We start from the raw sequence: 56,432 nt of genomic DNA, 5'->3' as shown, positions 1-56,432 counted from the left end.
CGTTCATCAAAGCTTACCGAATACGTCATGTGAACATATCTCGTTACAGACGAGAATAGGCGAACTTTCTTTAAGTTCGCCTATTTTTATCAATGCGATGACGGGTGGCGGTGGAGCAGAAACGGAGCGTGTTAACGAAAGTTTGGCGATGGCCGCAAAGCACCAAGGTTTGGCGATGGCAGTAGGCTCACAAATGGCAGCCTTACGAGACAAGCGGGAGGAACTTTCTTATAAAGTCGTGAGAAGAGCAAACCCGAATGGAATCGTTTTTGCAAACCTAGGAAGTGAGGCAACAGTTGAACAGGCAAAGCGTGCCATTGAGATGATTGAAGCAAACGCAATACAAATTCACTTGAATGTGATTCAAGAGCTAACAATGCCGGAAGGCGATCGTGATTTTACAGGTGCGCTCAGGCGCATTGAGATGATTGTTAAGGAGTGCGCCGTTCCTGTTATTGTAAAAGAGGTCGGCTTTGGCATGAGTAAAGAAACAATACAAAAGCTGCGAAACGTAGGTGTGACCATTATTGATGTCGGCGGCTTTGGCGGAACAAATTTTGCCGGCATTGAAAACGAACGGCGTCAGCGAGTGTTATCATATTTTAATGATTGGGGTATTCCTACCGCGGCATCGTTAGTAGAGGCTGAAAGTGTCGGGGGCGCGTCGTTAATTGGTTCAGGTGGCCTGCAAACGGCTCTGGATGCAGCAAAGGCTATTGCGCTCGGGGCTTCGGCTGTAGCATTTGCTGGACAGTTCTTGCGTATACTTGTGCATCATGGAGTAGAAGCTTTAATACAAGAGCTAGCTGCGCTGCATGAGGATTTGGTATTGATTATGACAGCGCTGGGAGCAAATACTATCGAGCAATTACAGCACGTCCCGCTTGTAATTAGTGGCTATACACATCATTGGCTGACGGAACGAGGTATCGATACTACTGCCTACAGCAGAAAAAGCGCGACATAACAAAACGTTATGTCGTGCTTTTTTTGATGTCTAGCTTTTTCAGGTCAAATATTTTTCCCGATCCGAAGCCCAAGAGTGGCTTTCATAGTGAGAAACGTTGGCCCTCTGGAGCTGAGGAGTTATAGTTTTAATGCTTGTTTTGTTCACGTGCGAGCTCTGGTGTATCGAGACCAGTAGCCCCTGGGTATTGCAGATTTTGATCACGGTCGGATTCAACGCGACGTGATTCTCTCATTTTCTTTTCTTGGCGGTCTTTACCCATCCTCTCCACCTCCTTATTGTAAGTGTTTCTGTTTCGGGATGAACTATACGATTTTACATGAAGGATTATTTTTCATAAAAAGCACCCATAATGGAAATGATAGGAGGGAGTAGCATGGAAGGGGCTTATTTTTATTTCTTCTCTTGGCTCGGTTGGATTTTTGTTACATTTTTTATGAAAAAAAGCAAAGCGCGTCTTGTTTATGCAGCAGTTCTTTTGTTCACGATTATGATTTCACAAACAGTCGTAACGTTCGGGGAATTCCGAATATGGATCGGTGCATTTTTTCTGCTAGTCATTGGCATTATCGGTATTAGTCGTCTGTCGATGTTGACAAAGCTGTATTATGCTGTGTGTTCGACAATAGTGGGAATGGTGTATGCAATTGTTCATCTTGTTGAATTGTACGATCCGGTCTGGATTATTATCAACCATACATGGTTTCTTAGTATATTGCTTGCGTACATATCTTACGTATTAATTCGTTTACCAGAAGAGCGTATTTTGGTACTTTGTGTTGGGGTTGTACAGGGTGAAATTTTGGTTACAGCTGTTTTAGAGCCATATGGTTTTCATAATGAGTTTGGATCGATGTTGTTTCTAGATGCAGTTGCATGTGCTGTTTTTTTACTGTGCGTATTGTCCGCCATCTTGAAGGGACTCGCGTTTGTAGAACCATTCAAACAAAAACAAGTAAGGGAGAGACAGGGCTAGGATATGAATCATTATACGTTCCCAATTTTACTTGGTGTGCTTGTGGGGGTTATCACACGTCTAATTATGCTAAGGACCGATACGAGACAATATCCGACCCGTTTGCATGGGAAGATTGTTCATATTGCAATGGGGTTTATTGCGGCTATTTTGGGAGCAGTTGCCATTCCTTCTATTATGAAAAAGGACTTTTCGGCACTAACATTTTTAACGCTCGCTGCTTCGCAATTTCGCGATGTCCGCAATATGGAACGCAATACTTTACAGCAGCTTGATGGCGTTGAACTTGTACCGCGCGGAAGCACCTATATAGAAGGAATCGCACTTGTGTTTGAGAGCCGGAACTATTTGGCGATGATGGCATCCTTCGTGACGACATTTGCATATTTCGCCTTTAATTCTCCCATAGCGGGTGTTATCGCAGGCATTGCTTCCTTTTTCGCAGCGAAAGCGCTCATGTCCGGAGGCAGGCTGCAGGATCTTGTCGAGATTGAACATGCTCCGCTTCGATTTGATGGGGCTGGTTTGTATATTGATAATATCTATATTATGAATATCGGCTTACCGGCAAGACAGAAAGAGATTATGAAGTATGGAATGGGATTTTTGTTAAAGCCAAAGTCAATGGATGCAAATATTACGCTCTCAAACCTTGGACAACGGCAGGCGATTTTGCATGATGTGGCAGTTGGGCTTGGTGTTGTGCGTGATTCAGGCACCCCAGCTCTAGTGCCTCTTGCTAAGCGGGACTTAAATGATGGTCGAATAGGAGTGTTTGTTCTTCCGCAGGAGCAGGATGTGGAAAAGGCGATACAGATTATTGGTAATGTGCCAACACTTGAAAACGCTATTCGCCTCTCCTCTGAAGCGGCAAAAGGGGGGCGTACATCGTCATGATATTGGAAAAATGCATACTAGCCGTTATTACAACGGATGCAAGTAAGTTTGCAGGCGGAGCACCTTTATTCACATGCCCTTCTACAGAGGAGATGGAATTTGTTGCAGCAAATCTAGAGGCTATTTTAGATGGGATTGCGCACAGACTTCAGGAGAACGTATATATTATTGTGAAACACTCCTAACATATGATATAATGTGTAGTGCTTGAAAGATAGGAAATATTGTTGATACCCCCTTCTTGCGCAAAGAGGGGGTTTTTACATACAGATTAGTCAGAGAAAGGATGAAAGTAATATGCCAAAACCAACAGTTGCCATTGTTGGACGTCCAAACGTTGGTAAGTCTACGATTTTTAATCGCATTGTCGGGGAACGGGTTTCGATTGTGGAGGACATTCCAGGTGTAACACGTGATCGCATTTACAGCTCTGGTGAATGGCTTACGCATGAATTCAATATTATTGATACGGGCGGAATTGATATCGGTGATGAGCCGTTTTTGTCACAAATTCGTCAACAGGCGGAAATTGCGATTGATGAAGCTGATGTTATCGTGTTTTTAACAAACGGTCGAGATGGGGTTACGTCAGCTGATGAAGAGGTAGCAAAAATTTTATACAGATCTAAAAAGCCTGTTGTACTTGCGGTAAACAAAATCGACAATCCTGAAATGCGGGAGGATATTTACGATTTTTATTCGCTTGGTTTTGGGGAGCCGTTTCCGATCTCCGGTGCACACGGTCTTGGACTTGGTGACTTGCTTGATGAAGTTGCGAAGCATTTTCCGAAATATGAAGGTGAGGATTATGACGAAGGTGTGATCCGCTTTTCCTTGATTGGGCGTCCGAACGTTGGGAAATCGTCGCTTGTGAACGCTTTGCTTGGTGAGGAACGCGTAATTGTGAGCGATATTGAGGGCACGACGCGCGATGCGATTGATACACCGTATCGAAAAGACGGACAGGATTATGTAATTATTGATACAGCGGGTATGAGAAAAAAAGGGAAAGTGTACGAGAGTACCGAAAAATATAGTGTATTGCGCGCGTTAAAAGCAATAGAGCGCTCTGATGTCGTTCTTGTGGTTCTAGATGGTGAGCAAGGGATTATTGAGCAGGATAAAAAAATTGCAGGTTACGCACATCAAGCTGGACGAGCTGTTGTAATCGTGGTGAATAAATGGGATGCAGTTGAGAAAGATGAGAAAACAATGAAGGAATTCGAAGAGAATATTCGTGCGCATTTTCAGTTTTTAGATTACGCGCCGATTGTTTTCTTGTCCGCTAAAACGAAGAAACGGACGCATACACTTTTACCGATGATTCAAGCAGCTAGTGAAAGCCATAATTTACGTGTACAAACGAATGTCTTAAACGATATCATCATGGATGCGGTAGCGAGAAATCCTACGCCGATGCATAACGGCAAGCGTTTGAAGATTTATTATACAACGCAAGTAGCTGTAAAACCGCCGACGTTTGTTGTATTTGTCAATGATCCGGAATTATTGCATTTTTCGTATGAGCGTTTTTTAATTAATCGTATTCGTGATGCCTTTAATTTTGTGGGAACACCGATTAAGATTCTGGCACGAGCTAGGGATTAATGGGGGAGGATGAGGTTGTATGACAGTTGTTGCAGTAGCAGGGGCTGGCAGTTGGGGAACGGCTTTAGCGATGGTTCTAGCCGATAATGGCCACGAAGTGCGTCTATGGGGACATCGCGAGGAGCTTATGCAGGAAATCAATGAAACTCGTATGAATAATCGTTATTTGCCGGGGGTTGAACTGCCGGATGGAATCCGTGCGTATGCTTCCTTAGAGAGCGCCTTGCAGGATGCCGAGCATATTTTGCTTGTTGTGCCGACAAAGGCATATCGCGACGTATTACGGCAAATCAGGCCGATGCTGTCTAGTCCTGTAACATTCATTCATGCGAGCAAGGGGATTGAACCAGACTCGTCTAAACGTATTTCCGAGGTAATTGAGGAGGAAATTCCAGCTCATCTTATTGCGTCTGTTGTTGTTCTCTCTGGTCCGAGCCATGCGGAGGAAGTTGGATTACGCCATCCGACGACCGTTACGTCAGCGTCTAAGCATCTGGAAGCAGCAGAGATGGTGCAGGATTTATTTATGAACAGCTATTTTCGAGTGTATACAAATCCAGATATTATCGGTGTAGAACTTGGCGGCGCTTTAAAGAATATCATTGCGTTGGCTGCCGGTATTACAGATGGTTTAGGACTTGGAGATAATGCAAAAGCAGCACTTATGACGCGCGGTTTAGCGGAAATCGCGCGTTTGGGACGAATGATGGGAGCAAATCCGTTAACTTTTGCCGGTTTAACCGGTATGGGAGATTTAATCGTTACATGTACAAGTGTACATAGCCGAAATTGGCGAACTGGGCATATGCTTGGTAAGGGTCAATCGCTAGAGGATGTACTGGCGAATATGGGGATGGTTGTAGAAGGAGTACGCACAACAAAAGCAGCTTATCAGCTTGCTGGTAAAATGAATGTGGAAATGCCGATTACAATCGCTCTTCATGAAGTGTTATTTAATGGGAAAAGTGTCAAGGAAGCGGTTGAATCGCTGATGGGGCGTGTCCGAAAACATGAAATGGAGGCTATTCCCGATTTATTGTAAAAGAGAGCTCACAGCTCTCTTTTTAGTTTCGTAAAGTATACATGTTCAGCTGGGGGACCTTTGATATAATGGGAACATGCAAATGCAACGGTGCCTTGCTTTTTACACTTTAAGAAAGTATAAATTTCTAGCTAGAAGACAATTCGAGGTAGCGAGAAATTTTAGGGATACAGTATAAGTAGGGCTACGCCTCTGTCTTCACCCAAGGGCAGGGCTCGCTAATCGGCGAGTTTTCTTTATTGGGTGTTTTCACCAATTCTCCGCTCTCGCATAGGATGGATTGTAGATTACAGGAGAGGGTGGAGTTCATGAACGGCAACAACAACTTTTTTGATAATATTGAAAAGCAAACAAAAGTCAATAAAGAAGATATTTTTAAGCTGGCAGCTTCTGTACAAAATGCGAATTTAAAGGATGAAAAAGTACTGCGTCAGCTCATTCAGCAAGTCGCTTTGCTTGCGGGGCGTCCAGTATCGAAGGATAAGGAAGAGCAAATTGTAAAAGCAGTCGTAAATAATAATATCCCTGCTGATTTAAGCGCTTTAGGCAATTTATTTAAGAAATAAATGACACAACTTTCATAAAAGTGGGAACCATCCGCATTTCGTATAGCATATGATACTATGTATAATGGGAACATGGATTGGCAATGGGAGATATTTGGTCAACGGAAGCGAAGATGCCCCTCTTCGCTTCCGTTTTTTAGTGGGAAATTTTCTTATTGATTGTAAGCGAGGATAGGGTCTGGATTCTTTTCATACAGGTCCTGTATTTTTACTTTTTCTTTAGATACATAATTTGCTAAAATAAAAAAGAGTTATAGTACTAGATTGTCATTACATAAAGGGGTGTATGTATGTCTGTCGGGTTAATAAAAATGTGGTTTGCACTTGGAGCAATTGCATTTATGTTTATTTCAGTTATGTTTATTTTACTGAGCCGTTATAAAATTCGGAATAAGCTTTTGAAAGGGATTACAGCCGTTATTGCGTACGTGCTTATGATTGTGTCTGGATTTATTATTTTTATTGTTGTGTTTAGTGGTCCGGTAAGTGAGTGAAGGACGGATGTATATGAAAAATATTGCAATTGTAATTATAATGATGTGTATTGTAAGCGTGTTAACAGGATGTTTGTATCCGCAGGAGAAATTACAGCAAAACCAAGCCCCGTATGCTGACCAACTTGCTGCTGTGCAGGCTGCCGTAGACTCGTTTCAGAAGGAGAGCGGTGGTCTGCTTCCCATTAAAACACGGGATATGAGCACGCCGCTATACCAAAAGTATCCGATTGAGTTTACTAAATTAGTGCCGCGCTTTATGCAGGAGCCTCCCGGCAACTCGTTTGAAAATGGCGGTATCTATCAGTATGTACTCATTGATGTGGAAACGAAGCCGACGGTAAAGCTTATTGATTTGCGTGTGACTGAGAAAATTCGTGATTTAAAGCTAAAGCTACAAATGTACCGTGATCAACATCAATATCCGCCATTTCAAAAAGTGCTTGCAAATGGTGTGTATACGTTAGATTATAACAAGCTTGGTTATGATGAAGAACCGTATGTTGTGAGCCCATATTCTGGTAAAAACTTGCCGTTGGTGATCGATGGGCAAGGAGAAATTTATGTAGACTACAGGGTGGACCTATATGAAGCGCTGCAGAAGCATGGGGACAAAGTGCAACCAGACAGCGATATCCGCTTTCTGCTCACAAAGGAATCCCCTTTTGTACCGGCGTATTCCCTTCCCTATAAGGCAGAGGACAAACAACCCGTTTTTTTCATGCAATAAGTCATGAACCCTTCTATTTAAGAATACGTTCTAAAAGAAGGGTTTTTTACTTCTTCTGACTACACAACGAAGAAAAAATTTCTTTATAAAATAGTCATACAACACGGACAACATCATAAGTATGTAATGTCCTAACTACTAGAATGATCGCAATTTTATTTCCAACAACTCTTGGGGAGGGGATCACTTGGAAAAGGTCGATATTTTCAAAGATATTGCCGAGCGTACAGGCGGTGATATTTATCTAGGGGTAGTGGGTGCCGTTCGGACAGGGAAGTCAACTTTCATTAAAAAGTTTATGGAGCTCGTTGTGATTCCGAACATTGAAAGTGAAGGCGATCGTCAAAGAGCGCAAGATGAGCTCCCGCAAAGTGCGGCAGGCAGAACGATTATGACGACTGAGCCGAAATTTGTTCCGAATCAAGCGGTCTCCATTCAAGTGGAGGACGGCTTAGCTGTTAATATTCGTCTTGTCGATTGCGTTGGCTATACTGTTCCTGGTGCCAAGGGATACGAGGACGAAAACGGACCGCGTATGATTAGTACACCTTGGTATGAGGAGCCAATTCCTTTTCATGAGGCGGCAGAAATTGGAACTCGTAAAGTGATTCAGGAGCATTCTACAATCGGTGTTGTTATCACAACAGATGGAACGATTGGTGAAATTCCGCGCCGCGATTACTTAGATGCAGAAGAGCGCGTTGTGAATGAATTGAAAGAAGTAGGTAAGCCTTTTATCATGATTATTAATACGGTACAGCCGTATCATCCAGATACTGAACAACTGAGACAAAGTTTGATTGAACAATATGATATCCCTGTTCTAGCGATGAGTGTGGAAGGGATGAGAGACGGTGACGTCTTCAATGTTTTGCGTGAGGCGCTGTATGAGTTCCCTGTACTTGAGGTAAATGTAAATTTACCGAGCTGGGTTATGGTGCTAAATGAAAGCCATTGGCTGCGTCAAAGCTATCAAGAAGCGGTTCAAGAAACGGTCAAGGACATTAAACGCCTGCGTGACGTAGACCGTGTCGTATCGCAATTTGGCGGGTATGATTTTATTGACCACGCGAGCCTTGCAGGTATTGACATGGGGCAAGGGGTGGCAGAAATCGACCTATATGCGCCAGATGAGCTATATGATCAAATTTTAAAGGAAGTTGTCGGTGTTGAGATTCGAGGCAAGGATCATTTGTTAAAGCTCATGCTTGATTTTGCTTATGCAAAGACGGAGTATGATCAAGTGGCTGATGCCTTGCGGATGGTCAAACAAACAGGCTATGGCATCGCGGCACCAGCTTTGGCTGATATGAGCCTCGATGAACCAGAAATTATCCGTCATGGCTCCCGCTTTGGCGTAAAATTAAAAGCTGTTGCGCCATCTATCCATATGATTAAAGTAGATGTAGAGTCAACCTTTGAGCCAATCATTGGAACCGAGAAGCAAAGTGAAGAGCTGGTTCGTTATTTAATGCAAGATTTTGAGGATGACCCGCTCTCTATTTGGAGCTCTGATATTTTTGGACGTTCATTGAGCTCTATCGTGCGCGAAGGGATTCAGGCAAAGCTATCCCTCATGCCGGAGAACGCTCGTTACAAGCTTAAGGAAACGCTGGAACGTATTATCAATGAAGGCTCCGGTGGTCTAATTGCTATTATTTTGTGAAACAGGGCTCCTTTTTGGGGCCTTTTTCTTTTTTTAAAATAACATATTGTTGAAGGGAATATGCTGAAATTTCTTTTTTTTTGTTATGAAAAAATCTACTATTACTTTGAAAAGAGCAAATATAGCCAGAGTTAGAGTAGATTTTGCGGTGTTTTCGATTTTTTTCTTGTTTTCTTGGCAACATTTTCTTTAAAAATATTGAATTCTAAGAAAGAATCATATAATATAGGCGTTGATAAAGAATTATCTGTAGCTTTGTAGTATAGAACTTGTGAAATTTGCCTACAAATTAAAATAAGACTCACTTTATTAATATTCATACAGTGGTCCCTTTGGGAGGAGGTGAATGGCATGAATAAGACAGATTTAATTAATGCAGTTGCGGAAGCAAGTGATCTTTCAAAAAAGGACGCAACGAAAGCAGTTGATGCTGTTTTCGATTCAATCTTAGATGCATTAAAAAATGGTGATAAGGTACAATTAATCGGATTCGGTAACTTTGAGGTTCGTGAACGTGCTGCTCGCAAAGGGCGCAATCCTCAAACTGGCGAAGAGATTGAAATTGCGGCTAGCAAGGTGCCTGCTTTTAAACCGGGCAAGGCTCTTAAGGACGCAGTACAAGAAGCGTAAAAGGCAAGGTGCTTAGAAGAAAGTTGCTGAACTAAGCGAGTGTAATACATACAAAGACTCAGCGTTGATAACTTCTACAAATAAGTGCCTTATTACAAAAATAACCCTCTGCCTCGAAAGAAGCAGGGGGTTGTTTTTTTGCACTATAGGAAAGTATAAAGTTCCAGCGAGAAGTCACCCGGTCAGCGGTGCTTTTTGCTTTTCCAAATGTTTCTATGCTAGAATATGTTCATAAATAGGTTTTAGTCTGGAGGATCTTGGTGGATGGCAAAAGTGAATTTAGAGCAGATTGAATATGCAGTTCGCCTTATTCTTGAGGCGATTGGTGATGACCCGAATCGTGAAGGGGTATTAGAGACGCCAAAGCGTGTTGCCAAGATGTATGCTGAAGTTTTCGCAGGCATGAATGAGGATCCGAAGTTGCATTTGCATAAAGTATTTGGAGAAGAACATGAAGAACTCGTTCTCGTCAAAGATATTCCGTTCTTTTCTATGTGTGAGCACCACTTAGTGCCATTTTACGGGGTAGCCCATGTTGCATATATACCAAGGGGCGGACGCGTAACAGGGTTAAGTAAATTAGCTCGTACAGTGGACACGGTAGCGAGGAGGCCGCAACTTCAGGAGAGAATCACGTCTACCGTAGCCGATGCTATTTTAGATGTACTTGACCCACACGGTGTAATGGTTGTGTTAGAGGCAGAGCATATGTGTATGACGATGCGCGGCGTAAAGAAACCGGGGGCGAAAACGGTGACGTCAGCGGTTCGAGGTGTACTAGCAACAGACGCTGCAGCAAGAGCTGAAGTGCTATCCCTTATTAAATCCAACTAAAAGAAAAGCAGAAGGCTGCTTTTCTTTTTTTAATAGGAAATTGATGTGTATGTGTTATAATAGGTTTTACGGATTATGTTATGCATGGACTTTGAAGGACAAGGGTGATGAGTGTGGATGACATCTATGAATGCATTAAGGAAATAAAAGAGCGCTTGGAAGAAAAATTGCGGCATCCCTACGTAATGCGTCACATTGACCTTCCGTTTGTAGACGAAGATAAATTATTGCTTTTATACTCTCTGTTACAAAGTGCAAACTTACATATAGATGAGATTCAGCATTATGCCTTGACGATTATGCTTGTACAAATCGCTCTTGATACTCACGAGAATGTTTCAAATAATACAGGATCGGAAGACTCTCATACAAAACGGCAGATAACCGCGTTGGCGGGGGATTATTACAGCGGATTGTATTATTATCTGTTGGCGGAACGACATAATATTGCTTTGATTCGGACATTAGCAGAGGGGATTGAAGAGGTTAACGAGGAGAAGATTGTGCTCTATCAAGAGGAGAAAAAGATGGTAGCAGTTGTTGTGGAGAGTGTGGCTATTATCGAATCGGCACTTCTTCAAAAAGCCTGTGACCATTTTAATGTACCGTTATGGAAACCGTTTGTTGCGGCAGCTGCAGCACTCAAGCGCATGGAGCGTGAGTATGTGATGCACCAACAGGGGAAGGAGACACCTGTGCGGTCCCTTTTTTTACGGATGCTCCCGAGCGAGGAATTGAATGAAGCATATGAGTCTTGTATCAAAAATGCGAAGACAGAGTTGCGTAAACTGGCGGAAGGTCATGAAAAGCTAATAGGAACCATGAAAATGTTGAATATATAATAATAAGCTTTTGACAGAAATCCACTGGAAGAAGGGTAGAAGGCATGCAACAGTCGAAAGAAGAACGAGTGCACGATGTGTTTGAGAAGATTTATAAACGATATGATGTAATGAACTCTGTGATCAGCTTTCAACGCCACAAAGCATGGCGTCAATATACGATGCAAGTGATGGATGTAAAGCAAGGAGAGGCAGCGCTGGATGTTTGCTGCGGAACATGTGATTGGACGATTGCGCTTGCTAGGGCAGTTGGCAAAGATGGGAAGGTGTATGGCCTTGATTTTAGTCAAAACATGCTTTCTATTGGAGAGGAGAAAATCAAGGCGCTAAATTTGGAGCAAGTAAAGCTTGTGCATGGAAACGCAATGCAGCTTCCGTTTGCGGATAATACGTTTGATTACATAACAATTGGTTTTGGATTACGCAATGTTCCAGATTATCTGCAGGTATTACGGGAGATGACAAGAGTTGTAAGACCAGGGGGGAAGGTTGTATGCTTGGAAACATCACAGCCTACAATATTCGGTGTGCGTCAACTCTATATGTTATATTTCCGCTACATTATGCCGATATTAGGGAAAATGTTAGCGAAAAGCTACAAGGAATATTCTTGGCTTCAGGAGTCGGCAAGCACGTTTCCAGGAATGCAGGAATTAGCAAGGATGTTTGAACAGGCAGGATTAGAGAAAGTGCAAGTAAAGCCGTTTACGTTTGGCGTTGCGGCGATGCATGTAGGGTATAAACCAAAGAAGTTTTGAAGTCAAGGTGAACAGTATGAAGTTACAAGTAACGTACTCTTTTTTAAGGTCGGATATTGAAAAAATTGAGCAAGAATTAAAAGCGGTTGTATCGTCTGAAGAGGCACTGCTGCAGGATGCAGCGATGCAGTTAATTCAGGCAGGCGGCAAGCGGATCCGCCCTATTTTTGTGCTGCTGTCAGGAAAGTTTGGTAATTATCGGCTAGATGTCATTAAGCATGCAGCGGTTGCTCTGGAGCTGATTCATATGGCTTCTCTCGTTCACGATGATGTGATTGATGCAGCCCTTGTAAGACGCGGCAGCCCGACAGTAAATGCGAGATGGGGAGAGCGCATTGCTATGTATACTGGAGATTATCTGTTTGCCAAATCACTCCGTTGTATTACAAATATCGAGATCCCAGAGGTGCATCAAACTTTATCAAAAGCGATGGTAGAGCTATGCAAAGGAGAAATTGAGCAAATTCGCGATAAATATAATTTTGATCAGAGTCTACGTACATATTTAAGACGGATTAAAAGGAAAACAGCTTTGCTCATCGCCGCGAGCTGCGAACTTGGAGCAATTTCATCGGGGGCGTCCCCTGATACTATCAAGCGTTTGTTTTGGTTTGGTTATTTTGTAGGAATGTCGTATCAGATTATTGATGATATTCTCGATTTTGTTTCAACAGAGGAGAAGCTCGGCAAACCAGCAGGGGGCGATCTCTTACAGGGAAATATTACACTCCCGGTATTATATGCGATGGAAATTCCTTCTCTCCGTGAACGGATTGTTAAGGTTCACTCAGAAATTGATACAGATGAGATGAAAGATATTATTGCTTTGATTAAAAATAGTGATGCGATTGAGAAATCCTTTATACTTAGTGAAAGGTATTTGCAAAAGGCATTAGAAGTAATTAAGCCGTTACCAAGAGGGCAAGCAAAAACAGCGTTGTATAATATTGCTAAATATATTGGGAAAAGAAAGTTTTAAGGCCTATTTTTGAAAGAATTGAATTTTAAGAAAATTCCTCCATTTCGAAACTGTTGATAAATTAAGAAAGTAATGATACTATTGTCATGGGATGGTAATATACATAATGAATGCAGAAATGGAGAGAATTTCATGGAAAAAACGTTTTTAATGGTAAAGCCTGATGGTGTGCAGCGTGCATTGATTGGCGATATTGTTGCTCGTTTTGAAAAGAAGGGGTATCAGCTTATCGGCGCGAAGCTTATGCAAATTTCTAAGGAAACAGCAAGTCTTCATTACGCTGAACATGCCGAACGTCCGTTTTTTGGCGAACTTGTAGATTTCATCACATCGGGTCCTGTCTTTGCTATGGCTTGGCAAGGTGAGGGAGTCATTGCGACTGCACGTCAAATGATGGGGAAAACAAATCCGAGAGAAGCTGCTCCGGGCACTATTCGCGGCGATTTCGGGGTAGCACTGAATAAAAATGTAATTCATGGATCAGACTCTCCTGAAAGTGCGGAGCGTGAGATTTCCATCTTCTTCAACGAAGAAGAGCTTGTGTCCTATACAAAATTACTAAACCAATGGATTTACTAATTGGAATTGAAAACGCTTTAGATAAAAAGGCAGGAGACCACTATGGCGGGCTCATGTCTTTTTTGTTTGAACTAGTTACGAAAGAGAAGACGATGTGTTATATTGATACATAAATACTGCATAAGGAGGTATCGCCATGCGCTACTTAACAGCGGGAGAATCACATGGACCGCAACTAACAACAATAATAGAAGGCGTGCCAGCCGGATTGCCACTACTGGCTGAACAAATCAATGAGGAATTAGCAAGAAGACAAAAAGGACACGGTCGCGGAAGAAGGATGCAAATCGAAAAGGATGAAGCACAAATCTTAAGTGGTGTGCGCCACGGCGTGACGCTTGGTTCACCGATTGCACTTGCGGTAGAAAACCGTGACTTCAAGCATTGGACAAAGATTATGGGGGCAGCTCCATTAGATCAAGAAGAGGATAGTGAAATCAAACGCAAAATTACAAGACCTCGTCCGGGGCATGCGGATTTAAATGGTGCTATCAAATACGGTCATCGTGATATGAGAAATGTTCTTGAGCGTTCTTCAGCACGTGAAACGACGGTACGTGTTGCAGCTGGTGCTGTAGCAAAACGTATTTTGGAGGAGCTTGGGGTAAAGGTTGCAGGACATGTTCTTGAAATCGGCGGTGTCAAAGCTGAAAAGACTGCTTATACATCGATTGATGAGCTGAAAGAAGTTACAGAAGCGTCACCTGTACGCTGCTTAGACGAAGAAGCAGCAGTGAAGATGATGCAGGCAATTGATGATGCGAAGAAAAACGGAGATTCTATTGGCGGTATTGTAGAGGTAGTTGTAGAAGGTATGCCAGTGGGTGTTGGAAGCTATGTGCAATACGACCGCAAGCTGGACGCGAAGCTAGCGGCGGCAGTCATGAGCATTAATGCTTTTAAAGGTGTAGAAATCGGCATTGGTTTTGAAGCGGCGCACAAACCTGGAAGTGTTGTACATGATGAGATTACATGGGATGAGCAAGCTGGTTTTTCACGGAAAACAAATAATGCAGGTGGATTAGAGGGCGGAATGACAACTGGTATGCCAATCGTTGTGCGCGGTGTGATGAAGCCGATTCCGACATTGTACAAGCCACTGCAAAGCATAGATATTGACACGAAAGAGGCATTCCAAGCGAGCATTGAGCGCTCTGACAGCTGTGCCGTTCCTGCAGCTAGTGTGGTTGCAGAAGCAGTTGTTGCTTGGGAGCTTGCGTGCGCTTTAGTGGAGCAATTTGGTCAAGACCGTATTGACTTGCTGAAGGAAAATATTGAAAAGCATAAACGATATGCGAGGGAGTTTTAATGAAGAGCGTACATATTGCAACGAAATCGAAGCAATATCCGCTGTATTTAGGACAAAACACCTTGACAAAGCTTGAGGAAACAGTAGCGGCTATGAAGCCGGCTGTTTCCTCTGTGCTTATCATCTCAGACGAGGCGGTTGCTTCTCGTTACTTAGACGATGTTACAAATGCCATTCATTCTGACTTGTCAGTATATTCATTTGTCGTTCCTAGCGGGGAAAAGGAAAAATCTTTTGAGAACTATTACAAAGCTCAAACGCGCGCCCTTGAAATCGGGCTAGACCGACATTCCCTTGTGATTGCACTTGGTGGGGGGATGATTGGTGATTTAGCTGGGTTTGTTGCTGCAACATTTATGCGCGGCATCCGATTTATACAGATTCCGACAACTTTGCTCGCTCATGATAGTGCGGTTGGCGGGAAAGTAGCTGTCAATCATCCCCTTGGGAAAAATATGATTGGAGCGTTTCATCAGCCAGAAGCTGTTTTGTACAATATTTCATTTCTCGATTCGCTTCCGGTACAGGAATGGCGTTCTGGATTTGCTGAAATGCTAAAACATGCGCTTATTTGGGATGCGGAGCTGTATGCTTGGCTGCGCAACGAGGTTCGCACGTTAGAGGATTTACGCGGTGATAAGCTGATTTATGCATTAGAGAAAGCAATCGGAGTAAAGGCTGCGGTCGTTTCTCAAGATGAGACCGAAAAGGGTATCCGAGCGTATTTAAATTTTGGTCATACGCTTGGGCACGCGATTGAAGCTGAGTTAGGATACGGAACAGTGACACATGGGGACGCTGTAGCAATTGGGATGCTATACGCAATTTTATTGAGTGAACGTGTATACCATAAGGATTTGCAATATAAGTCATTTGTACAAACGTTCCGCGCTTACGGCTTTCCTAAGCTTCCGGCCGGTCTATCGGCAGATCGCCTGATTGAATTGATGAAGAAGGATAAAAAAGCAAATAGCGGTGTAATCCGCATGGTGCTGATGAAGGGAATTGGTGAAGTAGAAGTTGTGCCGGTGTCAGATGAACTCATTGCATCGACACTTGAGGAGTTTATGAATAGGGAGTGGTCATTGTGATGCGTGCAATCCGCGGCGCGACAACGGTTGAGCATAATGAAGCAGATATCATTTTGGTGGCGACCGAGCAGCTATTTAAAGAAATAATTGAGAAAAACAACCTTTCTCCTACCGATGTTGTGTCTGTACTTATTTCTGCCACTGCGGATATAAATGCGTGCTTTCCGGCAGCTGCCCTTCGCAGAATAGATGGATGTATGTATGTGCCTGTGACGTGTATGCAGGAAATGGATGTAGTTGGAGCGCTTCAAAAATGTATTCGTATTATGGTGACAGCAGAAACGACGCTAACACAGCAAGAGATTATACACGTATATAAAGAGAAGGCTGTTCAGCTGCGTCCCGATTTACAAAATTGATTGACTGAAGTGAGGGAATTTTTATGAACGTAAAACAACAGCTATTATCGTTAAAAGCTTATTCGCCTGGAAGAACGATTGAAGAAGTAAAAAAGCAATATGGATTGGAAAAAATCATTAAACTTGCATCAAATGAGAATCCTTTCGGCTGCTCTCCGAAGGTTGCGGAGGCATTAGCAGCTCTTTCCTCACAGTTTGCATTGTATCCGGATGGTGCTGCAACAGTATTACGCCAAAAGGTTGCAGAGCATGTTGGAGCTGAGCAAAATCAACTGTTGTTTGGAAGTGGATTGGATGAAGTAATCCAAATTATTAGCCGAGCACTCTTAGATGAAACAACAAATGTTGTTATGGCATCACCGACGTTTTCACAATATCGCCACCATGCGGTAATTGAAAATGCGCAAATTCGTGAGGTGCCATTGCGAGATGGTTTTCATGATTTGGAAGCTATGCTTGGACAAGTAGATGAAAATACAAGAATCGTTTGGATCTGTAACCCGAACAATCCAACGGGAACATATGTGAATGAGGCAGAGATTGTTTCCTTCCTAGAGCGCGTACCAAAAACAGCGCTTGTTATTATGGACGAGGCGTACTATGAATATGCAACGGCGGCGGATTATCCGAATACATTGGCGCTTCTTCCTCGCTACGAGAACTTAATGGTACTGCGCACATTCTCGAAAGCTTATGGTATTGCGGCACTTCGTATGGGGTATGCGGTCGGTCATGCAGATCTTATTCAGAAGATTGAAGTGACAAGATTGCCATTTAATACATCAACAGTTGCACAAGCGGCAGCTATTGCAGCATTAGACGACAAGGAGTTTTTAGAATATTGTGTGAAAGTAAATGAAGAAGGTCGTCAACAATATTACGAGTTTTGCAAAGCGCATGACATCCCGTATTACCCATCTCAAGGAAACTTTGTGTTTATGGAGATCGGTAAGACAGGTGATGATGTGTTCCAGTATTTGATGCAAAGAGGCTTCATTGTTCGTTCTGGTGCGGGTCTAGGACTTGGAAGAGGTGTTCGTGTAACTGTTGGGAAACGGGAGGATAACGAGCAATTAACGCAGTTGTTGCTTTCATTCTTAAACAGCAGCCGTGAGGAGACACGTTCGTGAAACAGCGCGTTTTGCTTGTCGGTGTTGGGCTCATCGGTGGTTCGGTAGCACTTGCTATCAAACAGGAGCACGATGTAACCATTATCGGACAAGATGTTAATGCGGAGCACTGTAAGCTTGCCCAATCATTAAATATTATTGATGAAATCACAGATCAGTTTATGGAGGAAGCCGAGCGGGCAGATTTAATTCTGCTCGCTGCTCCTGTGCAGGAAACGGAAAAGCTTCTTACGCAGCTAGAACAATGTTCCTTAAAGGAAAATGTGATTATTACTGATGTAGGAAGTACAAAGGAAAGAATTATGGAGCGCGCACGCGTGCTGCATGAGAAAGGCATTACCTTTATCGGTGGCCATCCAATGGCTGGTTCCCATAAAACCGGTGCTGGCAGTGCAAAGGCTCATCTATTCGAAAATGCTTTTTATATTCTCACTCCGTTTGCAGATACGAAGAATGAGAAGGTTGAGCAGTTGAAGGAATGGCTCAAAGGGACAAAAGCACGATTTTTAACGATGGATGCGATGCAGCATGATAGGTTGACAGGGATTGTAAGTCATTTTCCTCATGTCATTGCGGCAAGTCTTGTACGCCAGGTTAAGCAGCATGCTGACAGGGATGACCTTGTAAATGGGCTTGCAGCAGGCGGATTTCGTGATATTACGCGTATCGCGTCCAGCAGTCCGTTTATGTGGCGTGATATTATCACACACAACAAGGAAAATATTCTCTCGTTCCTCGATGAATGGATGGAGGAAATGCGGGAGGTACGCAGCATGGTAGAGCAAGGAAATGGGGAACAGTTATACGATTATTTCCGCGGCGCCAAGCAGTTTCGGGATACACTTCCGATTCGGTCAAAGGGTGCTATTCCATCCTTTTACGATTTATATGTGGATATCCTTGATCGTACAGGTGTTGTCTCGCATATTACAACCTTGCTCGCTATTAAAAATATCAGCATTACGAATATTCGAATTCTTGAAACGCGTGAGGACGTATACGGCGTACTGCGGCTTAGCTTCCAAACGGAAGAGGACAGGGCGAATGCGAAGCTTTGTCTCGAGCAGCACGGATACGGAACCTATACGACGATGTAGGGGTGACAACGATGATAAAATTGACGAAAGCAGCGCAAGGCTTACGCGGAACGTTGCAGGTACCGGGAGATAAGTCTATTTCTCACCGAGCTGTCATGTTCGGAGCAATTGCAAAAGGGAAAACAACAATTAATGGATTTTTGCCAGGTGAAGATTGCCTAAGCACGATTTCATGCTTTCAAAAACTTGGTGTAACGGTTGAACAAAATGGTGACTATGTTGAAGTATACGGAAATGGAATTGACGGCTTAAAGGAGCCAAAGGAAGTATTGGATGTCGGCAATTCTGGCACGACGATTCGCCTAATGATGGGTATTTTGTCGAACACGCCGTTTCATTCTTGCTTAGTGGGAGATAGCTCCATCGCCAAACGTCCAATGAAACGCGTAACAGAGCCCCTAAAGCAGATGGGCGCACAGATTGATGGGAGAGAAGGCGGTCAATTTACGCCAATCAGCCTTCGCGGCGGGCAAGTGAAGGGAATGCATTACGATTCTCCTGTTGCAAGTGCGCAGGTAAAATCAGCTGTGCTTTTAGCTGGTTTAAAAGGAGAAGGCGTGACTTCTGTAACAGAGCCACTGCAATCACGTGATCATACAGAGCGAATGCTGCGTGCTTTTGGATGCAGCGTACAAACAGATGGACGCACTGTTTCCTTACAGGGACAGCAAGAACTGAAGGCAGTTCATATTGAGGTACCTGGCGATATTTCCTCAGCGGCGTTTTTCCTAGTAGCAGGTGCGATTGTGCCAGACAGCAAAATTACGTTGAAAAAGGTTGGACTCAATCCAACAAGAACAGGTATTTTAGATGTGCTAAAGGCAATGGGTGCAGCTATTACCATTGAAAATATCCAAAATGAAGAGTTTGAGCCATTCGGTGATGTAACAATCGAGACTTCTCAATTACAAGGAACAGAAATAGGTGGGGATGTAATTCCTCGTTTAATCGATGAAATTCCAATTCTTGCATTAGCAGCAACTCAAGCACAAGGAGTAACGGTTATTAAGGATGCGGCGGAATTAAAAGTAAAGGAAACAAACCGCATTGATACGGTTGTACATGAATTGCGCAAAATGGGTGCAAACGTGGAAGCAACAGAAGACGGCATGATCGTATACGGAAAATCCAGTCTTTCTGGCGCTGAGGTAAATAGCCATGGAGACCATCGGATTGGTATGATGCTTGCAGTGGCGGCATGCTTGGCTGATGGAGAAACGGTTATTGAAAACAGTGAAGCGGCAGCTGTGTCCTATCCGAATTTCTTTGAACAGTTGAAAGAATTGCAACAGTAAGAATCTCCCTTTGGGGGATTCTTTTTTTCACTGTCGGAAAGTATAAATTTCCAGCCAGAAGCCAATTCGACGTAATCGGAAATGTTAGGAATACAGTATAAGTGCAGCTACGCCTCTGTGGAACATTTACAGTGTGATAAAGAGGTTGTACGACCGTTACTTAAGGGGGGAGAGGTTCTATAGTTGCCCTATTCTTCTCAATTGTTTATCATAATAAAAATGGCAGTATTACGGAAAAGGAGTACTATATACGATGAATAAATTGAGTCAAGCTATTGATTACATAGAACAAGGGGAAATTGAGGAAGGTTTAAAGCTCCTTAATGCTTGCGTTCAAGAAGGTACGGATGAAGAAAAATATAATATCGCTCGCTATTATCATACATTAGGTTTTGTTGAACAAGCGTTAAAAGTGACTGAGGAACTGCGCATGCGCTATGAAACCGAGAGTGAGCTTACGCTGTTTTTGGCTGAGCTATATACTGATTTGGACAGGGAGGATGAAGCCATTGAAGTGCTCGGTGAGGTTACGGAAGATGATGATTTATACGTACAGGCATTATTGACGCTTGCTGATTTATACCAAATGCAAGGATTGGAGGAAGTTGCGGAGCAGAAGTTGTTAATGGCACGCCGCTTGATGCCTGATGAATCTGTCATTGCGTTTGGATTAGGAGAACTGTATAGCGGACGCGGCAGTTATGCAGAGGCTGTTCCTTATTATAGAGAGGTACTTGCTGAGCATGACGATATAGCAGGGGTCAATATTTCACTTCGTTTAGCAGAATGTTTAAGTGCGCTTGGACAGTGGGAAGAAGCTGTTCTTTATTATGAATCAGGTTTGCAGGAGCAGCGAGATATTCATTCATTGTTTGGTTATGCGTTTACACTCTATCAGGCTGCTTTGTATGAAAGAGCAATTGCGGCTTTCTTAGAGGTGAAACAAGAGGATCCGGAATATGCATCGCTTTATTTATACTTGGCGGAGTGTTATGACAAAGAGGGATTGTTTCAGGAAAGCTATGACACGTTAAGAGAGGGATTGAAAACAGATGAATACTCTGCCGATTTGCATGTTCAAGTGGCAGAGGCGGCAGCAAAACTTAGTAGAATGGATGAAGCACAGCTAGAGCTTGAGCAAGCTATTGCAATAGATCCGTCTCATCTGCGAGCAGCGTTACAACTCATACATCTATTTAAGCAGCAAGAAAAGTATGAAGAGGTGATTGAGATAGCAGCAGATGCAATAAAATATGGAGAAGATGATCCGCAACTCATATGGGAGACGGCATACGCAAAAAAACAGCTTGAGTTGTATTCAGATGCATTAAACCATTATCGCGATGCATATACTTCTTTTAAGGATGATTCTTCCTTTTTGGAAGAGTACGGTTACTTTTTGCTGGAGGAAGGGCTGCGAAAAGAAGCAAAAGACGTGTTTCAGCGTTTGCTGCAACTAGACCCGACACAAGTCCAAATTGAGGAACTGCTATATAATTTAGAGGATTTACAGTAATTTAGGAAGGAAACTTGGTCGCGTTTCTTGAATGTAAAGGGTAAAGAAAAAGAAAGACAGAGGAGGGACGGCGCGCGATGAATACCCCTGTTTCTGTGAATGAAAAGAAAGATTTCGTCAAATGGTTTTTAGGCAATTACCAGCTTAAACAGCGAGAGTGTGTATGGATTTTAAACTATTTGATGAGCCATGACCAGCTCATGAGAAAGGTGCATTTCGTAGAGCATGCGAAATACTGTCCACGTGGGCTAGTAATGTCTACAAGCTGTGTAAAAGAGGCTCCATTTCATTTCTATAAACAAAATGTTATGACAACGGATGCAGAAAAGTCCTTTCATGACATTCGGCTAAATCGGGACGAGGACATATATATTCAACTCAATTTTAAAAGTTCGTTTCAAAATGCAAACTACGTTGCAGTATTGGAAGAAAACCCATACGTCCCAAAAAGCATGGAAGTGAATGAGAAGGATCGCCTTTTAGCAGAACGATTTTTAGAGGAGAGCGTGTTCAAGTTTCAACGCGACAGACTAATGACTTTAATTGATGAGGCGCTTGATGAGCAAAATGAAGCTGCTTTTTTGCAGCTGACAGAGCAGTTAAAGAGAATATAATGAAATTGATAGCATTGTCTTGGCATAGTCAAGATTATGATGAGTGAAAAAGAAAAACCCTTATTTAAGGGTTTTTCTTTTTTTTTCCTGTAGTTCTATGATTTAATAGAAGAAAGAGGAAATTTGAAGGGGGAGTGCATATGAATTGGACCGTTAAGGATATACAGCTGTACGAACAGGCGAAGGAATATGTTGATACGGCCATTATTCCGCTTATTCCGCTTTCTTTCGGAAGCAATATGCAAAACACTGTGCAAAAAGGGGAGTTTATCTCTATTTTTGCTGAGGCGCTAGAACGGGAATATCGAGGACGGCTCCTTTTATTTCCGCCATTTACCTATCTGATTGGACAAAAGGAAGAAGAGAGCCGCCTGCAAAAATGGACTGATTTCGTTACACAAAATGGAATGCGTCACATTGTGTACATAACGAGTGATTACGAGTGGAAGCAAGCTTCCTTAGAGGGCAATTTGTTTTGGCTGCCGGCAATGTCACTTGAGCAGCTTGATGACAAAGCGAAGCGCGAAGTTATGGGGTCACAAATTCGCGAAATCATGGCTATTTTGACTGAAAAATGGGAAAATACAGAATAAATTGATTGTTTATATCATTATGAGTAGTCTGATATTGACCAATGAGAGTGCTTATTATATCATGATAGTGTCTTAGTTTTTTTTCCCATTTTTTCTTGTATTATCCTAATGGGTATAACTTTTGATAGAGGGGGGAACTTTCATGAGCGAGAAAGAACATAGGGTTTCAAGACGCCAATTTCTTAACTACACGCTAACAGGTGTAGGCGGATTTATGGCAGCCGGTATTATTATGCCGATGGCGCGTTTTGCACTTGATCCGATTTTAGAGAAGGAAGCAGGAACCGAGAAGGTAGCTGTTGCGCAGGTCAAGGATATTACAACAGAACCGAAGCGTTTTGACTACAAAGTGAAGCAAGTGGATGGCTGGCACAAATCTGATGAGCCGAAGTCAGCTTGGGTATTTAAAAATGAAAGCGGCGACATCATAGCACTTTCTCCCATTTGTAAGCATTTAGGTTGTACGGTGAACTGGAACGCAAACAAGGATCATCCCAATCAATTTTATTGTCCTTGTCATGGGGGGCGGTATGAAAAAGACGGCACGAATATTCCTGGGACGCCGCCGCTTGCACCGCTGGATGTGTATGAATCACAGATAAAGGATGGCACACTGTATCTTGGTAAAGCGAAGCCGCGGGGAGGTGCGAAATAAATGTTAAATAAGATTTATGATTGGGTAGATGAGCGTCTTGAAATCACACCGTTATGGCGCGATATTGCAGACCATGAGGTTCCTGAGCATGTAAATCCAGCGCACCATTTTTCTGCTTTTGTATACTGCTTTGGCGGACTTACCTTTTTTGTTACAGTGATTCAAATTCTTTCCGGTATGTTTTTGACGATGTATTATGTACCGGATATTAAAAACGCTTGGGAGTCTGTGTATTATCTTCAAAACGAGGTAGCATATGGACAAATTGTGCGCGGTATGCATCACTGGGGAGCGAGTCTTGTTATCGTAATGATGTTTTTGCACACCCTTCGCGTATTTTTTACGGGTTCGTATAAGAAGCCTCGTGAATTGAACTGGATTATTGGTGTTTTAATTTTTGGTGTTATGATGGGACTAGGTTTCACAGGTTATCTCCTGCCTTGGGATATGAAGGCATTATTTGCAACAAAAGTAGGTTTGCAAATTGCAGAGCAAACACCGCTGATCGGAAAGCAAATCAAAACACTGCTCGCAGGGCACTCTGAAATTGTTGGTGCTCAGACTTTAACTCGCTTCTTTGCTATTCATGTCTTCTTCTTGCCAGGCGCACTACTGGGTCTTATGGCCGCACACTTCTTAATTATTCGTAAACAAGGTATTTCCGGTCCTCTATAAAAGATTGTTAGATTATAGGAACCGTATTAAAGGAGGGAGATTATGCATCGGGGCAAAGGGATGAAGTTTGTCGGAGATTCACGCGTACATGCTGTCCGGCATTCCAATATTCCGAAGGATTATTCGGAATATCCAGGAAAAACAGAAGCATTTTGGCCGAACTTCCTATTGAAGGAATGGATGGTTGGAGCTGTATTTTTGATTGGATATTTAAGCTTGACGGTTGCTCACCCGTCACCGCTAGAACGTATTGCGGATCCAACAGATACAGGCTACATACCGCTTCCAGACTGGTACTTCTTATTTTTATATCAAATGTTGAAATATTCATATGCGTCAGGTCCATACACAACTATTGGGGCATTTATTATGCCGGGAATTGCAGCTGGTGGATTACTTTTAGCGCCATTTATCGATCGTGGGCCGGAGCGAAGACCTATTAAGCGTCCATTTGCAACGGGATTTATGCTCCTTGCACTTGCTTCTATTATTTTCTTAACATGGGAGTCAGTTGTAAATCATGATTGGGAAGCTGCAAAAAAACAAGGTGCGATTGTGAAAACAGTGGCTGTTGATAAAGAGGCAGACGGCTATCAGCTGATGCAGAAAAATACGTGCTTAACCTGTCACGGTGATAATTTGCAAGGTGGAGCGGCAGCACCGACACTGCAAAATCTGTCATTAACACCAGAAGAAATTGCTAAGATTGCTAGAAACGGTAGAGGCGCGATGCCAAAAGGAGTATTTAAGGGGACGGATGAGGAACTGAAAAAAGTCACTGAGTATATTACTCAATACAATAAAAAATAGTGGGGAGGCCGGCTGCGCATTGTAGTCGGCTTTTCTACTTTACACTTTAAGAATAATTTTCCAGCCAGAAGGTCCATTCGACGTAGCCAGAAAACTTAAGAATAGAGTGTAAGTACAACTCTGCCTGATGGCGGGCTTTCTTTATGATAGAAAAATTTAGTATTATGATAACTATATGGATTTGGACGAAAGTTGAGGGGGAACATGTCATGTATTTGTATCATATATTGCGTAGTCGATCTTTTTTAATCCTGCTTCTCATTGTAAATTTACTTGGGACCGCATATGGGTATGTATGGTATGGTTACCAGTTGGTAGAAACTGAGCCGAGATTTCTTCTTTTTGTACCAGACAGCCCTACCGCTAGTTTATTTTTTTCATTTGTTTTGCTTGCCTTTTTATTTAAAGTGAATTGGGGGATGATGGAGGCTTTCGCAATTGTAACACTGTTGAAATATGGAACATGGGCTGTTGGTATGAATATTTTGTTGCTCTTGATGGAGGGAACTTTGGATTGGACAGGATACATGCTCATGATTTCACACGCCGCAATGGCGATACAAGGGATATTATATGCTCCTTTTTATCGAATGAAGCGTTGGCATCTTGCTGCAGCATCTATTTGGACGCTTCATGATGTCGTCATTGACTATGTGTACAAGCAAATGCCTAGGTACGGCATATTAGACCAGTATTATCAGCCTATCGGATATTTTACATTTTGGCTGAGTATATGCTGCATTGGCGCCGCCTATTTCTTCTGTTTGCGGGAGAAGCGTTTAGAGTTACCGTTGCAGTAAGGGAGGTATCATTTTTGGCATTTTCTTGTCCACCCCTTCATACATTGTAACTAGAAGGTGTAGGGGGGACAAGAATGAAAAAAATCATTGCCTTTCTAATAGCAGTTTTTCTCTTAGTCGCACCGACTCGCATTTACGCAGCTGATTGGAGCGAATTAAATCGGTTGCTTGACGAGTCATTGCAACTTGTGAAGCAGGAGGAATATACGAAAGCAGAACGAATTTTGACATATTTCTCAACCGAGTTTGCGGATTTAAATAAAAAAGAGGATTTTTCGGCGGAGCACACTCGGGTCATCTCCATCGCTTACGATAAAGCGGTGCAAGCTATGCGGGAAGAAACGATGAGTCAGAAGGAAAAGGAAGATGATGTGACAGCGCTTCGACTTGTGGTCGATGCGGAATCTTCGCAATTTCAGCCTCTTTGGCTCAGTCGTGAAAATACAATCATGAGTGCGTTTTCGCAGATGGAAACAGCGGTACAAAAGCAGGATGATGAGCAATTCCAAAGAACACTTAATACATTTTTATACGAATTTGATATTATCTATCCAAGCTTAGTGGTAGATCTACCTAAGGAAGAAATTGAGCGTTTGAACGCACATCTGTCTTACTTGGATGAGTTTCGCAACGTAATGGCGAAAAATGAGAGCGGACAAAAGCAAATGCAGGTGATTCGTCAGGACTTAGAAACAGTATTTCAAAGCCCGAACAAGGATGAAGCAACTCCTTCTTTAATTTGGGTTATGATCTCCACAGGTAGTATTATTATTTTTACATTAACTTATGTTGCTTGGAGAAAATATAAAGGTGAACAAGAAAAGCGAAAAAATCGCATGAAGTCTAAGAACCGATAATATCTTCTAGGTTTTCGTTGACAAGGAAATAACGGCAAAATAAAATGAAAATTATACCACTGGATAATTTTCATTCCTTGCTTGTCTAGTTAGTAAAGAAGCGCTTCAAAATTGGAGGATAATAATGCTTTACGTAATCTATTTCATCATCATTTTGCTTATCCCATTGTATGCACAAATGAAAGTTCGCAGTGCTTATAGCAAATATTCACAAGTGTACTCAACATCTGGAATGACGGGTGCACAGGTTGCTAGAAGGGTACTGGATGCGAACGGATTATACGATGTAGCGGTTGAGGAAACGCCAGGACAGCTATCAGACCATTATGACCCGCGCACGAAAACAGTTCGCTTGTCCACGAATAACTATTACGGCCAGTCAGTTGCCGGAACTGCAGTAGCAGCTCATGAGGTCGGTCATGCAATTCAGGACGCGAAAAATTATAACTTTATGCGTGTCCGTCATGCACTGGTGCCAGTTGCTAACTTTGGCTCTAATATGTCTTGGATTTTTGTTATGATTGGCATGTTTGCAGGCCTTTCCAAGATGCTTCTTCTTGGAATTGTTCTTATGGCAGCTGGGGTGTTATTTCAGGTTGTTACGCTGCCTGTTGAATTTGACGCATCAAGCCGGGCGATGAAGCAAATTTCTTCTCTTGGTATTGTGTCGCACAGTGAAGAAGTGCAGGCACGTAAGGTATTGAATGCAGCAGCCCTTACATACGTAGCGGCAGCGGCTGTTGCTGTTTTTGAATTGCTGCGGTTGCTTCTTATTTATACAGGTATGCAGCGGAGCGATGATTAGACAAAAAAGCTATCGAGGACTCGATAGCTTTTTTGTTTCGATTTGCCTAAGGATTAGAATGTGCTTTGTTCATTGTGTAGTTGCAGCATGTATGCAGCAACCAAATCTGCGAATCCTTTTTCTCACCGTCAATTATGAAGAGGATTTTTATTTTCATCAAGTGTAAATCCTTCCCCAATGACATCATGGACATCATTGACAGCAACGAAGGCATGGGGATCAATAGATGTGATAATGCTTTTTAGTTTGATGAGTTCGTTTCTTGCTACTACACAGTATAATACGTGTCGCTCCTTCTTTGTATATGTCCCCATTCCGTGTAAAAATGTAGCGCCACGATCCATTTTTGAGAGGATTTTCTCTGCAATTTCCGCATTTTTCTCCGAAATGATTGTCGCTCCTTTTGCAGCGTAAGCACCTTCTTGCATAAAATCAATTACTCGTGCACCGACAAATACCGCGACAAGCGTGTACATCCCTTGCTGATAGGAGAGATATGTAATAATTGAGACGAAAATTACAACTGCATCGAATAAAAACATAGTTTTCCCCATGCTCCAACCGATGTATTTATGTGCGAGTCGTGCGATAATATCAACACCGCCTGTTGTACCGCCGTAACGAAAAATAATCCCAAGTCCCACCCCGATAAACAGGCCTGCAAACAGTGCGGCCAATGTCATATCCTTTTGTAGATTTAAGTGGAGATTAAATAAGCCGTATCGTTGAAAGACCCAAAGGAAGGCAGAAACGCTAAATGTTCCAATTAGTGTATACAGAAAGGTTGTGCGACCAAGGAGCCTCCAGCCAACGAAAAAAAGCGGGATATTTAGAAGTAAATTCGTATAAGAGGGATCCCAGTGAAACAAAAAGTACAGCAGTAGTGTAATCCCTGTAAATCCGCCCTCCGCCAAATGATTTTCGATGTTAATATTGACGATACCAAATGAAAAGATGGCAGATCCAATGACAATAAAAATAATATTGCTGATTCTCAGACCGAAGTTCATGCTAATCCCCCTGTTCCATTGTGCAATATCATATTATAATTTATCTGTTTATTAGTGGGAAATTATGTACAAGTGAAAAGAAATTTGTCAAATGCCATAGAATTGGCTAACATGAAAAGAGGAAGAAAATTGAGGTGAATGGAATGGGACATAAAACGATACATAAGATGCAGCAAGAAGTCGATGAATATATTAGTCAATTTAAAGAGGGCTATTTCAGTCCGCTTGCGATGATGGCGAGATTAACAGAAGAGATGGGTGAATTAGCGAGAGAAATCAATCATTATTATGGGGAAAAGCCAAAAAAATCGACAGAAAAAGAACGAACCGTCGAAGAAGAGCTAGGAGATGTACTTTTTGTTATGATTTGTATGGCAAACAGCTTGAACATTGACCTCGAAACAGCCCATAATGTAGTGATGGATAAATTTCAAACGCGTGACAAAAACCGTTGGACACGCAAGGAAGAGGGAGAGACACAACAATGAACACAATTCGTATTGCAGTAGCTGGTCCAAGAGGAAGAATGGGGGTAGAGGCGCTTCGTCTCATTGAACGAACTCCGCACTTTCAGCTTGTTGCGGCTGTAGACCGTACAAATGGTGGAAAACTGATTTCTGATATCGATGGACTTCCGTCTTTGGCAGCGCCAATTTATGAAGATTTAAATGTATGTTTATCAGAGGTACAGGTGGATGTGCTGCTTGATTTAACGACACCGGAAATTGGGAAAAACCATGTGTATATTGCCTTAGAACACGGTGTACGTTCGGTTATTGGAACAACGGGTTTCACAGAGCAAGAACTCCGTGATCTCGAGGCAGCCGCGAAAGAGAAAGGTGTAGGAACGATTATTGCTCCGAACTTTGCAATTGGCGCCATTTTGATGATGAAGTTTGCACAAATGGCAGCAAAATATTTTCAAGACGTTGAAATCATTGAGCTTCATCATGATCAAAAGCTTGATGCTCCATCAGGAACTGCGGTGAAAACAGTGGACTTAATCCGTTCAGTTCGTGAACCAAAAAAGCAGGGGCATCCGAATGAATCAGAGCAGCTGCAAGGTGCGAGGGGTGCAGAGGTAGACGGCATTCATATTCACAGCGTCCGCTTGCCGGGATTAATCGCCCATCAGGAAGTACTATTTGGCGGCGATGGTCAAATGCTTACAGTTCGTCACGATTCGTTTAACCGCGTTTCCTTCATGTCCGGTGTTCAACTTGCTGTTGAAACGGTTATGAAGGTAGATGGACTTGTGTATGGATTAGAAAATATTGTAGATTAAAAAAGAAACTACATACAATATTAAAGGGGAGACGGAGATGAAAATTGCTTTAATTGCTCACGATAAGAAAAAACAAGATATGGTTGCGTTTACGTACGCATATAAACCAATATTGGAGCAGCATGAACTATTTGCGACAGGGACGACAGGGCTTCGGATTATGGAGGCGACAGAAATGGCGGTTACACGTTTTCAGTCTGGTCCGTTAGGCGGTGACCAAGAGATTGGTGCGATGATCGCAAAAAATGATATGGATATGGTCATTTTTTTCCGCGATCCACTTACAGCGCAGCCGCATGAGCCGGATGTCAATGCATTGCTTCGATTATGCGATGTATATTCGATTCCACTTGCTACAAATATGGCGAGTGCTGAATTATTGATGCATGCTTTAGAACGGGGAGATCTAGATTATCGAGCATTAAGAAAATGAGGGAAGTACAGCATGAGTGATTTACATATATTAGCTTTTGGCGCACATGCGGATGATGTAGAGATCGGGATGGCTGGCACAATTGCCAAGTATGCGCGATTGGGATATAAAGTGGGGATTTGCGATTTAACAGAAGCTGAGCTGTCCTCTAATGGCACCGTAGAAGGAAGAAGATACGAAGCGGAGGAGGCGGCCCATATATTAGGGGCCGTTCAACGCATCAATCTGCATATGCCGGATAGGGGATTGTACATGCAGGAGGAACGCATTTGGAAATTGGTAGAAGTGATTCGCTTGTATAAGCCTCAGCTTGTGTTTGCTCCATATTGGGAGGACCGTCATCCTGATCATGCAAATTGCGCTCATCTTGTAGAGGAAGCAGTGTTTTCGGCGGGCATCCGCAAATATATGCCGGAACGTGACGCACACCGCGTACAAGCGTTGCATTATTACATGATTAATGGATTTCATCAACCGTCTTTTTGTGTAGATATCAGCGAAGAGATGGACAAAAAAATTCGTTCTTTACAAGCATACAAAAGTCAATTTGTAAAAGGGGAGAACGGTGTTAGCACCCCGTTGACGGAAGGCTATATTGAAACGGTCGTTGCACGCGATACATTGTTTGGAAAAGAAGTGGGAACAAAGTATGCGGAGGGCTTTATAAGTAAAAAGCCGCTTCTCATCAGACATGGTTTACTGGGAGGGATAGAATGAAGCTGAAAATTGGGATTACATGTTATCCTTCCGTCGGCGGCTCAGGTGTTGTCGGGACGGAATTAGGGAAGCTGTTAGCAGAACGTGGACACGAAATTCATTTTATTACCTCAGGCATGCCATTTCGACTGAATCGTTTCTATCCGAACATTTACTTTCACGAGGTAGCGGTGAATCAATATTCTGTTTTTCAATACCCACCTTATGATTTGGCGCTTGCAAATAAAATGGCCGAGGTAGCAGAGCGGGAAAATCTTGACTTGCTTCATGTGCATTATGCAATTCCGCATGCTGTCTGTGCATATTTAGCAAAACAAATGACGGGTGATCATCTGAAAATTGTTACTACCCTGCACGGTACGGATATTACAATTCTTGGATATGATACATCTTTAAACAGTTTAATTCGGTTTGGTATCGAAAAATCGGATATCGTAACAGCTGTTTCGGATTCGCTTGCACAGGAAACCTATGATTTAATTAAGCCTAATAAGGAGATTGAAACAGTATACAACTTTGTGGATGAACGCGTATATCGCAAACGCGATATGTCTCATTTGCGCAATGAATATGGCATTGAGCCGGATGAAAAGGTTATCATCCACATTTCAAATTTCCGGAAGGTTAAGCGAGTGGAAGATGTTATTCAATCGTTTGCACTCATTCGAGAAAAAACACCTTCCAAGCTTCTGCTAGTAGGAGATGGACCAGAGCTGTGCGGGATGACAAAGCTGGTAAAGCAGCTCCAGCTAGAAGGAGATGTGTTATTTTTAGGAAAGCAGGATAATGTAGAGGAACTCTTGTCCATGAGTGATCTGCTGCTATTGCTTTCTGAAAAGGAGAGCTTTGGTTTGGTGCTGCTTGAGGCAATGTTTTGCGGTGTGCCTTGCATTGGCACGAATGTGGGCGGTATTCCTGAGGTGATTCGAGATGGGGAAACAGGATTTATCTGTGAGCTGGGAGATGTGCAAGATATTGCGGAAAAGGCCTTGCATGTTTTAACAAATCCAACATTACATACGGAGATGGTAACGCGTTCAATGGATATGGCAAAGGAGCGCTTCCGTTCGAGTCACATTGTTTCTCAATACGAAGATTTGTACTATAAACTGTTAGGGACTGAGCGAAATGCAACCGTTTAAACATGCGTCCGCTATTATAGAGAAGCTAGAGAAACACGGATTTGAAGCCTATTTTGTAGGCGGAAGCGTGCGTGACTTTATCATTGGAAAGCCAATTAGTGATGTGGATATCGCGACATCAGCGCTTCCTAATGAAGTGATGAGGATATTTCCTCATCATGTTCCAATTGGGCTGGAACATGGAACTGTGCTTGTTTTGTATGAAGGTATTTCATATGAAGTGACAACATTTCGAATGGAAGCGGAGTATGATGACTTTCGCAGACCGAGCCATGTCTCGTTTGTAAGGTCTCTTGAGGAAGATTTAAAGCGAAGGGATTTTACGATGAATGCGATTGCCATGACAGCGAACGGCGATATGATTGATTCATTTGGAGGACAGGAAGCAATACATCGCAAACAAATTCAAACTGTTGGAAATCCAGATGAACGTTTTAGGGAGGACGCGCTTCGCATGATGCGAGGTGTTCGCTTTGTAAGTACGCTTGGCTTTCATTTGTCGGATGAAACGAAGCAGGCTATACAAGAACATGCAGGACTGCTTGTACATATTGCAATTGAACGTATTGCTGTTGAGTTTGAAAAGTTGCTGCTGGGAGAGGGCGTTCGACAGGCACTTTTACTTCTGGTAGAAACAGACTTATATGCATATCTTCCTTATTTTGAGAAAAAGGGAGAACAAATCGCCAGTGCTGCTATGTATAATTGGGATGTCATTCAATCAAGCGAAGAGGCGTGGGCCTTGCTATTGCGTGCGGTGAAGCCTGAGAACGCGGATGCTTTGCTTAAGAACTGGAAGTTATCTAACAAAAAGGTTCACACGATTACGTCTATTCTCCATTGTTTAGTGCAGCGGGAGAAATCAGAGTGGAATGACATGCTGCTATATCAGAGCGGAGAAGAAATATCAATCATGACAGAGCGTGTTGTGTCTGCTCTGCAAGGAGAGCAGCCTAGTATCGAGCATGTGCACAGTCTATATAAAAAGCTGCCCATTCACAGTCGAAAGGATTTAGCAGTGACCGGTACAGATTTGCTGCAATGGACAGGCAAACAAGGAGGTCCGTGGCTTGCTGCTGCCCTTGGGCAACTAGAGCGTGAGGTTGTATGCGGCAGGCTTGCCAATTCAAAGGAAAGTGTGAAGGAGTGGCTGAAACAATGCAATCTTCTATAAGAAGACAATTGCTCGAAATTTTTTCTAAGTCAGATGGGGAATTCGTGTCCGGACAAATGATTAGTGATGAATTAGGTTGTTCTCGGACAGCTGTATGGAAGCATATGGAGGATCTTCGAAAGGAAGGCTATGAGCTTGAGGCAGTGCGGCGGCTTGGATATCGAATTGCTCGTAAGCCTGATAAAGTAACTGGAAATGAAATCCATCTCGGCTTACAAACGGATTATATTGGAAAAAATATTTATTTTGAAGAAACGGTGGAATCTACACAAAAGATTGCTGCCCGTCTCGTTTATGAAGGTGCTTCCGAGGGTACTGTTGTTGTAGCAGAAGAGCAAACATCGGGGCGCGGCCGTTTAAGCCGCACATGGCATTCTCCGAAGGGAACAGGCATTTGGATGAGTGTTATTTTACGTCCTGATATTCCAGTGCAGAAAGCGCCTCAGCTTACGCTCTTGGCTGCCGTTGGCATTGCGCAGGCGATCGAGAAGTGCACAGGTCTTTCTGTGGGCATTAAGTGGCCAAATGATATTCTCATTAACGGTAAAAAAGCAGTCGGTATTTTAACGGAGCTGCAGGCAGATCCGGATAAGATTCATGCTGTCATTATCGGCATTGGCATAAATGTTAATCAGCAGCATGAACACTTAGCGGAAGATATCCGTCAGATTGCGACGTCTCTGCTTATTGAAACAGGACGGGAACAAAAACGTGCAGAATTAATGCAGGCGATTTTTTTGCAGCTAGAAAAGCTGTATAAGCAATATATGGCAGAAGGCTTTGGGATTATTAAGCTGCTGTGGGAGAGCTATGCGGTAAGTATTGGCAAAGAAATTACGGCTCGAACTATGACGAATGCCATTACTGGAATAGCAAAAGGGATTACGGAGGATGGCATATTAATGCTGGAAGACCGAGAAGGTGTTATCCATTATATTCATTCTGCTGATATTGAAATCTAGTACCGCAAAAGGAAGTTTGCTATAATGGTTACTGAACAAGGGCAGTATCGAGAGAACTGCACCATCATATCTAAGTAAGAAAAAAGGATTCTGCCTTGATCCGCAATATAGGACTAGGACAGAAGGATGAGAATAGCTGTCATATATCCTTCTTTCTGTATTGGAAAGAGGGTTTTTAGGATGGCCCTTTCCTTCTTCCTGCAAATGAGGAGGAGAATGATGAAAAGCTCTAAGGATTTTTTGCAAATGAAGCAGCATGATGAACCAATTGTAATGGTAACAGCATATGATTATCCGTCTGCCAAGCTGGTGGAGCAAGCTGGTGTGGACATGATTTTGGTTGGTGACTCGCTCGGTATGGTGGTGCTTGGGTACGATTCTACAATACCGGTTACAGTTGAGGATATGATCCATCATACAAAGGCGGTCCGTCGAGGTGCTGCCGAGACGTTTATTGTAACGGATATGCCATTTATGTCCTATCACGTTTCTAAAGAAGAGGCGATGAAAAATGCACGCCGCATTATGCAAGAAGGCGGGGCGCATGCAGTAAAGGTTGAGGGAGCAGATGAAGTGGTTGATATCATCGGTCTTCTTACACGCGCTGGTGTGCCTGTTGTTGCGCATCTTGGTTTAACGCCACAGTCAGTCGGTGTATTAGGCGGCTATAAAGTGCAGGGCAAGGATGCAGAAAGTGCCCGTAAGCTGCTGGAGGATGCGAAAAAGTGCGAACAAGCAGGGGCGATTGCGCTTGTATTAGAATGCGTGCCGAAGCAATTGGCAGCGCAAATATCTATGCAGTTGAACATTCCGACAATTGGTATCGGTGCAGGTAATGATACAGATGGCCAAGTTCTCGTTTACCATGATGTTATCACATATGGCGTAGGTCGCGTACCGAAGTTTGTAAAGCCGTTCGCATCTGTTCAGGATGAAATCGTGCGCGGGATTACGCAATATACGAAAGAGGTAAAAACAAGACAATTTCCAAGCGAAGAACAATCTTTCACAATGAAGGAAGAAGAATTGCTTGCACTGTACGGAGGAAGTATTTCATGCAAATAATTTCACATATTACACAAATGCAGCAACTCGTGTTAAAGCTGCGCGAGACAGGAAAAACAATTGGTTTTGTTCCCACAATGGGGTATTTACATGAGGGGCATGCAACGTTGCTTCAACAAGCAAGAGAAGAGAATGATATTGTCGTTTTAAGTGTATTTGTAAATCCCCTACAATTTGGTCCGAATGAGGACTTTGATCGATATCCGCGCAATATCGAACGCGATGAATGCGTGGCGAAGGAAGCAGGAGCTGACTATTTGTTTTATCCGAGTGTTACAGAGATGTATCCATCGAAACGGACAACAACAATTACGGTGACATCCCGCACTGATGTGCTATGTGGACAAAAGCGGCCTGGACATTTTGATGGTGTAGCAACGGTACTTCTAAAGCTGTTCAATATTGTCATGCCGCACCGAGCTTATTTCGGCTTGAAGGATGCCCAACAAGTGGCTGTTGTACAAGGGCTTGTTTCCGATTATAATATTCCGGTGACCATCGTTCCGGTTCACACGGTACGGGAAAATGATGGACTGGCAAAAAGTTCCCGTAACGTTTATTTGTCCGAAACAGAGCGTGCGCAAGCTCCGAGTCTATATCAAGCATTGCAGCTTGCACAGCAGGCAATTGCAAACGGTGAACGAAACCCTTCGATTGTCCGCTCTATTGTAGAAAAGCAGATTGTAACACATACAGATGGTGAAATTGATTATGTGAGTATATATTCGTATCCGGAACTTGAGGAGCTAGATGTGCTACAAGGAACCGTGATAGTAGCAATTGCAGTGAAGTTTTCGAAAGCAAGACTGATTGACAATCTTGTACTGACAGTAGAATAAGGGGGAGCAGCTATGTATCGCATGATGATGAGAGCGAAATTGCACCGTGCAACTGTAACGGAAGCGAATTTAAACTACGTAGGAAGCATCACGATTGATGAAGATTTAATGGATGCGGTCGGTGTTGTAGAAAACGAAAAGGTACAAATTGTAAACAATAATAATGGTGCACGTTTTGAGACGTATATTATTAAGGGAGAACGCGGCAGCGGTGTGGTTTGTTTAAATGGTGCAGCGGCGCGTCTTGTTCAGCCTGGAGATAAGGTTATTATTATTTGTTACGGATTTGTATCAGAGGAGCAGATACACGAACATAAGCCGAAAATTGCTGTTCTAGATGAACAGAATCAGATTGTGGAAATGCTTGGGCAGGAACCAGCTGCAACGATTAAATAAAAAAGCAGGTCCGATGCCTCTAGCAGGAGAGAAATATTTTGCCTCATTGGGTGAAAAAGGCTTTTCACACTGTGGGAGTTAAACAGCGTTTGAAATTTTATACATTTCGATTTTGTACGAAGAGAAAAGTCCCCAACAACTGGGGATTTTTCTTTTGGTTCCACTTTAAGAAAGGATAAATTCCCAGCTAGAAGTTTATTCGACGCAGTGGGGAATTTTAGGAATAAAGTATAAGGGTAACTACGCCTCTGTCTTCGCCCGAGCCGTGTCTGCTTTTCTTAAGTAAGATTGATGGAAACGTGGTATAGTAAGAGTAAGCATGTCTTGGTGTTGTGAAAAGTAAAGAGGTGTTCATTATGTACAACCGCTATGTTGTGGTAGATCTTGAAACGACAGGAAATATATATAAAGGCGGAATTGATAAAATTACGCAAGTGGCAGCTGTTGTCATCGAGAATGGAGAGGTTATAGAAATCTTTTCAACGTTTGTGAATCCAGGTAAGCCAATTCCTCCTTTCATTGCTGAATTAACGGGAATTAATGATGATCTAGTTCAACACGCTCCTTCTTTTCAAGATGTGGCTCCGATGATTGCTGAGCTTTTAGAAAACTCCTGCTTCGTTGCTCATAATGTTCATTTTGATTGGAGATTTTTGCAGGAGGAACTGAAACTATCTGGTTTTCCTTCAGTTGTCTGTCCTTCTATTGATACAGTAGAACTCGCGCGTATTTTGTTGCCTACTGCTGAAAGTCATAAGCTAGGTGACTTAGCCAAGCTTTTTGCGCTTGAACATGAAAATCCGCATCGCGCTGATAGTGATGCGATGGTAACAGCAGAATTATTTTTGCTGCTATGCAATAAATTAGCGGCTTTACCACTTGTTACACTTCAGTCATTATATAATTTGAGCCGATCCTTTAAGAGTGAAATCAGTGAATTGCTGTCCGCTCTTATTCTGGATAAACTAGTAAGCAGTTCTCCAAAAGAGGAGTATGACATTTACCGTAATCTCGCGCTCCGTAAACGTAGCTATGAAGCACCTGCGGAAGAAGCGAGTCCTATAGAGTTTTCTGCATGGAAAACGCTGATGCAACAAAATGGCCATCCGAATGGATTTGAATATAGAGCAGGACAAATACAAATGGCAGAGGAAGTGTATGATGCCTTTTCTTCGGCACGCATTTCGTTAATTGAGGCAGGAACAGGAACAGGAAAAACGCTGGCATATTTAATTCCGAGCTTGTTCCACGCTCGAAAAGCTGAACAGCCTGTTGTCATTAGCACACAAACAGTGCAGCTGCAGCAGCAAATTGTGGAGAAGGAAATCCCGGTTTTAAGAAAACTGCTTCCTTTTTCCTTTCAAACAGCCGTGATGAAAGGAAGAAAGCATTATATATGTCTACAAAAATTTGAACATGTATTAGAAGAACAGGATGAAAATTATGATACTGTATTAACGAAGGCAAAAATTTTAGTATGGCTTCTTGAAACAGAAACGGGAGATGTAGATGAGCTGAATTTGCCGACTGGCGGAAAGCTGCTATGGGAACGGATTTGCAGCGGTGGAAATAGCACTGGAACGAGTAATCCATGGAACAGCCGTTGTTTTTATCAGCAGGCGAAGCATCGTGTATTATTTGCTGATCTTATTGTTACAAATCATGCGCTGCTGCTGCAGGATGCGACAAATGAAGATTCTTTGTTATCCTCATATGAATATGTCGTGCTCGATGAGGCGCATCATATTGAAGAAGCGGCGAGTCATATGCTTGGTGAACAGTTTTCATGCATGCAGTTTCAGCTCTGGTTATCAAGGATGGGGACACTTGAAACAAATGATGTGCTCTCAAACATACGCGACATACTGGGCGATACATTGGATCCAGCGTGGAAGAAGATTCATCATGTATTAAAAGAAGTGAAATGGGAAAGTGATGAATTATTTCGGTTGCTTCGCTCCTTCATTTTTGAAAAAAACAAAAGCAAGCAGGCTGATAGTAATGTTCGGGTTCTGTACCGATATGAACGAAAAACGGAAAAGGGAAAGCTTTGGAATGCTATTACAGAAGGGGCTGACCGTTTAATACATATACTGGAAGAGCTGTGTGTTCTATTACAAGGGCAAGTGCAAAAAAGTGGAAGGTTTGCTGAGTATGTAATCGTGCAGCAATTTATTACGCTTGTTGATTCGCTTGACGAGATGAGGCAGACGCTGCTCCACTTGTTGCTGCAGGAGCAGCAGGATGGTGTAACGTGGTTTGAAGCAGAAACGAAGGGGAGTATTCACTCTACCATTATATACAAGCAGCCGATTGACGTAAGTGACCTGCTCGCGGACCGCTTTTTTGCGAAAAAGAAAAGCGTTGTTCTTACATCTGCGACGTTAACTGTCAACCAGACATTTGACTATATCATTCGAGCGCTCGGACTCTCTGATTTTTGTCCATCTGTGATGGCTCTTTCCTCCCCGTTTCAATATGATCAACAAGTTCGAATGATGGTTCCGACGGATTTACCTTCTATAAAACAAGTATCACAAGATGAGTATGTAGAGGCAATCGCACGCCATATCATAAAAATTGCTAAGGTAACAAACGGCCGGATGCTCGTTTTGTTTACCTCTTATGAGATGCTGAGGCAAACGCATGCAGCAATCAAAGAAACCGGAGCATTGGAGGAATTTGCGCTTCTTGCGCAAGGGGTGAGCAGCAGCCGGATGCGAATGACAAAGCAGTTCCAACAGTTTGAAAAGTCAATTTTGTTTGGTACAAGCAGCTTTTGGGAGGGAATTGATATACCTGGAGAAAGTTTGAGTTGCCTTGTGATGGTGCGTCTTCCATTTGTTCCACCGGATCATCCGATTATGGCAGCAAAAGGGGAAAAAATAGAGAGAGGTGGGGGCAATGCCTTTATTGAATTGGCTCTTCCACAAGCTATTCTTCGATTTAAGCAAGGCTTTGGCAGACTGATTCGTACGGAAAGTGATACAGGTACGTTTTTTGTGTTAGACCGTCGTATTACAACGACCTTTTACGGAAAACGATTTATTGCATCTATTCCTGCGATTCCTCTATATGAGCAGCCATTGCAAAATTTGTTAGAATTGATGGAGAATGGATAGGTTCCCTGTATTTCAATAAAGAAAACTCACTGTTCGGTGAAGACGAAGGTGCAGTTGCATTTATCTGTTGTTCCTAAAATTTCCGGCTACGTCAAATTCGCTTCTAGCTAGAGGTTTATCCTTCTGAAAGCGTAAAAAGACCTGCAGAAACATCCGCAGGCGTTCATGTGGGTTAGAAGAAATTTTATTGTAGAATCTTTCACTTCGTTGATTCATCAAAGATTGTGCGATAAAAAGGCGAGACGATATGAGTCCAAACCTTTTTTCCCGTGTAATGACCTGCTATAATAAGTGGTGATGCAGCAGGGGTTATAAGAATGTACTTTTATTGTAACCTCGTTGCCCGCTTCTATGATTAGAAATTTTGTGTAACGGAGGAGTCAAGATGGATAAGAAGATGGGGGTGCTTTCTACAATGCGTTTTCAATATACAAGCAATCTGTATAAAATTGTAGATAGCCTTAACCCAACCCTTAGGGAAAAAGATTTAATGTTTGGGCTGGCTCTTGATGAGAAAGAGAAAAAAACAGCTGTATTTACTATATATAGAACGTAGTGATACAATGAAAAAGTGGCTACTCGGAGCCATTGCGTTGCTGGTCTTGCTTCTCCTCTGGAGTTTGTATATTTATAAGGAAGCGATGAATGGAAAGACTCATGGTGAGGCTCATGCAATCGAAATGGCAAAGAAAAATGCGAATCTTGTCAGCATTACAAGAACAGACTATTATCATGGTTATAAGAAAAATCTATCTTATACTGTTGTAGAGGGCTCTGATGCAAAACGTAAGCAGTGGATTGTACTTGTGCCAGAAAAAGATGATGAGAAAGTGTTAACGGTCAAACAAAAGGATGCGATTTCAGCAAAGCAAGCCCTGGAGAGCATCATGAAGGATTCAGAGGTGGTTGGGAATTCCGAAAAGCCGAAGGAAATCATCAAAATGAAGATGGGTGCTGAAAAAAACGTTTCACTTTGGGAAATTACATATGTAGATGTAGAGGACCGTTATAGTTTTTGTTATGTTGATTTGAAGACTGGGAGAGTTTTACGCTTATACACACTTCAAAAATAGATGTTGGGGGAACTAAATCATGAAATTGGCAAAACGCGTATCTGCTTTAACACCATCTACAACGTTAGAAATTACAGCAAAAGCGCAAGAATTGAAAGCACAGGGATATGATGTAATCGGTCTAGGCGCAGGTGAGCCAGACTTTAATACACCACAGCATATTATGGATGCTGCTTATCAAGCAATGTTGGCAGGACATACAAAGTACACGCCTACAGGCGGCTTAGCTACTTTGAAAAAAGAGATTATTTCTAAGTTAGAGCGTGATCAACAGTTGTCGTATGAGCCTACTGAAGTGATTGTCTGCAATGGAGCAAAGCACGCGTTATATACATTGTTCCAAGTTATTCTTGATGAAGGGGACGAAGTCATCATTCCGACTCCATACTGGGTAAGCTATCCGGAGCAGGTTAAGCTTGCAGAAGGTGTACCTGTCTTTGTAGAAGGCAAGGAGGAGAACGAGTTTAAGATTACACCCGAGCAGCTGAAAGCAGCGATTACGGAGAAAACAAAAGCAGTTATCATTAACTCACCAAGCAATCCAACTGGCATGATTTATAGTGAGAACGAACTAAAAGCGCTTGGAGAGGTATGTGTAGAGCATAATCTCGTTATTGTTTCCGATGAGATTTACGAAAAGCTTGTTTATGGAGATGCAAAGCATGTTTCCATTGCCCAGCTTTCTCCGGAATTGAAGGAGCTTACGGTGATTATTAACGGTGTATCTAAATCGCACTCTATGACAGGATGGCGTATCGGCTATGCGGTTGGAAATAAAACTTTGATCAAAGCAATGACAAACTTAGCAAGCCATAGCACGTCCAACCCGACTTCCATTGCACAATATGCGACGATTGCCGCTTACCAGCAGCCACAGGATGCAGTAGAAGAAATGCGCGAAGCATTTGAAAGCCGTTTAAATATTATTTATGACAAATTGATCCAAATTCCTGGATTTTCTTGCATCAAACCGCAGGGTGCATTTTACTTATTCCCTAATGCACAAGAGGCAGCAGTGTTAGCAGGTTACGAAACAGTAGACGAGTGGACAAAAGCGCTTTTAGAAGAAGAAAAGGTTGCGCTTGTACCAGGCTCAGGCTTTGGTGCACCAAATAACGTCCGTTTATCTTATGCAACATCACTTGAACAATTAGAAAAAGCGTTAGAGCGCATTCAAGCATTTATGGAAAAGAAAATGAACCGCTAAAGAAAACTTGCCGATTGGCAAGCCGTTAGGCGAGGACAGAGGCATAGTTGCACTTACACTGTGTTCCGAAAATTTCCGACTACGTCGAATTGGCTTCCAACTGGAAATTTATGTTTTCTTACAGTGTAATATAAAATTCCCTTTTCTTTACAGAAAAGGGAATTGTTTTGTATAATAAAAAAAAGAGTTGGACTGAGGTTTCTGTTGGAGGGACTAGAGAAGTGAAAATAACAATTGCTGAAGTAAGTCAGTATGTAAACCAAGAAGTGACAATGGGAGTTTGGCTTGCCAACAAGCGTTCTAGCGGGAAAATAGCCTTTTTACAGCTTCGTGACGGTTCTGGTTTTATTCAAGGGGTTGTTGTCAAAGAAGAGGTAGGGGACGAGATATTCCAAAAAGCTAAGGCGCTTACGCAGGAAAGTTCTTTATACGTAACAGGTATTGTACGTGAAGATGAGCGTTCTCCATTTGGATATGAACTTGCAGTTCAAAATGTGGATCTTATTCATGCTGCGACAGATTACCCAATTACGCCTAAGGAGCATGGTACAGAATTTCTGATGGACAATCGTCATCTTTGGATTCGTTCTAAGCGCCAACATGCAGTTTTGCGAATTCGTCATGAGATTATTCGTGCTACATACGAATTCTTTCATAAAAACGGGTTTGTGAAGGTAGATCCGCCTATTTTGACTGGGAGTGCACCAGAAGGAACAACTGAGCTTTTTCATACGAAATACTTTGATGAGGATGCGTATTTATCACAAAGTGGTCAACTGTACATGGAAGCTGCAGCAATGGCGTTTGGAAGGGTATTTTCGTTTGGACCGACATTTCGTGCGGAAAAATCAAAAACACGTCGTCATTTAATTGAGTTTTGGATGATTGAACCGGAAATGGCTTTTATGGATCATGAAGATAACCTGCGCATGCAAGAAAATTACGTATCCTATCTTGTGCAGTCTGTTTTGCAGAATTGTGCACTAGAACTAAAAACATTAGGAAGAGATATTGCTAAGTTGGAAAAGGTAAAAGCTCCGTTTCCTCGTATTACATACGATGAAGCGATTAAAATGCTTCATGATCAAGGCTATAATGATATTCAATGGGGCGATGATTTTGGTGCGCCGCATGAAACAGCAATTGCCGAAAGTTTTGAAAAACCGGTATTTATTACGCATTATCCGGCAAAAATTAAAGCGTTTTATATGAAACCGGATCCAAACCGTCCAGATGTTGTCTTGTGTGCAGATTTAATTGCACCAGAAGGATACGGTGAGCTCATTGGTGGTTCGCAGCGGATTGATGACTATGATTTCTTAAAACAAAGATTAGATGAGCATGGACTGAATGAAGAGACGTATAAGTGGTATATGGATCTTCGTAAGTATGGCTCTGTACCTCACTCAGGTTTTGGACTTGGATTAGAGCGTACTGTTGCTTGGATTTCAGGAACAGAGCATGTACGTGAAACAATTCCATTCCCGCGTCTGCTCAATCGTCTGTATCCATAATACAAAGAACAATACGGCCTTTCCTAAGATGGTACTTATGACGTTTCCATCTACAGGGAGGGTCTTTTTATCCTCTTTTTTCTTACACTGTAGGAAAGGATAAATTTCTAGCTAGGAGGCCATTCGACGTAGCGGGAAATTTTAGGAATAAAGTATAAGTGCAACTACGCCTCTGTCTTCGCCCAAGAGCGGGGCTCGCCAATCAGCGAGTTTTCTTTATGTAGAAAAGGGGCTAAAAGGAACTTCCCGATTCAGGCAAACATAATCGATTGTGGTATACTAGAGGGCGAGGTGTTAGATAGATGAAAAAGAAAATTATGATTCAATGGTTTGAACAAGGCAGCATTGCCATTCCAAAGCTTCTGATGATTCATTACCGGAAAATGGGATTGAATGAAATAGAATTTATGGTTCTTCTTCATGTTCATACATTTTTAGAGTCAGGAAAGACCTTTCCAACTCCGGATGAAATTGCAGACCGAATGACCATTTCCTCGGTACAATGTATGGAGGTGCTTCGTACGCTTGTACAAAACGGCTTTTTAATGATTGAAGGAAGTCAAAAAGATGGAGCTCTATGTGAGAGTTATTCACTCCAACCATTGTGGGAGAAAATTTTGCAATTGCTTATGAATGAAACTATCTCAGAAGAGCTGGAAATGCAACAACAACTAGAAAACAGTTTATATAGCATATTTGAACAAGAATTTGGCCGTCCGCTATCACCGTTTGAATGTGAGACATTAACAATGTGGCAGGATCAAGACCATCATACGCCAGTTATCATTCAGACTGCTTTACGTGAGGCCGTTCTTAGTGGCAAACTCAATTTCCGCTATATTGACCGTATTTTATTCGAGTGGAAGAAAAACGGGATCAAAACGGTCGAGCAGGCGCAGCAATATGGGCAAAAGTTTAGGGCGAATCAAACGCGTAATAGTGCTCCTATGCGGCAGGAAACGAAGTATACAGGGAAAGTTCCATTTTATAATTGGCTTGAACAATAAAAGAATGCAATTGCATCAGGAGTGAAAGAAATGCTAACTGTTAAACAAATTCGCCATTGTCTTGATACAATGGGAGAGATGTTTCCAGACGCACATTGCGAATTGGTACATTCTAACCCATTTGAATTAGTCATCGCTGTTTCTTTATCAGCACAATGTACAGATGCGCTTGTCAATAAAGTGACAAAAGATCTGTTTCAAAAATATAAAACACCCGAGGACTATTTGAGTGTCTCGCTGGAGGAGCTCCAAAACGACATTCGTTCCATTGGTTTATATCGAAATAAAGCCAAAAACATTCAAAAGTTATGTCAGCTACTTTTAGACGAGTATGGTGGAGAGGTTCCACGTGATCGGGATGAATTGACGAAGCTGCCGGGGGTTGGCAGGAAGACAGCGAACGTTGTTGTATCTGTTGCATTTGGTGTACCAGCTATTGCGGTTGACACACATGTTGAGCGCGTGAGCAAGCGTCTTGGATTCTGTCGCTGGAAGGACTCTGTACTAGAGGTGGAAAAGGCGTTAATGAAGAAGGTGCCGATGGAGGAGTGGAGTGTTACGCATCATCGCATGATCTTCTTTGGACGTTATCATTGTAAAGCACAACGTCCGCAATGTGAAGTTTGTCCACTGTTGGAAGTGTGTCGTGAAGGAAAGAAACGGATGAAAGAAAGGAATAAGTGATGATGCAGTATATAGCTATTCCAGATCTTTTTTTTCGACGCCCCTTTTTTGGAAATGGGGAAAGGAAAGTCAGGTATGATGAAACAACTGCTTTTACAGAGATTATGCGACACGCTTATTTTGTATATGATATTGCTGCTGTCCAATTAGTAGAGCTGTATAAGCCTTGGGAGAATCCAGAAGAAGCAATTTCAGCTGTACTTTCTCTTTGGAAGGAGGCGAAGCAGGAGATTGCGCTTCTGCTTCGTCAACGTAAACGGAGGGAAGCAGAAGGACCGATGATTCACTTCACAGCACATTTTTTATCCGTTCTTCATTGGATGAATGGAGTTGGGATCTCATCCTTGCAGGATATGGACCAAAACATGTGGCATCTACCAGTAAAGCCTATCAACGTAGGAGAACGGATTTTATTTATTTTGGATGGACCTAGTCACTATCATTCGTTTATCCAACTGTCTGAACTGTATGAAGAAGCTGAAAAGCAGTTCCTTAAGCAAATGGTTGTAAAGAAAACTCGCTTAAAGCGCAAAAAAACATCTCCTTTGTAGGAGATGTTTTTTTTTAAGGAACTTTAGGAATTCCCACGTCTTCTTCACTAACAGACTGTTCTGGCGTGGATGGTGAAGTTGCGTTTTCACCGTTGGTATTACTATTATTAGTGTTATTGTTAGGTTCGGCAGCTTCATTGTTCGTGCTATTGCCGCTGTTGTTTCCATTGTTTGCACTGTTATTTCCATTGTTTGCACTGTTATTTCCATTGTTTGCACTGTTATTTCCATTGTTTGCACTGTTATTTCCGTTGTTTGTACTGTTATTTCCGTTGTTTGTACTATTATTTCCGTTGTTTGTACTATTATTTTCTCCGTTAGAAGCATTATTATTGTTCGGCGTATTGGAACTTGCAGCAGCCGGAACAACAACTGTTACAGTAGCTGCACTGCTAGTTTTTCCTCTTGATGTTGCAGTAACAGAGAAGGTATAGCGCCCTCCAGCCTTTGCATTACTCAATGTGAGCGCGACATCCTTTGTATTTGTTTTAAGAGCGGTACTTTGACCACCATCTAGTGAATAATTCACATTAAAAGTTGTATTTTGTATTTTACTTTGTGGGTATGACCAAGACAGGGAAATCTCCTTTTTCTCCTGATTATACTTTGCCTGTAATCCGCTCGGCGCATCTGCTTTTACGGGAACATAGTCGCTCATTTGGCCCTTTACATAAAGCTCGTTATCATCTTGGCGGACAACACTTGACGGTTGTGCAAATGCAGAATTATCATTTCCGAACTTTCGCATCATTTCTTTGAAAATATATTTTGCTATATTCTGTGTGTTACCAACCATATAATTCCCTGCACCGTTTTGGGCGTAGCCGGTCCAAACAGACATTGTATATTGCGGCGTATAACCGACAAACCAACTGTCACTCGTTGCGTTGCTTGGATAGCCAAACTTGGCAATTACCTGCTTTTCAAAGTTTGTTGTTCCAGTTTTTCCTGCTACATCAAGACTTGGAACATTGGCTGCCGTTCCTGTACCGGAGTCTACAACCGTACGGAGCATATCAGTCACCATATAAGCTGTATAATCGCTCATTGCACGTTGCGGTTTTTGCTCAAAGCTCAGCTCCTTGCCGTCTGGAAATACGATTTTACGAATAAAGTGAGGCTTCGTATACATACCATCGTTTGCAAATGCCCCGTATGCGCCAGCCATTTCCAACGGATTTACTGCATTACTTCCGATAGCATAGGATTCGTATACAACATCTTTGTCAAATGTAATACCGAGTCCTTCTGCAAATGTTCGAGCTTTGTCTAATCCAACTTGCTTCAATGTATTTAACGCTGGAATATTATAAGACCATTGCAGGGCTGTACGAATGGAGATATCTCCTTTATAGTCATTATTCCAGTTTTTAATCGGTGTCCCATTGGAATACGTTGTTGGTGCATCCTGGACGATGTGAGAAGTAGCCCACTTTAAATTTTCGATTGCCGGACCGTAGTCAAAAATTGGTTTGAATGTCGAACCCGGCTGACGATTCATATCAATCGCGAAGTTACTGCCGCGGAATGTTGCTTTATACTCCTTGCGCCCGCTGCCGATTGCACGTACTTCTCCAGTACTTGTGTCCATAAATACAAAGGCTGCTTGAAAACGATCATTCGGGTAGTCAATAATGTCTGCTGTATCTAGCATCTTATCGGCATAACTTTGTTGCTCTGGATCAAGCGTTGTATAAATTTGCAAGCCGTCAGTGCTAATGTCAACATTCTTGAGCTGGCTTTCTACTTCCTTAACGGCTGCATCGAGAAATGCTTGATATGGCATTGGATTATTCTGACGTGGAAGCACCCCTTCTGTTACAGGAACCTTCATTGCGTCATCCATTTGCTGCTTTGTAATAAAGTTTTGCTTGTACATAGCTGATAAAACAATATCACGTCGTTTTTTAGCATTCTCTACATTTTCAGGATTCGATGGGTCGTATATACTTGGACCTTGTGGGAGACCCGCGAGCATTGCTGCTTGAGGGAGCGTTAAATCCTTCAAATTGTCAATACCATAATATGCCTTAGCAGCCGCGGCTACGCCATATGCTTGATTGCCAAGGTAGATTTTGTTCAGATACATTTCTAAAATTTCATGCTTCGAGTACTTTTGCTCTAGTTTATAAGCTAAATACCATTCTTGTACTTTACGCTCAAGGGTCTTTTTTGGTGATAAGAAGTAGTTTTTAATAACTTGCTGTGTAATTGTACTGCCCCCTTGAGAGCCGAATCCGCCTGTTATATTCTCTAAAATAGCTTTAGCAGTACGTTTTATATCAATGCCGTGGTGTTCATAAAAGCGTGAATCCTCAGTTGCTAAAAAAGCATTCTCTAACACTTTTGGAATTTGGTCGTACGTAATTTTTGTGCGTTTTTGTGAACCATATTCATGAAGAAAAGCATTGTTTCGGTCATAAAATTTTGTAGAGAGCGGGTCTGCTAATTTTGACTCGTCGATCTTTGGGGCGTCCTTCACCATAGCGAAGAAGGTGGAAACTCCAGCTCCAAGAACGACAATGCCGGTAAGCAAGCAGGCGATTAAAAACTTTTTCAAGAATGACCCTTTTTTCTTCGGTTTTCCCGATTTCTTCGGCTTTCCCGACGGTTGTCCTTCTTGTTTTTTTCTTTCTGCTTGTTTTCGTTCTTCGCGAGAACGATATGTGTCTGACATTATTCTTTCTCCTACCTTTCACTTTTCCAAGAAGTGTCGAAAAATGCGCTTTATTGTTGACTTTATCACGAAAAATACAGTGTGTCTAGTACGTGCAGGTAATCGACTCTTGGGCGATAACCGCACTTAATTAGATATCCTTTCGTTTCAATTTCCTGCTTTGTTACTGACTTTCGTCCACCGTTCGTTTGCCTTTCCCAGTATTCAATCATATGCTTTGCATCAAGGAAATAGATTTCATTATGGAAGGTAAACTTAATGATTACAAAGGCAATTCCTCCATGCTGCAGTATTTGCTTCATATGCTCAATTTGATGCAGATGCAAATTTTGCAGGGGAAAGCTCGTTTTGTTTTTTGTTTCCTTTGCTTCAAAATCGATATATCTTCCTTTGTATACACCATTATAGTCTGTCGTAGAAGGCTGTTTAAAATATGCTTCTCGCACTACTGCTGCGCTCCGCTGTGGATAATCTACCTTTACGATCTGTAGGGGAGTCGGTTTTTTATGTATACAGGCAATATCAGCTGCAGAATAGTATTCGTTCGTTTCGTTCAGTTCTTCTTCCAAGGACATTCCTCTGTTACTATAAGTATGGTTCTTTATGTAGGGATTATGAATCTCCTTCTCACTTGCATAGGGCTTGCCGTTCGGATATCGGATGGACATTATGTACTCACTCCAGACAAAAGTCACTTACAAAGGAGATTATATCAAAAAAAATAGGAGAATAGACTATAAAGTTTTCATAGGAAAAGGTAAAGATAGAAATGAGGTGGGAAAAATGGAAATCATTCGAGCGGAATATGAGCAAATGAACAAGCGGCGGCAAGGAATCGTCTATACAGAGCAGGAAAAAAGTCTGATTAAAGCAATCAAGCAAGGCACTATTCTTGAAAACAGGGATAATATTTCGCGTACGCATGCGTATAAGGAGTATTATTTACGAAATTGTGAGATTCGTTGGTCTTTCTTAGCAAGTATGGTATCGCGTAATGCAGGGTGGAATATGACAGATTTAGAAGGAAAGTATTATCCGAAAATACTGCCTCAGCAGGTACGGAAGCGTTTGTTTTTAACATATGAACGTGCGAATTGGTATATTTTTTCCGATGCATATCCACAGCTGTTATTGTATGAAGAGAGTAAACAGGCTGAAAAACCGTTATTTCACCTTCTAAAAGCCTTTTCTGTATCTGTTTTTATGGAGGCTGAGTGGGAACGTTATTGGTATGAAAAGGATGACAATCGCCTTATGACAGCACTTATTATAAATGAGCAGCAAATGATCCAGCGGCCTGTTATTGAACATCCGTTCTTTCAAAAGCACGTATTTCATTCGCTGCTTTTTAAGGTACAGGAACTATTTCATTTTAGCGCTGTGCTGTTTCCCACTATCCAAGGGAAATTATACGGTTTTTCCGTATCTGACTTTGAAAGACTTTCCAAACGTGTTGAACTTGGTAAGCGGTTAGCGTGGCTTTTATTTTGCCCAAGGTATCAGGAGGGATTTCAGCGTTTTTCTGATGAAACCGTCCACACAGGTTCACGCAGGGACTACGAGCAGTATTTTTCTTTTACAAAGGAACAGGATACCCCGTATTTACGGGATGTCTTTCCGGTGATTCCGCATCAAAGATACGTTGAAAATGATTGGTATAATACAGATGTAGATTTGGATAGCTTATTTTCTTTTGAAGAGCCTCAGCAGCCGTTTGATTTGACGGATTGGTTTATGATAAAGCAAAAGCAACTACATGTATTGATTGAGGTTCAGGATTTTTTTTAATGAAGGGGAAAAATCGCTTTCTTTGCCGAATGAAAACTAGTTTTGTCAGCCAGGAAGGGAGTGGGAATAGGCGCGTCGAAATAGACACGCATGAAAGCAATGAGGGAGGTTTTATAATGAAGATAGTTCCGATGGATGACGTGTTGAATGGGATGGATCGTCTGCTGAGCGCTCTTGATTTGCTGGAAATGAATGTAACGTTACGTGTGAATCATACTGTCAAACATAAAGAAGATGAAGTAATGGATGATATAGAGGTTGTGAACATGCACTTGACGCATTTGGATTCTAAGCTTGAGCATCATTTAAAGAAGGGGAGCTGGCTGCATAAGCTAGAGACACTGGCAGCTATATACTAGAAGAGGCAGGGGTAACGTATGTTGGTAGAATTGACGAAACAATTGCTGGATTGGAATGAGCAGGTACATCAAGTATTTGTGCGGGAAACAAAGGATGCAGATTTTAAGGAGGAGATCCAGCCATTTGTGGAGCAGGTAGATCGTGTGCTAGAAGAATGGAGGCGTGCGGCGGAATCCTGGGTGAAGAAAGAACACCCTAAGCATATACATCTTTTACAAATCGAGCAGGTATGCGAGAATGTAAGAGTAAATGCTGTAGAATGTTTTGGAACTGCCAAGCCAAAGCGTTTTAAGGAAAGATATAAATCTGTAGAGTATGTGTTGCGTAACATTTTAATGAATAGGAATATGTAAAAGCGGCAGTACAATGGTACCTTGCTGCTTTTTTGTATGGTTCAACAACGAAAAAAATGAGAGGTTTCCCTCCCAAATTAAGAGTTTCCTTGCGCAATGCCTTCTTCCACAAGGTAATCAGGCTTTCTTGCCCCCATTGCTTCAAGTTCACGAATTAAATCCCGGTACTGTAAAATGCAAATTTCTCCCATTACATAACGTTGCTGCACAAAATCGAGTAATTCATTTGTTTCTGTTGGCTCATATTGTCTTACCCCGACAAAAACCGTGCGCAATTCCCCTAATGTCATTTCGTTTCCCCCTTAAGAAGAAATCACCTTTTACTTCTTTATGGTAGCATAAAAAAAGCGTTTTCACCGATTTCGAAAAATTTAAACTTCCGACAAGAATAGACAGATTGTAAGAGCATTCTGGCTACACATCTGCCCTCGATTCTTCATATTGTAATGTGTAGATGATGATAAAGAGGAGGGGATTCTATTGTTTCCAAACCAACCTATGCATACCGACGTAAGAAATCCGTATCTGCAGTATAATATGTATCCGTTTGAGCCGTATTACGGAACACAACCTAACTATTTTCAGCCATTTCAGCTTTCCTTTATGAACGGAATGAGTCAGCCAACCTTTTATCCACCACAGTCTCCTGTTTCGCCGCAAATGAATCCGTATACGCTGTATCCGGCAACAAATAAGCAGAACTATAAGAAACAGTCAAAGGGACAAAATGCAGGTGTGATGTCGCAATTTAAAACAGCGGATGGCAATTACGATATTAATAAAATGATGAACACTGCAGGACAAATGATGAACGCGATGAACCAAGTCACGGGACTCGTTAAACAGGTCGGCGGATTTTTTGGAAGGTAAACAGATAATACTTTTGAGCACATTGGATAATTCCAATAATCTCCCCCTTTCTGTAAAATAAATTTCTTCACAAAAGGAAAAAGGGTTTCCATGCTGAAGAGCATACAAACTTTTTTATAGAGTAAGCTTCGTTGCACGGTGTGCTGGTTGTACGCAGGTTGTTTTACTAGGGGAGTAAAGGCGGACTGTGTCCGCTTTTCTTACACTTTAAGAAGGGATAAATTTCTAGCAGGAAGACAATTCGACGTAGCTGGAAATTTTAGTGATAAAGTATAAAGGCAACTACACCCCTGTTTTCGTCCGGGGGGCAGGGCTCGCCAATTGGCAAGTGTTTTTTATTGCTTTCTACTTGTCGTAAAGATCGAATTAAATATTCTGAAAAGTGAAATTTTTATTTGTGCTTATAAAATGGTTGTCTCTCTTTCTCATAGGTTTTACAATTAGGAATAGCTTGTTTGTATTATTATGAGTATGGAGAGGAAGACAGTGAAAAAGGCAATTCTGTATATGTTCTTTGCAATGATTACGTTAACATTTTTGGTGTTTACGAGCTTTAAACATGTTTTGTACACGATTTTCTCATGAAATAGGTATTTGTAACAGTCATGTACCACTTCTCTGTCATATTGTAAAGTGTAAGTTCATTCTCAAATGATGGAGAGGAGAAAAACTATGTTTTGTAAACCTTGTTTTGGAGGACCGAATTTTGTAGGTCCAGAAGCAACAGGTCCTGTTTTTACAGCACCTCCAGTGGTGCATCCAACAAAATATTGTGATACACAGACATTTTCTACGACAGTAGTTCCGCACATTCATCCAACACACAACACTTTGATTAATCATCAATTGATTCAAAATCAACATTATTTCCCGCAAACGCAATCTGTGTTGAACACTGTTTCTCAAACTGATGTTCCGGGATATGGCCCTGTGCCGCAAGTAGCCGGTGCGATGACTGGCCCTGGTCCTTATGGCCCTGGTCCTTATGGTCCTGGTCCTTATGGCGGTTATCCGTCGCCGATGGTAGCTGGCGCAATGACAGGTCCAATGGGAGGAGCTCCTGGAATGCTAGATCCTGGAATGATGGGTCCTGGAATGATGGGTCCTGGAATGATGGGTCCTGGAATGCCTGGGATGGTAGCAGGTGCATCAACTGGTCCAGGTATGAATCCAATGGGAGCCGGTGCTGCGAACGCAAATCCAATGGTTGGCGGAATGTTTAAAAAATAAGCTGCAAGAACCGGTTATGGTATGCCGGTTCTTTTTCTATGAATTTAGAAGTCGCAGTCCTTTGAAATGGAGTTGAGCAGCATGGGGGATAAACAGTTTTATTTGTGGAACAGCAGTTTCATGGTGAGATGCATGTTTTAGGAGCGCGCATATGCCTGCTTTTATGATATGCTACGAAAGGGTGAGGTAATGCGCATTGTAACAGTGACAGGCTATAAACCATTTGAAATTGGAATATTCTCTGTGGATCATCCTGGTGTATTTTACATAAAAAAGGCTATCTCCAGACAATTGACTGCTTTCTTGGAGGAAGGCTTGGAGTGGGTGATAATAAGTGGTCAGCTTGGCGTAGAGCTATGGACAGCTGAGGTTGTGTTTGAGCTGCAAATGGAGTATCCGGATTTAAAGCTGGCAGTGTTTACCCCGTTTCTTGAACAGGAAGAAAAATGGAATGAAGCCAACAAGGAATACTACGAGTTTATTCTAGCACAAGCTGATCACATTGATAGTATTACGAAACGGAAATACGAAAGCCCACAGCAATTTCGTTTGAAAAATCAGTTTTTAATTGAAAAAAGCGATGCTTTACTAGCTGTATACGATGAAGAAAAAGAAGGAAGTCCAAAATTTCTGAGTGAGTTGGCAAAAAGACGAGTGGAGCAGGGAGAATATGCATATTACTCGATAGGATTTGCTGATTTGCAGCTTGTAATGGAGGAGGAACAGTGGGACGGCGAGTAGTCCATCTGTAGTTCATATTGACAAACTGCTATCTTTTGTGGAAAAATTTAAGTGTTGAAAGTTATGGCAAAGATTTGAGGTGAAGGAAATGTTTTCCGATAAACTAAAATTAACAGCAAAGGATATTTTAGAAAAAGAGTTTAAAACGGGTCTTCGTGGTTATCAACAAGAGGAAGTTGATAAATTCTTAGATTTAATCATTAAGGATTATGAAACACTTCATAAGGAAATCGAAGCATTACAACAGGAAAATACCCGCTTAAAACGAATGATGGATGAGCAAAAGATAAAGCAACCCACACCACCACCTGTGCAGCAGCCTGTTTATACAAGCGCAAATACAGATATTTTAAAGAGATTATCTAATTTGGAGAAGGCTGTATTTGGAAGTAAGCTATATGAATAAATGAGTGTTGGTACAACCTGTGGAAACTTATATATAAAAATGTTGCATCATGCGTAGTTTTTTACTATACTTAATAGTGTCATGACGTTTGGGTGATTGCTGCAATGTATGTTGTAGAGGAAAGTCCATGCTCGCACGACCTGAGATGGTCGTAGTGTTCGTGCTTAGCGAAGTCATAAGCTAAGGTAGTCTGAAAGGGCTAACGGCAGGGAAAGAACCTAAGTCCTGCGGGATATGGTTCAAATACCTTGAAAGTGCCACAGTGACGGAGTCCCGAAAGAAATGCCGGGAGTGGAACGCGGTAAACCCCACGAGCGAGAAACCCAAATTATGGTAGGGGCACCTTTTCCAAGGAAATGAACGAGGGGAAAGGACAGGCAATTTGTCTGTAGATAGATAATCGCCACCGGAGTACGAGGCGGGAGCCGCTTGCAGTACAATGGTACAGAACATGGCTTACAGAACGTTATGAACCAGTAACTTAAAGAGAACAGCTCTCCTGTGTGAAGGGGAGCTTTTTGCTTGTACATAAAACTGTATGACTTTCACACTAGCGAGTTAAAATGGTAAAGAAAGCTACTGTTGTTAGGAGAATGAAAATGAGTAAATTAACACTGATTGCGACGGCGGCGATGGGACTTGAAGCGCTTGTTGCAAAGGAAGTTCGAAACCTTGGCTATGAGTGTCAGGTTGATAACGGAAAAGTCATCTTTCAAGGGGACGAAGATGCGGTTTGTCGTGCAAATTTGTGGTTGCGAACTGCAGATCGGGTAAAAATTCAAGTTGGGGAATTTAAGGCTACTACATTTGATGAACTGTTCGAGAAAACAAAAGCACTGAATTGGGGACAGTATATACCGGAAAATGCGGAATTTCCTGTTATTGGAAAATCGGTGAAATCGAAATTATTTAGTGTTCCAGACTGCCAAAGCATTGTCAAAAAAGCTGTGGTGGAGAAGTTGCGTAGTACATACAAACGTACAACATGGTTTGAAGAAACGGGGCCATTATATCGCATTGAAGTAGCGCTTTTGAAGGATATTGCAACAATTACGCTTGATACGAGCGGTGCTGGTCTTCATAAAAGAGGCTATCGTGTAGCACAAGGGGAGGCTCCGCTAAAGGAAACATTAGCAGCATCGCTTGTGATGTTGACAAACTGGAAGGCAGACCGTCCGTTCGTTGACCCATTTTGCGGCTCTGGTACAATTGCACTCGAGGCGGCTCTTATCGGTCAGAATATTGCACCAGGCTTTAACCGTGAATTTGCATCCGACGGTTGGGAGTGGGTTGGGAAGGACAGATGGCGCCGTGCTCGTGAAGAAGCTGAGGACTTAGCGCGCTACGATCAGAAGCTCCATATTATTGGTTCTGATATTGATCACCGTATGGTGCAAATTGCAAATGAAAATGCAGAAGAAATTGGTCTTGCGGACTTAGTTACATTTAAACAAATGCAGGTAAAAGATTTTACGACAAAAGAGGAATATGGATATGTTGTGACGAATCCTCCATATGGCGAACGTTTAAGTGAAAAGCCGTTGGTTGAAAAGTTATATGCAGAAATGGGAAAAGTATTCCGAGGCATGGATACTTGGTCAATCTATGTGCTTACGAGTTATCCAGAGTTTGAAAAATGGTACGGAGCTGAAGCTTCCAAAAAAAGAAAACTGTTTAACGGATTTATTCGAACAGACTATTATCAATATTTTGGCAAGAGACCGCCACGTCCGCAATTGTAATAGGTAAAATTGGGCGAGCGCTGAAGCGAGATGAATAAAGATTCTTTAGAGCACATATACTGTTTATTATGTAAACTGTTCTAGAGGAGGGCTCAGAAGATGACAGGGAATTTTCCTGACTTTGACATTATTCAAAGAGCGATTCACCGGACGTACCATATGCTTGAAAATGATGAATCTGCTAGTATGGCGGTCGATGGCCTGCGGGCGGCACAGGAGCAATACTTGCTGGCGCTATCCCATAAAACATTAATTGATACGAATTATTTAAAAGCGATGATGGAGTAAAAAGTTTTCCTTTTCGGAAAACTTTTTACGTTTTTTGCAGTTATCGTGTGTTGGAGGAGAATAATTTTGACGAGAGAAAAGCTGCCGTTTGAAGTAGGAAAGCAAGATAATTTTTATGACAAATTGAATGAATGGATCGGCGATGTATTTTATGACATCTTGCCGGATGCTGGTTTTGAACTGCGTGATGAGCAGATTTTTATGGCGTTTCAGCTCGACCGTGCGTTTCGAGAGAAGCAGGTTATGTTTTCTGAAGCGGGAGTTGGAACGGGAAAAACAATTGTGTACTTGTTGTATGCGATTTGCTATGCACGTTATACAGGAAAACCGGCTATCATTGCCTGTGCGGATGAAACGTTAATTGAGCAGCTTGTAAAAGAAGAGGGAGATATTGCAAAGCTTTCCCGCGCACTTGATCTGCAAATCGATGTTCGTCTTGCAAAATCAATGGATAATTATTTGTGCTTGAAAAAGCTCGACGATGTGATGAGCGGGGCGGCGTCCGAGGAAATTGAGGACTTATATTATGAACTGCCTGAATTTGTTTTTGATCATGGTACGCTGCAAACTTTTCATCATTATGGCGACCGCAAGGAATACCCGTCCTTAAGTGATGAACAAT

65 protein-coding genes and 1 other RNA gene (2 of these 66 cut by a window edge) are annotated in these 56,432 nt (G+C 42.2%); 60 read left to right on the top strand and 6 right to left on the bottom strand.

From position 1 onward, the window contains the following. On the top strand, positions 1-967 hold the 3' portion of the coding sequence (gene fni / locus AAHB12_RS12870) for a type 2 isopentenyl-diphosphate Delta-isomerase (RefSeq protein WP_129728120.1). Its footprint begins 89 nt before the window's first position; the window shows 967 of its 1,056 coding nt (coding positions 90-1,056); its start codon lies beyond the left edge, outside the window; it ends in the stop codon at positions 965-967. A gap of 127 nt (positions 968-1,094) precedes the next feature. On the opposite strand, the gene AAHB12_RS12865 is transcribed toward fni, so the two are convergent. Then, positions 1,095-1,229 (bottom strand): YpzI family protein, encoded by a 135-nt coding sequence (locus AAHB12_RS12865; RefSeq protein ID WP_129728121.1) that lies wholly within the window; start codon positions 1,227-1,229, stop codon positions 1,095-1,097. A gap of 114 nt (positions 1,230-1,343) precedes the next feature. On the opposite strand from AAHB12_RS12865, the gene AAHB12_RS12860 reads away from it, so the two are divergent. From AAHB12_RS12860 to spoIVA, 9 genes are all read left to right on the top strand, one after another. After that, complete coding sequence (locus tag AAHB12_RS12860) at positions 1,344-1,943, top strand: YphA family membrane protein (RefSeq protein WP_129728122.1); 600 nt, start codon at positions 1,344-1,346, stop codon at positions 1,941-1,943. 3 nt (positions 1,944-1,946) lie between these two features. Further along, positions 1,947-2,840, top strand: a complete 894-nt coding sequence (locus tag AAHB12_RS12855; RefSeq protein WP_129728123.1) for a YIEGIA family protein — start codon at positions 1,947-1,949, stop codon at positions 2,838-2,840. Then, positions 2,837-3,025: a capping complex subunit for YIEGIA gene (locus AAHB12_RS12850; RefSeq protein WP_129728124.1), complete on the top strand. Its 189-nt coding sequence runs from the start codon at positions 2,837-2,839 to the stop codon at positions 3,023-3,025. The genes AAHB12_RS12855 and AAHB12_RS12850 overlap by 4 nt, the downstream gene beginning before the upstream one ends. A gap of 112 nt (positions 3,026-3,137) precedes the next feature. Beyond that, positions 3,138-4,448, top strand: coding sequence for a ribosome biogenesis GTPase Der (gene der, locus AAHB12_RS12845; protein ID WP_129728125.1), 1,311 nt, complete (start codon positions 3,138-3,140; stop codon positions 4,446-4,448). A gap of 19 nt (positions 4,449-4,467) precedes the next feature. Next, positions 4,468-5,490, top strand: coding sequence for an NAD(P)H-dependent glycerol-3-phosphate dehydrogenase (locus tag AAHB12_RS12840; protein ID WP_129728126.1), 1,023 nt, complete (start codon positions 4,468-4,470; stop codon positions 5,488-5,490). Between the two features lie 308 nt (positions 5,491-5,798). Beyond that, positions 5,799-6,056 carry a stage VI sporulation protein F gene (locus AAHB12_RS12835; protein WP_129728127.1) on the top strand — a complete coding sequence of 86 codons (258 nt, stop codon included), beginning with the start codon at positions 5,799-5,801 and terminating at the stop codon, positions 6,054-6,056. Between the two features lie 290 nt (positions 6,057-6,346). Further along, positions 6,347-6,550: a DUF2768 domain-containing protein gene (locus AAHB12_RS12830; protein WP_129728128.1), complete on the top strand. Its 204-nt coding sequence runs from the start codon at positions 6,347-6,349 to the stop codon at positions 6,548-6,550. Between the two features lie 13 nt (positions 6,551-6,563). Continuing rightward, complete coding sequence (locus AAHB12_RS12825) at positions 6,564-7,280, top strand: hypothetical protein (protein WP_342045566.1); 717 nt, start codon at positions 6,564-6,566, stop codon at positions 7,278-7,280. 187 nt (positions 7,281-7,467) lie between these two features. Further along, on the top strand, positions 7,468-8,946 hold the full coding sequence (gene spoIVA, locus AAHB12_RS12820) for a stage IV sporulation protein A (RefSeq protein WP_129728130.1): 1,479 nt from the start codon (positions 7,468-7,470) through the stop codon (positions 8,944-8,946). Between the two features lie 131 nt (positions 8,947-9,077). Here spoIVA and AAHB12_RS12815 read toward each other — a convergent pair whose 3' ends face one another. After that, positions 9,078-9,266: a hypothetical protein gene (locus AAHB12_RS12815; protein ID WP_342045565.1), complete on the bottom strand. Its 189-nt coding sequence runs from the start codon at positions 9,264-9,266 to the stop codon at positions 9,078-9,080. Between the two features lie 31 nt (positions 9,267-9,297). On the opposite strand from AAHB12_RS12815, the gene AAHB12_RS12810 reads away from it, so the two are divergent. The 21 genes from AAHB12_RS12810 (at position 9,298) to AAHB12_RS12710 (ending at position 27,174) form a co-directional block, all read left to right on the top strand. Beyond that, positions 9,298-9,576, top strand: a complete 279-nt coding sequence (locus AAHB12_RS12810) for an HU family DNA-binding protein (RefSeq protein WP_129728131.1) — start codon at positions 9,298-9,300, stop codon at positions 9,574-9,576. Between the two features lie 264 nt (positions 9,577-9,840). Beyond that, the gene (gene folE / locus AAHB12_RS12805) at positions 9,841-10,410 is read left to right on the top strand and encodes a GTP cyclohydrolase I FolE (RefSeq protein ID WP_129728132.1); all 570 of its coding nucleotides are present in this window, start codon (positions 9,841-9,843) and stop codon (positions 10,408-10,410) included. Positions 10,411-10,523: 113 nt separating this feature from the next. Then, a complete protein-coding gene (locus AAHB12_RS12800; RefSeq protein ID WP_425455885.1) occupies positions 10,524-11,252 on the top strand; it encodes a heptaprenyl diphosphate synthase component 1 in 729 nt (242 codons plus the stop codon). Positions 11,253-11,296: 44 nt separating this feature from the next. Then, entirely contained in the window at positions 11,297-12,010 is a 714-nt protein-coding gene (locus AAHB12_RS12795; protein WP_129728134.1) for a demethylmenaquinone methyltransferase, read from the top strand. Positions 12,011-12,026: 16 nt separating this feature from the next. Continuing rightward, entirely contained in the window at positions 12,027-12,989 is a 963-nt protein-coding gene (gene hepT / locus AAHB12_RS12790; protein WP_342045564.1) for a heptaprenyl diphosphate synthase component II, read from the top strand. Between the two features lie 132 nt (positions 12,990-13,121). Continuing rightward, entirely contained in the window at positions 13,122-13,568 is a 447-nt protein-coding gene (ndk, locus tag AAHB12_RS12785; protein ID WP_342045563.1) for a nucleoside-diphosphate kinase, read from the top strand. A 136-nt stretch (positions 13,569-13,704) separates the two neighbouring features. Beyond that, complete coding sequence (aroC, locus tag AAHB12_RS12780) at positions 13,705-14,877, top strand: chorismate synthase (protein ID WP_342045562.1); 1,173 nt, start codon at positions 13,705-13,707, stop codon at positions 14,875-14,877. Further along, positions 14,877-15,968: a 3-dehydroquinate synthase gene (aroB, locus tag AAHB12_RS12775; protein ID WP_342045561.1), complete on the top strand. Its 1,092-nt coding sequence runs from the start codon at positions 14,877-14,879 to the stop codon at positions 15,966-15,968. Before aroC ends, aroB begins: the two co-directional genes overlap by 1 nt. Beyond that, positions 15,962-16,327, top strand: a complete 366-nt coding sequence (gene aroH / locus AAHB12_RS12770; protein WP_342045580.1) for a chorismate mutase — start codon at positions 15,962-15,964, stop codon at positions 16,325-16,327. The genes aroB and aroH overlap by 7 nt, the downstream gene beginning before the upstream one ends. 23 nt (positions 16,328-16,350) lie before the next feature. Continuing rightward, positions 16,351-17,457, top strand: coding sequence for a histidinol-phosphate transaminase (gene hisC / locus AAHB12_RS12765; protein WP_342045560.1), 1,107 nt, complete (start codon positions 16,351-16,353; stop codon positions 17,455-17,457). Then, the gene (locus tag AAHB12_RS12760) at positions 17,454-18,554 is read left to right on the top strand and encodes a prephenate dehydrogenase (RefSeq protein ID WP_342045559.1); all 1,101 of its coding nucleotides are present in this window, start codon (positions 17,454-17,456) and stop codon (positions 18,552-18,554) included. The genes hisC and AAHB12_RS12760 overlap by 4 nt, the downstream gene beginning before the upstream one ends. Positions 18,555-18,565: 11 nt before the next feature. Then, the gene (gene aroA, locus AAHB12_RS12755; protein WP_342045558.1) at positions 18,566-19,849 is read left to right on the top strand and encodes a 3-phosphoshikimate 1-carboxyvinyltransferase; all 1,284 of its coding nucleotides are present in this window, start codon (positions 18,566-18,568) and stop codon (positions 19,847-19,849) included. Positions 19,850-20,102: 253 nt separating this feature from the next. Further along, entirely contained in the window at positions 20,103-21,365 is a 1,263-nt protein-coding gene (locus AAHB12_RS12750; RefSeq protein ID WP_129728141.1) for a tetratricopeptide repeat protein, read from the top strand. Positions 21,366-21,442: 77 nt separating this feature from the next. Beyond that, complete coding sequence (locus AAHB12_RS12745) at positions 21,443-21,979, top strand: ReoY family proteolytic degradation factor (protein WP_129728142.1); 537 nt, start codon at positions 21,443-21,445, stop codon at positions 21,977-21,979. Between the two features lie 140 nt (positions 21,980-22,119). After that, positions 22,120-22,572 (top strand): YpiF family protein, encoded by a 453-nt coding sequence (locus tag AAHB12_RS12740; RefSeq protein WP_129728143.1) that lies wholly within the window; start codon positions 22,120-22,122, stop codon positions 22,570-22,572. Between the two features lie 142 nt (positions 22,573-22,714). Next, on the top strand, positions 22,715-23,227 hold the full coding sequence (locus AAHB12_RS12735) for a QcrA and Rieske domain-containing protein (RefSeq protein WP_129728144.1): 513 nt from the start codon (positions 22,715-22,717) through the stop codon (positions 23,225-23,227). Further along, entirely contained in the window at positions 23,228-23,902 is a 675-nt protein-coding gene (gene qcrB / locus AAHB12_RS12730) for a menaquinol-cytochrome c reductase cytochrome b subunit (protein WP_129728145.1), read from the top strand. Positions 23,903-23,944: 42 nt separating this feature from the next. After that, complete coding sequence (locus AAHB12_RS12725) at positions 23,945-24,712, top strand: menaquinol-cytochrome c reductase cytochrome b/c subunit (protein WP_342045557.1); 768 nt, start codon at positions 23,945-23,947, stop codon at positions 24,710-24,712. A 209-nt stretch (positions 24,713-24,921) separates the two neighbouring features. After that, positions 24,922-25,512: a DUF1405 domain-containing protein gene (locus AAHB12_RS12720; protein WP_342045556.1), complete on the top strand. Its 591-nt coding sequence runs from the start codon at positions 24,922-24,924 to the stop codon at positions 25,510-25,512. Positions 25,513-25,586: 74 nt separating this feature from the next. Further along, entirely contained in the window at positions 25,587-26,369 is a 783-nt protein-coding gene (gene ypjB / locus AAHB12_RS12715; RefSeq protein WP_129728148.1) for a sporulation protein YpjB, read from the top strand. Between the two features lie 124 nt (positions 26,370-26,493). Next, positions 26,494-27,174, top strand: coding sequence for a zinc metallopeptidase (locus tag AAHB12_RS12710; protein ID WP_129728149.1), 681 nt, complete (start codon positions 26,494-26,496; stop codon positions 27,172-27,174). Between the two features lie 128 nt (positions 27,175-27,302). Here the strand turns inward: AAHB12_RS12710 and AAHB12_RS12705 are convergent, their stop codons facing one another. Continuing rightward, on the bottom strand, positions 27,303-28,184 hold the full coding sequence (locus tag AAHB12_RS12705) for a YitT family protein (RefSeq protein ID WP_129728150.1): 882 nt from the start codon (positions 28,182-28,184) through the stop codon (positions 27,303-27,305). A gap of 143 nt (positions 28,185-28,327) precedes the next feature. Here AAHB12_RS12705 and AAHB12_RS12700 point away from each other — a divergent pair, with 143 nt between their 5' ends. The 18 genes from AAHB12_RS12700 to AAHB12_RS12615 all read left to right on the top strand — a co-directional run bounded on the left by AAHB12_RS12700 (position 28,328) and on the right by AAHB12_RS12615 (position 45,355). Next, positions 28,328-28,672 (top strand): nucleotide pyrophosphohydrolase, encoded by a 345-nt coding sequence (locus AAHB12_RS12700; RefSeq protein ID WP_129728151.1) that lies wholly within the window; start codon positions 28,328-28,330, stop codon positions 28,670-28,672. After that, positions 28,669-29,469 (top strand): 4-hydroxy-tetrahydrodipicolinate reductase, encoded by an 801-nt coding sequence (gene dapB, locus AAHB12_RS12695; RefSeq protein WP_129728152.1) that lies wholly within the window; start codon positions 28,669-28,671, stop codon positions 29,467-29,469. The genes AAHB12_RS12700 and dapB overlap by 4 nt, the downstream gene beginning before the upstream one ends. A 37-nt stretch (positions 29,470-29,506) precedes the next feature. Next, complete coding sequence (gene mgsA / locus AAHB12_RS12690; protein WP_129728153.1) at positions 29,507-29,902, top strand: methylglyoxal synthase; 396 nt, start codon at positions 29,507-29,509, stop codon at positions 29,900-29,902. A 12-nt stretch (positions 29,903-29,914) separates the two neighbouring features. Then, the gene (bshB1, locus tag AAHB12_RS12685) at positions 29,915-30,619 is read left to right on the top strand and encodes a bacillithiol biosynthesis deacetylase BshB1 (RefSeq protein WP_342045555.1); all 705 of its coding nucleotides are present in this window, start codon (positions 29,915-29,917) and stop codon (positions 30,617-30,619) included. After that, positions 30,616-31,761, top strand: coding sequence for an N-acetyl-alpha-D-glucosaminyl L-malate synthase BshA (gene bshA, locus AAHB12_RS12680; RefSeq protein ID WP_129728155.1), 1,146 nt, complete (start codon positions 30,616-30,618; stop codon positions 31,759-31,761). Before bshB1 ends, bshA begins: the two co-directional genes overlap by 4 nt. Beyond that, the gene (locus tag AAHB12_RS12675; RefSeq protein WP_129728156.1) at positions 31,748-32,935 is read left to right on the top strand and encodes a CCA tRNA nucleotidyltransferase; all 1,188 of its coding nucleotides are present in this window, start codon (positions 31,748-31,750) and stop codon (positions 32,933-32,935) included. Before bshA ends, AAHB12_RS12675 begins: the two co-directional genes overlap by 14 nt. After that, entirely contained in the window at positions 32,920-33,897 is a 978-nt protein-coding gene (locus tag AAHB12_RS12670; protein WP_342045554.1) for a biotin--[acetyl-CoA-carboxylase] ligase, read from the top strand. Before AAHB12_RS12675 ends, AAHB12_RS12670 begins: the two co-directional genes overlap by 16 nt. Positions 33,898-34,116: 219 nt before the next feature. Then, entirely contained in the window at positions 34,117-34,962 is an 846-nt protein-coding gene (gene panB, locus AAHB12_RS12665) for a 3-methyl-2-oxobutanoate hydroxymethyltransferase (RefSeq protein WP_342045579.1), read from the top strand. Next, positions 34,953-35,801 carry a pantoate--beta-alanine ligase gene (panC, locus tag AAHB12_RS12660; protein WP_129728159.1) on the top strand — a complete coding sequence of 283 codons (849 nt, stop codon included), beginning with the start codon at positions 34,953-34,955 and terminating at the stop codon, positions 35,799-35,801. The genes panB and panC overlap by 10 nt, the downstream gene beginning before the upstream one ends. Before the next feature lie 12 nt (positions 35,802-35,813). Continuing rightward, positions 35,814-36,197: an aspartate 1-decarboxylase gene (gene panD, locus AAHB12_RS12655; protein ID WP_129728160.1), complete on the top strand. Its 384-nt coding sequence runs from the start codon at positions 35,814-35,816 to the stop codon at positions 36,195-36,197. 356 nt (positions 36,198-36,553) lie between these two features. Further along, positions 36,554-39,319, top strand: a complete 2,766-nt coding sequence (gene dinG, locus AAHB12_RS12650) for an ATP-dependent DNA helicase DinG (RefSeq protein ID WP_129728161.1) — start codon at positions 36,554-36,556, stop codon at positions 39,317-39,319. 385 nt (positions 39,320-39,704) lie between these two features. Further along, a complete protein-coding gene (locus AAHB12_RS12645) occupies positions 39,705-39,875 on the top strand; it encodes a YpmA family protein (RefSeq protein WP_129728162.1) in 171 nt (56 codons plus the stop codon). A gap of 7 nt (positions 39,876-39,882) precedes the next feature. After that, complete coding sequence (locus AAHB12_RS12640) at positions 39,883-40,392, top strand: cell wall elongation regulator TseB-like domain-containing protein (RefSeq protein ID WP_342045553.1); 510 nt, start codon at positions 39,883-39,885, stop codon at positions 40,390-40,392. A gap of 19 nt (positions 40,393-40,411) precedes the next feature. Further along, entirely contained in the window at positions 40,412-41,599 is a 1,188-nt protein-coding gene (locus AAHB12_RS12635; RefSeq protein ID WP_342045552.1) for a pyridoxal phosphate-dependent aminotransferase, read from the top strand. Positions 41,600-41,820: 221 nt separating this feature from the next. After that, a complete protein-coding gene (gene asnS / locus AAHB12_RS12630) occupies positions 41,821-43,113 on the top strand; it encodes an asparagine--tRNA ligase (protein ID WP_129728165.1) in 1,293 nt (430 codons plus the stop codon). Between the two features lie 302 nt (positions 43,114-43,415). Next, the gene (locus AAHB12_RS12625; RefSeq protein ID WP_129728166.1) at positions 43,416-44,120 is read left to right on the top strand and encodes a DnaD domain-containing protein; all 705 of its coding nucleotides are present in this window, start codon (positions 43,416-43,418) and stop codon (positions 44,118-44,120) included. Between the two features lie 30 nt (positions 44,121-44,150). Further along, complete coding sequence (gene nth, locus AAHB12_RS12620) at positions 44,151-44,804, top strand: endonuclease III (RefSeq protein ID WP_129728167.1); 654 nt, start codon at positions 44,151-44,153, stop codon at positions 44,802-44,804. Then, positions 44,804-45,355 (top strand): YpoC family protein, encoded by a 552-nt coding sequence (locus AAHB12_RS12615; RefSeq protein ID WP_129728168.1) that lies wholly within the window; start codon positions 44,804-44,806, stop codon positions 45,353-45,355. Before nth ends, AAHB12_RS12615 begins: the two co-directional genes overlap by 1 nt. Positions 45,356-45,368: 13 nt before the next feature. Here the strand turns inward: AAHB12_RS12615 and AAHB12_RS12610 are convergent, their stop codons facing one another. Beyond that, positions 45,369-48,032 carry a PBP1A family penicillin-binding protein gene (locus AAHB12_RS12610; protein ID WP_342045551.1) on the bottom strand — a complete coding sequence of 888 codons (2,664 nt, stop codon included), beginning with the start codon at positions 48,030-48,032 and terminating at the stop codon, positions 45,369-45,371. 65 nt (positions 48,033-48,097) lie between these two features. Beyond that, on the bottom strand, positions 48,098-48,700 hold the full coding sequence (gene recU, locus AAHB12_RS12605; RefSeq protein ID WP_129728170.1) for a Holliday junction resolvase RecU: 603 nt from the start codon (positions 48,698-48,700) through the stop codon (positions 48,098-48,100). A 115-nt stretch (positions 48,701-48,815) separates the two neighbouring features. On the opposite strand from recU, the gene AAHB12_RS12600 reads away from it, so the two are divergent. The 3 genes from AAHB12_RS12600 (at position 48,816) to AAHB12_RS12590 (ending at position 50,533) form a co-directional block, all read left to right on the top strand. Then, the gene (locus AAHB12_RS12600) at positions 48,816-49,820 is read left to right on the top strand and encodes a DUF2515 domain-containing protein (protein WP_342045550.1); all 1,005 of its coding nucleotides are present in this window, start codon (positions 48,816-48,818) and stop codon (positions 49,818-49,820) included. A gap of 116 nt (positions 49,821-49,936) precedes the next feature. Continuing rightward, positions 49,937-50,179: a hypothetical protein gene (locus tag AAHB12_RS12595; RefSeq protein ID WP_129728172.1), complete on the top strand. Its 243-nt coding sequence runs from the start codon at positions 49,937-49,939 to the stop codon at positions 50,177-50,179. Between the two features lie 18 nt (positions 50,180-50,197). Next, positions 50,198-50,533, top strand: a complete 336-nt coding sequence (locus AAHB12_RS12590) for a YppE family protein (RefSeq protein ID WP_129728173.1) — start codon at positions 50,198-50,200, stop codon at positions 50,531-50,533. A gap of 77 nt (positions 50,534-50,610) precedes the next feature. Here the strand turns inward: AAHB12_RS12590 and AAHB12_RS12585 are convergent, their stop codons facing one another. Beyond that, entirely contained in the window at positions 50,611-50,823 is a 213-nt protein-coding gene (locus tag AAHB12_RS12585) for a YppF family protein (protein ID WP_129728174.1), read from the bottom strand. Between the two features lie 208 nt (positions 50,824-51,031). Here AAHB12_RS12585 and AAHB12_RS12580 point away from each other — a divergent pair, with 208 nt between their 5' ends. The 8 genes from AAHB12_RS12580 to AAHB12_RS12545 all read left to right on the top strand — a co-directional run. Next, positions 51,032-51,403 (top strand): YppG family protein, encoded by a 372-nt coding sequence (locus AAHB12_RS12580; protein WP_129728233.1) that lies wholly within the window; start codon positions 51,032-51,034, stop codon positions 51,401-51,403. 672 nt (positions 51,404-52,075) lie between these two features. Beyond that, positions 52,076-52,633 carry a spore coat protein gene (locus AAHB12_RS12575; RefSeq protein ID WP_342045549.1) on the top strand — a complete coding sequence of 186 codons (558 nt, stop codon included), beginning with the start codon at positions 52,076-52,078 and terminating at the stop codon, positions 52,631-52,633. Positions 52,634-52,822: 189 nt separating this feature from the next. Beyond that, positions 52,823-53,374: a DUF1273 domain-containing protein gene (locus AAHB12_RS12570; RefSeq protein ID WP_342045548.1), complete on the top strand. Its 552-nt coding sequence runs from the start codon at positions 52,823-52,825 to the stop codon at positions 53,372-53,374. Positions 53,375-53,462: 88 nt separating this feature from the next. Continuing rightward, positions 53,463-53,780, top strand: coding sequence for a cell division regulator GpsB (gene gpsB / locus AAHB12_RS12565; protein ID WP_129728177.1), 318 nt, complete (start codon positions 53,463-53,465; stop codon positions 53,778-53,780). An 84-nt stretch (positions 53,781-53,864) separates the two neighbouring features. Continuing rightward, an RNA gene (gene rnpB, locus AAHB12_RS12560) (RNase P RNA component class B) lies at positions 53,865-54,244 on the top strand. A gap of 135 nt (positions 54,245-54,379) precedes the next feature. Further along, entirely contained in the window at positions 54,380-55,522 is a 1,143-nt protein-coding gene (locus AAHB12_RS12555; RefSeq protein ID WP_342045547.1) for a THUMP domain-containing class I SAM-dependent RNA methyltransferase, read from the top strand. Positions 55,523-55,621: 99 nt separating this feature from the next. Beyond that, a complete protein-coding gene (locus AAHB12_RS12550) occupies positions 55,622-55,810 on the top strand; it encodes a DUF3921 family protein (protein ID WP_342045546.1) in 189 nt (62 codons plus the stop codon). A gap of 63 nt (positions 55,811-55,873) precedes the next feature. Then, on the top strand, positions 55,874-56,432 hold the 5' portion of the coding sequence (locus AAHB12_RS12545) for an ATP-dependent DNA helicase (protein ID WP_342045578.1). The gene runs 1,382 nt beyond the window's last position; the window shows 559 of its 1,941 coding nt (coding positions 1-559); it begins with the start codon at positions 55,874-55,876; the stop codon falls past the right edge of the window.

Source organism: Bacillus sp. OTU530 (assembly GCF_038440375.1).
The sequence above is the reverse complement of the archived record's forward strand: the minus strand, read 5'-3'. Positions and strand labels throughout refer to the sequence as shown.

What these genes read in the sequence shown, in the direction of transcription:
- gpsB (WP_129728177.1), top strand. Translation starts at nt 53,463, where the DNA reads ATGTTTTCCGATAAACTAAAATTAACAGCAAAGGATATTTTAGAAAAA.
- aroB (WP_342045561.1), top strand. Translation starts at nt 14,877, where the DNA reads ATGAAGAGCGTACATATTGCAACGAAATCGAAGCAATATCCGCTGTAT.
- AAHB12_RS12725 (WP_342045557.1), top strand. Translation starts at nt 23,945, where the DNA reads ATGCATCGGGGCAAAGGGATGAAGTTTGTCGGAGATTCACGCGTACAT.
- AAHB12_RS12595 (WP_129728172.1), top strand. Translation starts at nt 49,937, where the DNA reads ATGAAGATAGTTCCGATGGATGACGTGTTGAATGGGATGGATCGTCTG.
- AAHB12_RS12575 (WP_342045549.1), top strand. Translation starts at nt 52,076, where the DNA reads ATGTTTTGTAAACCTTGTTTTGGAGGACCGAATTTTGTAGGTCCAGAA.
- AAHB12_RS12570 (WP_342045548.1), top strand. Translation starts at nt 52,823, where the DNA reads ATGCGCATTGTAACAGTGACAGGCTATAAACCATTTGAAATTGGAATA.
- bshA (WP_129728155.1), top strand. Translation starts at nt 30,616, where the DNA reads ATGAAGCTGAAAATTGGGATTACATGTTATCCTTCCGTCGGCGGCTCA.
- ypjB (WP_129728148.1), top strand. Translation starts at nt 25,587, where the DNA reads ATGAAAAAAATCATTGCCTTTCTAATAGCAGTTTTTCTCTTAGTCGCA.
- AAHB12_RS12745 (WP_129728142.1), top strand. Translation starts at nt 21,443, where the DNA reads ATGAATACCCCTGTTTCTGTGAATGAAAAGAAAGATTTCGTCAAATGG.
- AAHB12_RS12635 (WP_342045552.1), top strand. Translation starts at nt 40,412, where the DNA reads ATGAAATTGGCAAAACGCGTATCTGCTTTAACACCATCTACAACGTTA.
- aroA (WP_342045558.1), top strand. Translation starts at nt 18,566, where the DNA reads ATGATAAAATTGACGAAAGCAGCGCAAGGCTTACGCGGAACGTTGCAG.
- panD (WP_129728160.1), top strand. Translation starts at nt 35,814, where the DNA reads ATGTATCGCATGATGATGAGAGCGAAATTGCACCGTGCAACTGTAACG.
- AAHB12_RS12735 (WP_129728144.1), top strand. Translation starts at nt 22,715, where the DNA reads ATGAGCGAGAAAGAACATAGGGTTTCAAGACGCCAATTTCTTAACTAC.
- ndk (WP_342045563.1), top strand. Translation starts at nt 13,122, where the DNA reads ATGGAAAAAACGTTTTTAATGGTAAAGCCTGATGGTGTGCAGCGTGCA.
- AAHB12_RS12670 (WP_342045554.1), top strand. Translation starts at nt 32,920, where the DNA reads ATGCAATCTTCTATAAGAAGACAATTGCTCGAAATTTTTTCTAAGTCA.
- dinG (WP_129728161.1), top strand. Translation starts at nt 36,554, where the DNA reads ATGTACAACCGCTATGTTGTGGTAGATCTTGAAACGACAGGAAATATA.
- aroC (WP_342045562.1), top strand. Translation starts at nt 13,705, where the DNA reads ATGCGCTACTTAACAGCGGGAGAATCACATGGACCGCAACTAACAACA.
- AAHB12_RS12740 (WP_129728143.1), top strand. Translation starts at nt 22,120, where the DNA reads ATGAATTGGACCGTTAAGGATATACAGCTGTACGAACAGGCGAAGGAA.
- AAHB12_RS12795 (WP_129728134.1), top strand. Translation starts at nt 11,297, where the DNA reads ATGCAACAGTCGAAAGAAGAACGAGTGCACGATGTGTTTGAGAAGATT.
- qcrB (WP_129728145.1), top strand. Translation starts at nt 23,228, where the DNA reads ATGTTAAATAAGATTTATGATTGGGTAGATGAGCGTCTTGAAATCACA.
- AAHB12_RS12810 (WP_129728131.1), top strand. Translation starts at nt 9,298, where the DNA reads ATGAATAAGACAGATTTAATTAATGCAGTTGCGGAAGCAAGTGATCTT.
- AAHB12_RS12825 (WP_342045566.1), top strand. Translation starts at nt 6,564, where the DNA reads ATGAAAAATATTGCAATTGTAATTATAATGATGTGTATTGTAAGCGTG.
- AAHB12_RS12865 (WP_129728121.1), bottom strand. Translation starts at nt 1,229, where the DNA reads ATGGGTAAAGACCGCCAAGAAAAGAAAATGAGAGAATCACGTCGCGTT.
- AAHB12_RS12675 (WP_129728156.1), top strand. Translation starts at nt 31,748, where the DNA reads ATGCAACCGTTTAAACATGCGTCCGCTATTATAGAGAAGCTAGAGAAA.
- AAHB12_RS12815 (WP_342045565.1), bottom strand. Translation starts at nt 9,266, where the DNA reads ATGAATATTAATAAAGTGAGTCTTATTTTAATTTGTAGGCAAATTTCA.
- hepT (WP_342045564.1), top strand. Translation starts at nt 12,027, where the DNA reads ATGAAGTTACAAGTAACGTACTCTTTTTTAAGGTCGGATATTGAAAAA.
- AAHB12_RS12590 (WP_129728173.1), top strand. Translation starts at nt 50,198, where the DNA reads ATGTTGGTAGAATTGACGAAACAATTGCTGGATTGGAATGAGCAGGTA.
- mgsA (WP_129728153.1), top strand. Translation starts at nt 29,507, where the DNA reads ATGAAAATTGCTTTAATTGCTCACGATAAGAAAAAACAAGATATGGTT.
- AAHB12_RS12625 (WP_129728166.1), top strand. Translation starts at nt 43,416, where the DNA reads ATGAAAAAGAAAATTATGATTCAATGGTTTGAACAAGGCAGCATTGCC.
- AAHB12_RS12840 (WP_129728126.1), top strand. Translation starts at nt 4,468, where the DNA reads ATGACAGTTGTTGCAGTAGCAGGGGCTGGCAGTTGGGGAACGGCTTTA.
- AAHB12_RS12610 (WP_342045551.1), bottom strand. Translation starts at nt 48,032, where the DNA reads ATGTCAGACACATATCGTTCTCGCGAAGAACGAAAACAAGCAGAAAGA.
- AAHB12_RS12645 (WP_129728162.1), top strand. Translation starts at nt 39,705, where the DNA reads ATGGATAAGAAGATGGGGGTGCTTTCTACAATGCGTTTTCAATATACA.
- dapB (WP_129728152.1), top strand. Translation starts at nt 28,669, where the DNA reads ATGAACACAATTCGTATTGCAGTAGCTGGTCCAAGAGGAAGAATGGGG.
- AAHB12_RS12705 (WP_129728150.1), bottom strand. Translation starts at nt 28,184, where the DNA reads ATGAACTTCGGTCTGAGAATCAGCAATATTATTTTTATTGTCATTGGA.
- AAHB12_RS12615 (WP_129728168.1), top strand. Translation starts at nt 44,804, where the DNA reads ATGATGCAGTATATAGCTATTCCAGATCTTTTTTTTCGACGCCCCTTT.
- nth (WP_129728167.1), top strand. Translation starts at nt 44,151, where the DNA reads ATGCTAACTGTTAAACAAATTCGCCATTGTCTTGATACAATGGGAGAG.
- hisC (WP_342045560.1), top strand. Translation starts at nt 16,351, where the DNA reads ATGAACGTAAAACAACAGCTATTATCGTTAAAAGCTTATTCGCCTGGA.
- AAHB12_RS12855 (WP_129728123.1), top strand. Translation starts at nt 1,947, where the DNA reads ATGAATCATTATACGTTCCCAATTTTACTTGGTGTGCTTGTGGGGGTT.
- panC (WP_129728159.1), top strand. Translation starts at nt 34,953, where the DNA reads ATGCAAATAATTTCACATATTACACAAATGCAGCAACTCGTGTTAAAG.
- panB (WP_342045579.1), top strand. Translation starts at nt 34,117, where the DNA reads ATGAAAAGCTCTAAGGATTTTTTGCAAATGAAGCAGCATGATGAACCA.
- AAHB12_RS12835 (WP_129728127.1), top strand. Translation starts at nt 5,799, where the DNA reads ATGAACGGCAACAACAACTTTTTTGATAATATTGAAAAGCAAACAAAA.
- AAHB12_RS12830 (WP_129728128.1), top strand. Translation starts at nt 6,347, where the DNA reads ATGTCTGTCGGGTTAATAAAAATGTGGTTTGCACTTGGAGCAATTGCA.
- AAHB12_RS12720 (WP_342045556.1), top strand. Translation starts at nt 24,922, where the DNA reads ATGTATTTGTATCATATATTGCGTAGTCGATCTTTTTTAATCCTGCTT.
- AAHB12_RS12580 (WP_129728233.1), top strand. Translation starts at nt 51,032, where the DNA reads ATGCATACCGACGTAAGAAATCCGTATCTGCAGTATAATATGTATCCG.
- AAHB12_RS12585 (WP_129728174.1), bottom strand. Translation starts at nt 50,823, where the DNA reads ATGACATTAGGGGAATTGCGCACGGTTTTTGTCGGGGTAAGACAATAT.
- der (WP_129728125.1), top strand. Translation starts at nt 3,138, where the DNA reads ATGCCAAAACCAACAGTTGCCATTGTTGGACGTCCAAACGTTGGTAAG.
- AAHB12_RS12600 (WP_342045550.1), top strand. Translation starts at nt 48,816, where the DNA reads ATGGAAATCATTCGAGCGGAATATGAGCAAATGAACAAGCGGCGGCAA.
- AAHB12_RS12710 (WP_129728149.1), top strand. Translation starts at nt 26,494, where the DNA reads ATGCTTTACGTAATCTATTTCATCATCATTTTGCTTATCCCATTGTAT.
- AAHB12_RS12750 (WP_129728141.1), top strand. Translation starts at nt 20,103, where the DNA reads ATGAATAAATTGAGTCAAGCTATTGATTACATAGAACAAGGGGAAATT.
- bshB1 (WP_342045555.1), top strand. Translation starts at nt 29,915, where the DNA reads ATGAGTGATTTACATATATTAGCTTTTGGCGCACATGCGGATGATGTA.
- folE (WP_129728132.1), top strand. Translation starts at nt 9,841, where the DNA reads ATGGCAAAAGTGAATTTAGAGCAGATTGAATATGCAGTTCGCCTTATT.
- AAHB12_RS12555 (WP_342045547.1), top strand. Translation starts at nt 54,380, where the DNA reads ATGAGTAAATTAACACTGATTGCGACGGCGGCGATGGGACTTGAAGCG.
- AAHB12_RS12640 (WP_342045553.1), top strand. Translation starts at nt 39,883, where the DNA reads ATGAAAAAGTGGCTACTCGGAGCCATTGCGTTGCTGGTCTTGCTTCTC.
- AAHB12_RS12850 (WP_129728124.1), top strand. Translation starts at nt 2,837, where the DNA reads ATGATATTGGAAAAATGCATACTAGCCGTTATTACAACGGATGCAAGT.
- recU (WP_129728170.1), bottom strand. Translation starts at nt 48,700, where the DNA reads ATGTCCATCCGATATCCGAACGGCAAGCCCTATGCAAGTGAGAAGGAG.
- AAHB12_RS12860 (WP_129728122.1), top strand. Translation starts at nt 1,344, where the DNA reads ATGGAAGGGGCTTATTTTTATTTCTTCTCTTGGCTCGGTTGGATTTTT.
- AAHB12_RS12550 (WP_342045546.1), top strand. Translation starts at nt 55,622, where the DNA reads ATGACAGGGAATTTTCCTGACTTTGACATTATTCAAAGAGCGATTCAC.
- AAHB12_RS12700 (WP_129728151.1), top strand. Translation starts at nt 28,328, where the DNA reads ATGGGACATAAAACGATACATAAGATGCAGCAAGAAGTCGATGAATAT.